Consider the following 54,559-nt stretch of genomic DNA (forward strand, 5'->3'; position numbering starts at 1 on the left):
AAAGTAATAAGTGGATCGGGGTAATCCCATGGCCTTTAGCAGACATTTTAATGGGTGTCCTTCTGCTTTGAGTGCTTTAACGATCGCTGCTTTTTCGCCTTGAGACGAAGAGCTTCCTTTTCTTCTCTCAAGGCGATCTCTTTTTTTATCACTGCGTTCTCGGCCTTTATATAAGCATTCTCCGCCCTTAATCGAACCAGTTCTTCATACTCAGTTTCCACAAGCTTTCTGGGATTATTGATATTGAGTTTCTTCTTCATATCTGGGTACTTTGGCTTTCGTCCTTTCTTTGAACTTATAAGCCCATTATAGCCAGAAATCTTATATTTACGTATCCAACTGTATAAAAGACCATCATTAATCCCAGCTTGTATGGCCACGGAGCGAGCCGATTCACCTGTCAAAACTTCAGAGACAAGATCAAACTTTTCGTCCGCTGTCCAGACTTTGTTAGCATGCTTGTGTTTTAAAATCTCTGGCCCATGACAATCTTCAAGTTCCACCCACTCTCTTACATGCTTCTGAAAAGTTTGGGCTTTGACACCTTTTGGTGTCTTTGGATACTGCTTCTGATGACGATACATTTCAACGCATTTTCTTTTGAACGCATAACTATATCGCATAAAAATACCCTCCTTACTGGATGTCCAGTAAAGAGGGTACATATCAAAGAGAGAGTGGGAGCGGCCGGAGCCTTTTGTTTTTATTCCAGACACTGATATCAGTCATTTTTAAAATGGCGGCCAAGCCACTTGGTCACCTCCACCACGACCAAAGGCGCCAGCGCTGCCAATGCCACAATCAGCCACTGCATTGGCGCAAGCATCCGGACTCTGAAAAATAAATGCAGTCCCGGCACAAAAATCACAATTAATTGGACAAACGCCGAAATACATAAAGCTCCCCACAGATAACGATTCGTGAACAAGTTGTGGAATGCCGTTTTGCTTTCGCTGCGCACGTTAAGCACATGTGTCAGCTGGGAAAGCCCGAGCACGGCAAAAACCATCGTCCGGCCGGCCAGCAAATTGTAACGATGGGTGCCATACCAGAAAACCGCCAGGGAAATCAGCGACAACACAATTCCCTGAAAGACGATGCGTCCGCCAAGGCCACCGGCAAAAATGCTTTCATTACGGCTGCGCGGTTCATAATCCATAATATCATCGTCGTTTTTTTCGACGCCAAGTGCCAATGCCGGCAGCGAATCCGTTACCAAATTGATCCAAAGAATGTGCACCGGCAAAAGTGGCTGCGCCCAGCCGATGATCGTCGCGACAAAGAGAATCAAAATTTCTGCAATATTGCAGCTGAGCAGAAAATGCACCGCTTTTTTAATATTGTTGTAAATCCCGCGGCCTTCCCGCACCGCCGAAACAATCGTTGCAAAGTTATCGTCCGTTAAAATCATATCGGCCGCTTCTTTGGAGACATCGGTCCCGGTGATGCCCATCGCACAACCGATATCCGCTTTTTTAAGCGCCGGTGCATCGTTCACGCCGTCGCCGGTCATCGCAACCACGTCTCCCCGCCGCTGCCAGGCATTAACAATCCGCACTTTGTGTTCCGGTGAGACCCGTGCATAAACACTGGTCTTTTCAATAACCTCGTCCAATTCTGCATCTGACAAAGCATCCAATTCCACGCCGGAAAGCGCCCGGGAATCTTCCCTGTAAATATCGAGATCTCTGGCAATGGCCACCGCAGTGTTTTTGTGATCACCGGTGATCATCACGGTTTGAATCCCCGCACGGCGGCATTCATCAATGGAAGGCTTCACCTCTTCGCGCGGCGGGTCGATCATCCCAGTGAGCCCAGCAAAAATCAAATTCGCTTCCACTGTGCCGACTTCCGCCGCAGGTTGTTCTGGATATTGCCGGAACGCATAGCCTAAAACCCGATAGGCGTTGTCAGCCATCTCGGCGTTGGCAGCCATAATTTTTTTGCGTGCCCCATCATCCAACGGCAGTACGTCATAGCCCTTAAGATACTGGGTGCAGCGCGCCAAAAGCACATCCGGTGCGCCTTTGGTAAAGCTCATAAATGTATCGCCATATGCGTGAATGGTCGTCATAAGCTTTCGATCTGAATCAAAGGGGATCTCACCGATACGCGGAATTTCATGCATATTCAGCGCCTTATCAAACCCCAAATCGTCGGCATACGCCACCATGGCGACTTCTGTCGGATCCCCGATTTCCAAAACCCTTTCGTTTTCTTCGATAATGGATGCATCATTGCAAAGCTCACCAATGCGCACCACAAATTTTTCTGACGGTATAAAACCATCCTCTTTGATCTTTTCCGCATCGATAATGCCTTCATTGGCATAAACCTTCTTGATGGTCATGCGGTTTTGGGTCAGGGTGCCGGTTTTATCAGTGCAGATCACCGAGGCGCAGCCCAGCGTTTCCACGGCAGGCAATTTGCGGATAATGGCATGTTTGGCAGCCAAACGCGTTGTGCCCATGGCGAGCACTACCGTTACCACTGCCGGAAGCCCTTCCGGGATCGCCGCCACCGCAAGTGAAACGGCTGTCAAGAACATTTCGATGGGATTGCCGCCGCGAAGCCACCCGACAGCAAAAATCACAATACAGGCTGCCAAGGCGGCGATCGCCAAGGTTTTCCCCAGCTGGTTGATGCTGCGGGTCAGCGGGGTCACCGATTTTTCAGAAGTTTGCAGCATCCCGGCGATTTTTCCGATTTCAGTATCCATTCCGGCACCGGTCACCACAAACCGGCCTCGGCCATAGGTCACCGCCGAACTCATATAAACCATATCGACCCGGTCGCCCAGCGGTGTTTTGTCATCAAAATCGCCGGTAACCGCCTTTTCAACGGGCACCGATTCACCCGTCAATGCTGATTCCTGCACCTGCAGGGCGGCCTCGGCCACAATGCGCCCGTCAGCCGGAACGGCATCCCCGGCATCCAGCACCACAAGATCTCCCGGCACCAAATCTTCCGAACGCACCACCGTCTGCGCTCCGTCCCGAATCACCTTGGCTTCCGGGATGGTCAATTGCTTCAGACTTTCCATAGCCGATTCAGCTTTGCTCTCCTGCACCACACCGATCACCGCGTTGAGCACCACGATCATTAAAATCAGAACCGTATCGGACACTTCGCCCAAGAACCCGGAAATGATCGCCGCGGCGATGAGCACCACGATCAAAAAATCTTTAAATTGCTCCGCAAAGCGCACAATCAGAGATTTCTTTTTTCCCTCGGCCAGTTTATTTTTACCATAAACGGTTAACCGACGCGTCGCTTCTTCGGCGGTCAACCCGCAAAGGTGATCCGTCTTATAAATTTGCTCCGTCTCTTCAACCGATAACAGATAGGCTGATTTTCCTGTTTCGTTCAATTTTTCCTCCTCGAATCGCGGACGCCCCGATGCCCCTACGTTAAAAAAGACCTTTGTTTCAACGCAGTATTGCATTGAAACAAAGGTCTTACTCGCAAATAATCATTTGATACCTGACCGGGGACATGCCCGAAATGACGATCAGATAAACCCATGGGTGAGTTACTCCCCTTTGAATGTACCGTAGTATACCAAAGCTTTTGACGAATGTAAAGTTTAAAAATTCAGCCTGCCGGATTCTTAATTAAGCTTCCAGTGCCTGGATGCGGTCGCACACCTGAGCCAGCTTTTCCCGGTTTTCCCGATCCTTGCCTTTTTCCTTTTCAATCACAGCATCCGGCGCATTGGCCAGAAATTTTTCGTTTTTGAGTTTCCCGCTGGTCTGTTTCAGATCTTTTTCAATCTTGGTCTTTTCTTTGTTCAGCCGAGCCAGTTCCCTTTCTTTGTCTACCAAATCGTTAAGTGCCAAATAGAGGGTGGAATCCTCCACCACTGCCGCGACATAATCCGCCTTGACTTCGTCCAAATCAATGGCGTGCACGGCAGACACGCCGGCCATCTTGCCCAGCATATCCAAGGCAGCCGTCAAAACCGCGATATCCGCTGCATTATCGGTCGTCACAAAAACATCGGCCTGCTTTTTGGACGGCACGCCCGTTTCCTTGCGGATCTTCCGGATCGCACGGATCGCGCCCATCAAATAAGTCACCTGTTTTTCTTCGGCTTCAAAAATCAGCGCGTCGTCGGCCTTCGGCCAGGGCGCCACAATGATAGCCTTATCCGACGCCGGCAAATAGTGGTAAATTTCTTCAGTGATGAAGGGCGTCACCGGATGCAGGAGCTTTAAAATATTTTGCAGCACATAATTCAGCGTGGTCAGCGCAGCCTTTTTGCTGACGGCATCATCCGAATTAAAACGCGGCTTGACCATTTCGATGTACCAGTCACAAAATTCACTCCAGGTAAAATCGTAAATCTTGGAAGCGGCGATCCCCAGCTCGTACTTTTCCATATTGGCCGTGGCTTCGGCGATGGTCTGATTGAGCCGGCTCAAAATCCATTTGTCGGTGAGCTCCAACCGCACATTTTTAACGTCGAGGTCCGTGTCTTCTGTCATGTTCATCAGCACAAAACGAGAAGCGTTCCAGATTTTATTCAGAAAATTGCGGCTGGATTCGATTTTATCCTGAGTCCAGCGGATGTCGTTGCCCGCTGAGTTTCCGGTGATGATGGCAAAGCGCAGCGCATCCGCCGAATAGTCTTCAATCACTTCGAGCGGATCGATGCCGTTGCCCAGCGATTTGCTCATCTTGCGGCCCTGCGCGTCCCGGATGAGTCCATGGATATACACATCCGAAAAAGGCACTTCCCCCATGGCATCTATCCCCATAAAAATCATCCGAGCCACCCAGAAGAAAATAATATCGTAACCCGTAACCAGCACATCATTGGGATAGAATTTTTTAAGATCGTCCGTATCTTCCGGCCAACCGATGGTCGAAAACGGCCAGAGCGCCGACGAGAACCAAGTGTCGAGCACATCCGGATCCTGTGTCAGATGGGTGTGACCGCATTTGGGGCAAACCGCCGGCGTTTCTTCCGCCACGATCAGTTCACCGCAATCGTCGCAGGTCCAGGCAGGAATGCGATGCCCCCACCAAAGCTGGCGGGAGATGCACCAGTCGCGGACATTTTCCATCCAATTAAAATAAATCTTTTCAAAGCGCTCGGGAATGAATCGGGTCTTGCTTTGCTGCACCGCCGCGATGGCCGGCTCCGCCAGCGGTTTCATATCCACAAACCACTGCTCGGAAGTCATGGTCTCCACCGTGGTGTGGCAGCGGTAGCAATGGCCCACATTGTGCACATGATCTTCGGTTTTAACCAAATAGCCTTGGGCGTCCAAGTCCTTTAAAATGGCTTCGCGGCATTCATAACGATCCATCCCGGCGTATTTCCCGCATTTGTCGTTCATCGTGCCGTCTTCGTTCATGATGTTGATTTCTTCAAGGTTATGGCGCTTGCCAACCGCATAGTCATTGGGGTCGTGAGCCGGCGTCATCTTCACTACGCCCGTCCCGAAAGCCATATCCACATAATCATCCGCCACCACGGGAATCCGTCTGTTGACCAGCGGCAGCATGACGTCCCTGCTCACCAGATCGGTATAGCGCTCGTCGGCAGGGTTCACTGCCACGCCGGTATCTCCGAGCATGGTTTCCGGCCGGGTGGTCGCGACGACCACTTCGCCCTCGCCATCGGCATAGGGATAGCGCAGATGCCAAAGATGGCCGTTTTCTTCCTCATATTCTACCTCAGCGTCGGAAAGCGCCGTCTGACAATCCGGGCACCAATTGATGATGCGGCTGCCTTTGTAAATCAAACCGGCTTCGTAAAGGCGCACAAAGGTGGATTTTACCGCTTTGGAACAGCCTTCGTCCATCGTGAAGCGTTCCCGGTCCCAATCGCAGGATGCTCCGAGTTTGGTGATTTGCTGACGGATGCGATTGCGATAAAACTTTGCCCAATCCCAAGCATATTCCAGAAACTCCTCCCGGGTCAAATCGCTTTTGGATCGGTTTTCTTCTTCTTTGATTTGATTGAGCACCTTGACTTCCGTTGCAATGGACGCGTGATCCATTCCCGGCACCCAAAGCGCCGCGTAGCCCTGCATCCGCTTGAAGCGAATCAACGCATCCTGCAGGGTGTTGTCAAAAGCATGCCCCATATGCAACTGCCCCGTAATATTCGGCGGCGGCATAATGATGGTGTAGGCCTCGCCGTTCGGATGAACCTCCGGTTTGAAATAGCCGGCATTCCGCCACCAATCATAAATTCTATTTTCAACCTCATGGGGTTCGTAAACTTTCGACATTTCCTTTTTCATGCATTGATCCTTTCCTGCACAGCGAACGAACGCTTGTATTGAATGGGGATTTCCTTGATTTTTAATGGCTTTAATATTCTATCGCAAGTATTTTCTTTTTTCAATCACCGACAAAAAGTTCTTCATAACACTGGAGTGCCTTCCTATCAAAAAAGACCCAAAGGTCTCCCTTCAGGTCCTGCTTTTTCAGTTATTGTCCGTCAATAACCGTGGCCAATTTCGCGTTCTTCGCAAGATATTCTTCATAGGAAAGGCCGCTGGCGTTCACCTTTGTCGCCAGATCCTTCCCCAGATAGCGAATGTGCCAGGGCTCATAGCTGTAGCCGGTGCTCGCTTCCTTCCCTTTAGGAAAGCGGACGATGAAGCCGTATTCGTGGGCGTGAGCCGCGAGCCATTTTCCTTCGTTGGTCTGGATAAAGCGCTCCTGCAAATCACCGCTCATCGCCCGACAGGTCACATCCATGGCGAACCCGCTTTGATGTTCGCTTTGTCCCGCCTTGGAGCTAATGGCATTGGCTCTGGCTCTACCCATCGAGGCCATGTGATTGCTGAAAATCTTCTGCTGATCGGCATACGAACGGTACCCGGAAGAGCAATACAAATTCACGCCGGCCTTTTTTCCAGCATTAAACATGGTCGCCAAAGCCTGAGCCGCTTCTTTGCGCAGATACACCGTGCGATAACTCGCCGCGTTTACCTTCACCAGATCTTTCGGCACATAAGAAGGCGGCAGCGTATGTGTTTTATTAATGAGCTGGGCGGTATTGCCGGTCTGCGCCGCAGCGTTTTTAAGTTTTGTCTGCGGCGACAAGGCTGGCTGCTTTGGGCTTTGGGCCTCGGTTTTTGTCTGTTGCTTTTGTGCCGCGTGACGTTTTCGGCGCGTGCAGGCACGCACGCTTGTCATCACCAAAAGAACAACCAATAATAAAAGCGCAATCAACAATATTTCTCGTCGTCTTTTTTTTGTCAGGCTTTTATTAACCACAGCACCCTCCCCGCATTTCTCACATTTTATCGCTTATTATTTTATCATCACTTAACCCAGCATAGTGAGAAATGACATCTGATTAGATTCCGGCAATTCCGACAGACAGCCAAAGGCCGCCAGTGCATCCATATTGGCTTTGTTCACATGGGCGCGGTTTTGCATATCCTCCCGAGACATAAAAGGCTTGCGTTTGGCCTCTTCATAAATGCTTTTAGCCACCACCTCGCCCATGCCGTCCACTGCGGTTAATGGCGGAATCAACGTTTTGCCATCGAGCGTGAAATAACGGTAATGGGATTTATAAATATCGACATTGGCAAAGCTGTAGCCCCGGCAGAACATCTCCCAGGCCAATTCCAGCGAGGTATAAAGGTTGCTGTCTTTATTGCTGGCCTTATTACCCTGCGCCTTGATTTCGTTCATCTTGCGCACGACGGCTTCTTTGCCCGCTTTCATAACACCGAGATCAAACTCCTTAGCGCGAATGGAAAACCATGCCGCATAATAGGCCGGCGGATAATACACTTTATAATACGCGATGCGAACAGCCATCATCACATAGGCCGCTGCGTGGGCTTTCGGAAACATGTATTTGATTTTTTTACAGGAATCGATATACCACTCCGGCACGTTATTTTTCCGCATATAGGGTTCCTCGTCGTCGAGCAGCCCCTTCCCCTTGCGCACGTGTTCCATGATCCAGAACGCACGCTCCGGCGCCAGTCCCATCGAGATGAGCCCAAGCATAATATCGTCACGGCAGCAGATCACTTCCTTCAGCGTGGCCGTACCGTTTTCAATGAGCGTCTGAGCATTGCCCAGCCACACATCGGTCCCATGGGATAACCCCGACAATCGAATCAGATCGGCGTAGGAATCCGGATGGGCATCGAGCACCATTTGCCTGGCAAAACTGGTCCCGAATTCCGGAATGCCGCAGGTGCCCAGCGGCACATCAAAATCGTCGTCAATTAAATCCAGCGAATCCGTGCCCTCAAACAGACCGATAATCTTGGGATCGTCCAATGCAATCGTCGTCGGATCCACACCGGTAATGTCCTTGAGCATGCGCAGCATCGTCGGATCATCGTGGCCAAGAATATCGAGTTTAAGCAGCCGCCCTTCAATGGAATGATAATCGAAATGCGTCGTCAGGGTGCCACTGTCCCGATCGTTGGCTGGATACTGCACCGGTGTGAATTGCGTGATCTCTTTGTCCTTCGGCACGACCATCACCCCGCCGGGATGCTGCCCGGTGGTGCGCGTCACACCGGCTGTGCCTTCAATCAGGCGATCCATCTCCGCATGGCTGACGACGATTCCCCGTTCTTCCAGATAATTCTTGACATAGCCATAGGCGGTCTTGTCCGCCAGAGTCGCGATGGTCCCGGCGCGAAACACCTTGCCCTCGCCAAAGATCACCTCGGTATAGTGGTGAGCTTCACTTTGATTGTCGCCTGAGAAATTCAAATCGATATCCGGCTCTTTATCGCCTTTAAACCCAAGAAACGTTTCGAAAGGAATGTCAAAGCCATCTTTATTGAGCGCATGACCGCATTCCGGGCAGATTTTGTCCGGCAGATCCGGCCCGACCCCCACTTTGGTGGAGTCAAACCACTCCACGTGCTTGCATTCAGGACAGATATAATGCGGCGGGAGCGAATTGACCTCGGTAATGCCGCAGAGCATCGCCACCAGCGACGAGCCGACCGATCCCCGGGAGCCAACCAGATAACCGCAATCCAGCGAATGCTTGACGAGTTTCTCGGCAATCAGATAGAGCACCGAATAGCCGTTACCAATGATGGACGTGAGCTCTTTGTGGATGCGGTCAGCCACAATATCCGGCAACGGATCACCGTAAAGTTCTTTCGCATTGGCGTAAACAGAATTGCGGATTTCATCATCCGAGCCTTCGATCACCGGCGGGAAAGTCCCGTCGGGCACTGGCTTCACATCATCAATCAGGTCCGCCACTTTGCGGGTGTTGGTCACCACCAGTTCATAAGCCGCATCATCCGGCAGATAATCGAACTCGTCGAGCATTTCCCGAGTCGAATGATAATACAGCGGCGGCTGCTCGTCTGCATCACGGTAGCCCTGCCCGGCCTGAAGAATCTGCCGATACTGGGCATCCGTCGGCGCGACAAAATGCACATCCCCCGTGGCCACCACCAATTTATTTTCCTGCCGGCCCAGCGCGATGATGCGCTTGTTGATTTCGATCAGATCGTCTCGAGTTAAGTCGCCGTTTCGCATGAGATAAGCGTTATTGCCCAAGGGCTGCACTTCGTAATAATCATAAAAATCCAGAATCGGCCGCAGTCTTGCATCGTTCCAGTTTTCCTTGACAGCCGTATAAAGTTCTCCAGCTTCACACGCCGATCCGATCAAAAGATGCTTGCGCTTTTTCTGAAGCAATGATTTTGGAATACGCGGTTTCTTGTAAAAATAATCCACATGGGAGGCCGATACTAAATCGTAAAGCGCCTGCAGCCCGTCCTGATCTTTCGCATAAATAATCACGTGATAAGGCCGTTCGGTCTTAATAATCTGCTCCAACCGCATCAGCCGATTCAAATCCGCCGCGCGATCGCAATGCTGCTTTTCCGCCAGCCCCATCAAACGCACGAAAATTTTAGCCGAACAAATGCTGTCATCAATGGCGCGATGGTGGTGCCCCATATCAATCTTGAAATAGCTTGCCAATTTTTTCAAATTATGGCGCGCAATATCCGGAATCAATGTCCGGGCCATTGGCAGGGTATCCACATAGGTGATCGTATTGGGGATCCCATAACGCTCTAAGGCAATACTCATAAAACCCATGTCAAAAGAAGCGTTGTGCGCCGCAAGAATTTTGCCGTCGCAAAAATCGAGAAAAGCGCGAACCGCTGCTTCCTCCTCTTTTCCCTGGGCCACCATCTGATCGGTAATGCTCGTCAGTTCGGTGATTTTCTGCGGGATCGGCCGATGGGGATTCACAAACGTCTGAAAGGTATCCAGCACATGTTTATTCTTGATTTTGACGGCCGCAATTTCGATAATCGCATCGCGCCCGGCATAAAGGCCGGTGGTTTCCAAATCGAAAAAGACAAATTCGCCGCCGAAAGGTTCATCCTGATCGCCGGTAATAATGCGAATATCGTCGTTCACCAGATAGCCTTCGAGGCCATAGAGCACCTTAATGCCCTTGCCCTTGGTCTCCTTCATGATTTCCGGATAAGCCTGCACCACGCCGTGGTCGGTGATCCCAAAAATATCGTGTCCGAAATCCACCGCCTGCCGCACGATCTTCTTGACTTTGCTCACCGCATCCATCGCCGAATACTGGCTGTGCATGTGCAGCTCCACACGCTTGATCTTCGCATCATCTGTGCGCACAGGGCGATCTACTTCCTCAATCACCCGGGGCATCAGCTGCTTTTCGTGCGCATATTCGTCAAAGGACACCTGGCCTTCCACCTGCACCCAGATACCGTTTTTCAACCGTTCTTTAATCGCGCTGGCATTTTTCCCCACAAAAATCTTGCAGGAAATCGATGCCCGTTCATCGGTGATATTAAACTCAAATAATTGTTTGCCATTTCGCAGTTCCCGGGCATTAAAGCCGAAGATTCGCCCTCGGTAGCAATGCCGTTCTTTATCAGTCGTCAGGTTATCCTCAAAATCAATGGTGTCAAGTCCTTCCGGTGCGACGGTAAAGCGTTTGCCCATGATCATCGAACCGGTAATCGATTCAAAATCCGTTTTGCCTTTTTTGGAGGACGTCAACGGCGTGCCCATTCCCTTTTTCATAATCGCAACATTCTGGGCCATCGCGGTCTGCATCCGCGCTTCGATTCGCGATGCTGATTTCGAGGGTGTCTCTGGAATGAAAGGCGGTGCCGCTTCGTCTTCCTCGGATTTTTGCATCTCCGGCACTTCCGTTAAACCTTCAACGGGCATGCCGGACGGCGGCTCGGGCGACCGCTCTTCAGAAAGTTCTGCAACAGTCGGAATAACTCCACTCCCGGCCATTTGGTCAATAAAGGCTGCTGCACGATCTTCTCTATTTTCACCTGGCAAATTCACAGAGATCTTCTGTGCTTCCTCAAAAATTGCCGGATCCGCTTGGGATTTTAACGGCGCTTCAATCACCACTCCAACCGATTTTGCGTAATCAAAAACGGCGGAAAGCTCCTGCTGCACCGCCATGCGGTCACAGGAACTGCCGTCTTCACTTTTAAAGACCAATGTCAGCGCCTGCTGTGCTTCGGAGATTTCCACCTTTTGCGGCATCAGCCGATATTTGGCCACCACCTGTTTGAACGCCGCCTGTTTTTCTGCAATTAAACTCATCGCATCTCTTTCTTTAATAATGTCTTGCCGCCGCACTACATTTTGTCAATTTCCGTCATCAGCGCATCGATGATCTCGGATTCATTCACCGTTTTAAAAACTTTGCCCTTTTTAAACAAAACGCCTTTGCCTTTGCCGCCGGCCACGCCGATATCCGCTTCTTTGCCCTCGCCCGGGCCGTTCACCACACACCCCATGACCGCCACTTTGATATCTTTTTCAACCTGTGCCAATCGCTTGTTCATTTCTTTGGCAATGCCGATCAGATCAATCTCGGTGCGTCCGCAGGTCGGACAGGAAACCACATCGACCGTCGGCCGCTTGGCCGAATAACGCCCCACCGCTTTGAGAATGCTTTGCGCCGTTTCAACTTCGCTGACCGGATCTCCGGTGACAGACACCCGCATTGTGTCGCCAATACCCGCCAGCAATAAATGCCCCAACGCGATGGATGACTTAATCGCCGCACTTTTTAAAATGCCGGCTTCCGTCACGCCGAGATGCACCGGGTAATCGTATTTCTCTGAAAACAGCGTATACGCCTCAATAGTCGTCAGCACGTCCGAGGATTTCATCGACACCACAATATCGTGAAAATCATCCTCCAGAAGATAGGCCATGTGCCGCTCCGCGCTGGCCACAAGCGCCTCCGCCGTCGGTCCGCCGTATTGTATCAGCAGATCTTTTTCCAGCGAACCCCCGTTCACGCCGATACGAATCGGGATCCCGCGTTCTTTTGCCGCGGCCACCACAGCGTGAACCTTTTCGCGCCCGCCGATATTGCCCGGATTAATCCGCAGCTTGTCGATCCCCTTTGCAATGGCCGTTAGCGCAAGATGATAATCAAAATGAATGTCGGCCACCAGCGGAATCTCAATCTGCGAGCGAATCGCCGAAATAGCCTCCGCCGCCGGCTGATCCGGAACCGCGACGCGAACAATATCGCAGCCTGCCGCCGTCAATGCCTTGATTTGATTCACAGTCGCGGCTATATTCCGAGTATCTGTATTGCACATGGATTGGATCGCCACCGGGTTTTCCCCGCCAATCTTCACACCGCCAATCGCCACTTCTCGAGTCGGTCTTCGTGTTGTTCTTTGCGTCAAGTTGTCTTCGTTCATTTCCATCTTCCTTTTGCGCTTAATGCAAATAGCGCAGCACGTCATTAACCGCGATCACGACTGCCAGCGCCATCAGCGCCGCAAAGCCAATACCGTTAATCCAAGCCGCCTTTTCCGGATCCAAATCTCTTCGGATGATCGCTTCAATCGCCGCGATGAGTATCTGGCCGCCATCCAATGCCGGCAGCGGCAACAAATTAAGCACCCCCAAATTCACTGAAATAAAAGCGGTGAAACTGAGCATCGCCCGCAGCCCATAACGATAAAAACTGCCAACCATACCGACCAATCCTACCGGTCCGGCAAAATCGTTGAGTCCCGCTTGCCCGGCGAAAATCATTCGAAAACTTTGGTAAATGGCCGTGGTAAATTGTGCGACGCTGGCAAAGGCACCCTTGATCGCAGAGGCAGCGCCATGGCCTCCCAGCAGATAAACCGCCATCATCGTCAGAACAGCCAAAACAAAATTCATTGCCGGCCCCGCCAAAAGCACGAGCATTTTTCGCCCCTTGGACAAATGCATAAAAGACCGATTGGCCGGCAAATTGGGACCCGACACCGCCTCGTCAGCCAAACCGTCTCCAGACGATTCCGCTTCACCCCACATGCGACAAAAACCGCCGATCGGTAACGCCCGAATCGTTAAGCGTGTTTCTTTCCCCTGATGCGCAAATAGCATAGGCCCCATGCCAATCGCAAATTCAATAACATAAATGTCGGCTCTTTTGGCCACGATAAAATGGCCAAACTCATGCACCACCACCAAAACGGTCAGCATGAATAAGGTCAATATGATAAAAAGAAAAGTATCCATTGGTATTAAACCAAACTCGAAAAAGTCAACTGAGCAAATAAATACACAATGGGCAAAACAAAAATAATGCTGTCAAAGCGATCGAGCACACCGCCGTGTCCCGGCAATAATTTCCCATAATCTTTAATCTCTAATTTCCGCTTGATCAGCGATGCGGTCAAATCACCGCATTGGGAAATAATTGCGCCGACAAACCCCAAAATACCGTAGAGATAAAGCGGCAAGTCAAAAGCAAAATAATGCTTGAGCACAACACCATAAATCACCATGGCAATAATGGTTGACACGGTTCCTCCCACGGCGCCCGCCACCGTTTTATTCGGACTGATTTCCGGCGTCAGCGACGTTTTTCCAAAAAATTTTCCGACAAAATACGCAAAGGTATCCGTCACAAAGGCGAGGATAAACACCATCCACAGATAGTAAATTCCCTGAGGCATGGCATCAAAAAGCTGAAGATGCCCGAGCATGGTCGGTACCCAAACCAACCCGAAAACCGTCGCCATAGCGCGATAAGCATTATGTTTTCTGCCCGCAATTTCAATGACAAAGGTCAAAATAAAGGTGATAAACAATGCCGGAAGCGCCAGCTGATAATCGAAATGCATCACGGTCACCAGCAATGCCGAAAAAATAATCGGCCAAAAGTAACCGGCTTTAATCGGCAATCGATGATTGATGGCGTGAATGTATTCAACCATCCCGATAACTGCCAATGCTAACGTTAAAGCATAGACAAACCAACCGCCTAAAACTAAAAGTGCAATCAAAATCGGCAGACCAACCACTGCCGTCACAATACGTTTTGCCATTATTTGACGCCTCCATATCTTCTGTCCCGCTGCTGATAGGCCGCGATTAATTTGCAAAAAAGTGTTTCGTCAAAGTCCGGCCATAGTACTGGATCAAAAATAAATTCGGCATAGGCGTTCTGCCAGAGCAAAAAATTGCTCAAGCGTTCTTCGCCGCTGGTGCGAATCACCAAATCAGGATCGGGCAGCCCCGCCGTATAAAGATGATCGGCAAACACCTGCTCGGTAATGGCCTCGGGCACAATACCCTCAGCCACAATCTGGCGAACCGCCTGCAAAATGTCTTCCCGGCCGCCGTAATTCAGAGCAATATTGAGCACCATACCGGTATTGCCCTTGGTTTGTTCGACCATATTAGCCGCCGCTTTTTGAAGGCGTTCGGGCAAAATCGATTGGTCGCCAATCACCCGAACCTGCACATCGTGATCGTCCAGATTAGTCACCTCTTTAATAAAGTAATCAATGGCGAGATTCATCAGTCCGGAGACCTCCTCCTGGCTGCGCTTCCAATTTTCCGTTGAAAAGGCATAGAGGGTCAAAACCCGAATCCCCATATCCGACGCGGTGCGAATCGTCCCCCGAACCGCTTTCATTGCCGTATAGTGCCCGAAAATACGAGGGCGTTTGCGCTGTTTGGCCCAACGGCCGTTGCCATCCATAATGATGGCTACGTGGGCCGGCAATCTGTTTTCATCTATCTGACAGCCGTACATTTCCATGGCGTTTGTCTCTCTCCGTTTTCTGCTTTGATCAGCCGATTTTTTCTTCTAAGGCTTCCGAAGCCTGTTTCTTTTCAAGATTTTTCCATGAAGTCTCGATCATCAGCTTAATCCGATTGATCTGATTGACTTCCGACGCGCCGGGATCGTAATCGATGGGGGAAATATTGGCATAAGGATAACGCTTGCGGATGGGTTTGATCATCCCCTTGCCCATCACGTGGTTTGGCAAACAGGCAAAAGGCTGAACACAAACAATGTTTTCAACGCCGCCTTCGATGAGCTCCATCATTTCCGCCGTTAAAAACCAGCCTTCGCCGCCCTGGTTCCCCAGGGAAATAAGCTCTGTCGCTTTCTGCGCCTTCTTGTAAATTGTCGACGGCGGTCCGAAATGACGGCTTTTGATCAAAGCGCGCTTCATATTCTTGCGATACATTTCAATCACGCGAATAATGAGCTTGCCATTGCGCTTGGCGCTGGCTTTTCCCGATAAAACGTCGTGCTTATAAATGGCATTATAGGAACAATATAAAAAGAAGTCAATGATATCCGGCACGACCACTTCGACCCCTTCGTCCTCCAGCACCTGCACCAGGTTGTTGTTGGCCGTCGGATGATATTTTACCAAAATCTCCCCAACGACACCAACTTTAGGAATGGTCTTTTCGATCCGCGGCAACACATCGAACTGAGAAACAATTTCCCGCACATTGCGCTTAAATGCAGACGGTCTCGGGTGAATGATGCTGCTTCTCACCTTGCGCCGCCACATCTGATAGAGAGCATCCGTCGCGCCGGTTTCCTTTTCGTAGGGTCTGGTGGCGTAAAGCACACGCTGGAACAAATCGCCATAAACCGCAGCGACAGCGATGCGGTTGGCCATCTGCGGCGTGATCTTAAAACCGGGATTGCTTTCTAAACCGACGGTGTTGATCGAAATCACGGGAATCTGTTCCAATCCGGCTTCTTTGAGCGCCTTGCGGATAAAGCCCACATAGTTCGAAGCGCGGCAAGGTCCGCCGGTCTGGGACATGAGCACCGAGACGTTGTTCAAATCGTATTTGCCGGATTTGAGCGCGGCCATGATCTGTCCAACGGTCAAAATGCTCGGATAGCAGGCGTCGTTGTTGACATAGCTGAGCCCCGCGTCGACGGCTTTGTCGTCCACGCTGGGCAGCACTTCCACATTATAGCCGCTGGCATTGAGCGCCACGGAGAACAGATCGAAATGGATCGGCGACATCTGCGGGCACAGAATCGTGTGCTTTTTCTTCATGTCTTTTGTGAATGTGACGCGTTGAGTCAATTCCTTCCCCGGCACCACAATATCGTTTTCCCGCCGTTCTTCCATCGCCGCCTTCAATGAACGCATCCGGATTCGGATGGCGCCGAGATTGCTGACCTCATCAATTTTGATCAGCGTGTAAATTTTGCTTTTGTGTTCAAGAATTTCCTGAGTCTGTTCGCTGGTAACCGCATCGAGCCCGCATCCGAAGGATGTGAGCTGAACCAGCTCCAGTTCGTCGTGCCTGGTGACAACCTCCGCCGCTTTGTAAAGCCGGCTGTGATATTTCCACTGATCCAGCACGCGGTAGGGCTGGGCCGTGTCTGCGTTGGCCAGGCCGGCCACCGAATCTTCAGTGAGCACCGCCATGTCAAGCGCCGTGATGATATTGTCGAGACCGTGATTGATTTCCGGATCAACGTGATAGGGCCGGCCGGCCAGAACGATACCGCGCTTGCCGTGTTCTTGTAGCCATTCGATGGTTTCAAGCCCTTTATCGTGCATATCTCTGGCAACATGATGCTTTTCACCGTAGGCATGGCGCAGTGCCGCAGCCACCTCGTCCGACGAAACCCCCTCCGGTTCGAAAATTTCGCAGAGCCGTTCTTTCAGACGGTCCGCATCTTCCAAAGAAAGGAAAGGATTCATAAAATCGATATCGTTTTCGGCCAGACTGTCCATATTGTATTTGATGGTTTCCGGATAAGACATAACAATCGGACAGTTATAGCAATTATCCGCCGAATCAAATTCTTGTTCTTCATAAGCCACGCAGGGATACCAAATTTTGCGAATCCCCTGATCGATCAGATCCTGAATGTGTCCGTGGGTCAGCTTGGCCGGATAACACACGGAATCCGAGGGAATCGAGCTCATGCCCTTTTCGTAAATTTTGCGCGTGGAACTGGCTGAAAGCAGCACCCGATAACCCAGCGAGGTTAAAAACGTAAACCAAAAGGGATAGTTTTCGTATTGATTGAGCGCCCGGGGAATGCCGATGACACCGCGGGGCGCCTGATTTTCCGGCAGAGGCTCATAATTGAAAAGCCGTTCGTATTTGTATTGGTACAAATTGGGAATACTTTTCTTGTGCCTGCTGCCCCCCGCGCCCACTTCACAGCGGTTGCCAGTGACGTGACGGCTGCCATCTGCAAAAATATTGATGGTCAGCTGGCAGTTATTGCTGCAGGCGCCGCACCGGCGATGCTTGATGGTCACATCAAATTTGTCTAAATCTTCAAGGCCAAAAATGGTGCTCTTTTCGCCTTTGTGCCGGCGTTCTCTCGCGATTAACGCCGCACCGAAGGCACCCATTAAGCCGGCGACATCCGGACGGACCACATCGCGTTCGGTAATCTTTTCAAAAGCACGCAGCACCGCGTTGTTATTGAAGGTCCCGCCCTGCACCACAATGTGTTCGCCAAGCTCCTTAGGGTTGTGCACTTTGATGACCTTCTGCAGCGCATTGCGAATCACAGAATACGAAAGGCCGGCGGAGATATCCCCGACGGAAGCGCCTTCCTTTTGGGCCTGCTTGACCTTTGAATTCATAAAGACCGTGCAGCGCGTTCCCAAATTGGAGGGACTTTCCGCATTCATGGCCGCCTCGACAAAGTCCGAAATCGGCAGATTGAGCGACTTGGCAAAGGTTTCAAGAAAAGAACCGCAGCCGGAGGAACAAGCCTCGTTCAGCACGATGTTATCAATGGTGCCCGAGCGAATGCGCATGGCCTTCATGTCCTGGCCGCCGATATCGAGAATGAAATCCACCTGCGGGCGAAAATACTGCGCGCCTTTAAAATGGGCCATCGTTTCAATCTCGCCAATGTCCATATGCAGCGCTGACTGAATCAGGCCTTCTCCATACCCTGTGGAGGCTGCCTTGGCAATATAAACATCTTTCGGCAGCTTGCCGTAAATATCCCGGAGGATTTCAATGGATTTATCCAGCGGACTGCCTTCATTGCTCGAATAATAGCTATAAAGCAGTTCGCAGTCTTTGCCGATAATCGCGGCTTTGGTGGTGGTTGATCCGGCGTCGATGCCAAGATACACCGGTCCGCTGTAGGTCGACAAATCCCCACGCTTGACCTTGTCTTTGTCGTGACGTTCGATAAAGGCCCGGCGTTCTTCATCGTCTGCAAAGAGCGGCTCCAAGCGGCCGACGCCGGAATCATCCGCAAAGGGATTGTCCAGCCGGTCGATGACATCGGCAAAATCGACGGCCTCTTTTTTTTCACTGGCATAAGCCGTACCCAACGCCACAAAAAGATTGGAGTTTTCCGGAAATTCCACCTCATCCGGCGTGAGCTCCAAGGTTTCAATAAAGCGCTGCCGCAGCTCCGACAGGAAATAGAGCGGCCCGCCCAAAAAGGCCACATGGCCTTTAATGGTGTGCCCGCAGGCCAGGCCCGAGATTGTTTGATTGACCACCGCCTGAAGCACCGAAGCCGCAATATCGGCACGTTCTGCCCCTTCGTTGATCAGCGGCTGTACGTCGGTTTTCGCAAAAACGCCGCAGCGCGACGCAATCGGATAAATCATTTTGTGCGCTTCGGCCAACTCATTCAGCCCGGCGGCATCCGTTTTCAAAAGCGAGGCCATCTGATCGATAAAGGCCCCGGTTCCGCCGGCGCAAGTCCCGTTCATGCGCTGTTCGATGCTGCCTTCAAAGAAAGTGATCTTGGCATCTTCGCCGCCAAGCTCAATGGCACAGTCCGTTTTCGGAATCTTTTTCTCAACGGCGAGCGTCCCAGCCACCACTTCCTGAATAAAGGGAATTTCAAGCCATTTGGCCGCGAGCATCCCGCCAGACCCCGTCACGGATATATGCGTTTGCACATTGCCCAAGGTTTCATAAACCTCGCGGAGCAGGGCGCTCATCGAGATTTTAATATTCGAACGGTGCCTGCGGTAATCACTAAAAACAATTTTGTCTTTTTCATCGAGAACGACCACTTTAATCGTGGTCGAGCCGACGTCCAATCCCATCCGATAGTTCATTTCAGCTACTTCTTTCTATTGATTTATTGCTTTTTATATTTTTTCCGGTGTCACACCCAAAATCTTGTGGCATGCACACGCCTTCACTACTTTATAGCGTTTCTAAGCCAATGCTATCCCAGGATTATACCTCAAAAGGGTTAGTGGATGCAAATAGCGTCACCGCCGTTTTAGCTGAACTTTCAGAAAAATCACTTTTTCGTTATATCTTTCCCACTTTCTTTCAGATTTTTTGCGTTCAATTGCCAAAGAATATGCTATAATAAACGAAATTATTTAACAACTTTTTGATCTTTTCGAATTTTTTATTTTATCATATCCCAATACACTGAGGTCTATCATGAGCAATTCTATTCATAAATCCATTTTCGGACAGCGGCTCAAACAATTAATGAAAAATTTTAACGAAACCACCTATTCACTGTCAGAGCAGTTCAATTTATCTCCGCCCAGCATCTCCCGATACACTCGGGGCGAAATGGCTCCCAAAATGACCACGGTTTACGCCTTGGCCGATTATTTTGACGTGAATCCGGAATGGCTGATGGGTAAAACCGTCTCGATGTATGAATCGGAAATTTTAGGGGATACCCACGCGGCGGGGCACGCCTTCGATATTTCCGTGTTTGATGAAATTCGCTATGACCGGCCGATTTTTTCTAACCACAAAACCGCCGACCACCTCTCGATTCCCATTGACAAGCTCACCGAATGGGGACCTGTCTTCGGCTATCGGATTCCCGACAACGCCATGCAGCCAGCCTATACCGCAGGCGATCTGGTCGTGATTCGCCTGAATACCGAACTCACATCCGGCGCGACCGTGGCTCTTCACGTCAACAAGGAACCTATGATCATCCGCAAAATTATTCTAATGGGCAATAAGCTCATCACCCAGCCTTTTAACGCCGATGCGGATGCCGCCGTTTACGATATCCGCAAACACCACGTCCAGACGATCGGCACGATTGTTTACCGCCGCCACGTTGAGGAAGCTTATTTCTCATACTAAATGCATTGTCCTCCAATGTATCCTCTGAATCCGCGCATAAAAAAACCAGGCATATGCCTGGTTTTTTTACGACTAAGCCTGTAAGCCGAGTTCTGTCTTGATAATCATCTATCTGGTTCCGCGCCGTCACCGGCGGACTCAAGCGACCTACCATTGAGCAGCGACGGGCCGCCGCCTTTTAACACTCTTTCTTGGTCTTGCTCCGAATGGGGTTTACCCAGCTGGCCAATTACTTTAACCACTGGTGAGCTCTTGCCTCACCCTTTCACCCTTACCGACATGCGGCGGTTTGCTTTCTGTTGCACTTGCCTTAAAGTTGCCTTCACCGGACGTTATCCGGCATTCTGCCCTGTGGAGCTCGGACTTTCCTCAGGTTGCCCCGCGATTATCCGGCCTAGTCAGATCTCTATTATAACGATTTTCCAAATTAATGCAAGAGGCCATTGCCGCTCTTGTCGTTCGGTCAGTCCTTAAACGTCCCCATTTCAAAGGCCTCCTGCGCATCATCCATCGGCACTTCTTTAGGGGCCGCTGTTTCTTCACCGTTATTCAGATAATGATCACGCACTTTACCTTCAACCTCGTCACAAAGATCGGGATTATCTTCGAGCATCTGGCGAATGTTGTCACGCCCCTGCCCCAGCCGTTCGCCATTATAGGAGAACCAGGATCCGGACTTCTTAATGATGTCGAGCTCGACGGCCATATCCAGCACATCCCCTTCATGGGAAATCCCCTTGCCATAAATAATGTCAAATTCCGCAGTTTTAAACGGCGGTGCCATTTTGTTCTTAACCACCTTGCAGCGGGTGCGGTTGCCGATCATTTCACCGTCTTTTTTGAGCGTTTCAATCCGGCGCACATCCATGCGGACCGAAGAATAAAACTTCAGTGCGCGGCCACCGGTCGTCACTTCCGGATTGCCGTACATCACGCCGACCTTTTCCCGCAATTGATTGATAAAAATAGTCGCCGTGTTAGAATTTTTGATCACGCCTGTCAACTTCCGCAGCGCCTGGGACATCAATCTTGCATGCAGCCCGACATGGGAATCCCCCATGGTCCCTTCAATTTCGGCGCGGGGCACCAGCGCCGCCACCGAGTCGATAACCGCCACATCAATGGCACCGCTTCGCAAAAGCGCTTCTAAAATTTCCAAGGCCTGTTCGCCGGTATCCGGCTGGGAAACGATCAGATTATCGATATCCACGCCGAGGCTGGCCGCATAAATCGGATCGAGCGCGTGTTCTGCATCGATAAAGGCCGCATTGCCGCCTTTTTTCTGAGCTTCGGCAATAATGTGCAACGCCAATGTCGTCTTCCCGGAAGATTCCGGGCCGTAAATTTCGATAATTCGCCCCTTGGGCACGCCGCCAATCCCCAGCGCCATATCAATGCGCAACGACGATGTCGAAATGACATCAACATCTCTGGCGCCACTGTCGCCAAGGCGCATCACGGCGCCTTTCCCATAAGTTTTTTCAATGTTTTTTAAGGCATTATCCAGGGCTTTCTTGCGTGCTTGTGCATCCGTAATATCCATCACCGGATCTAAGGGCTTTTCTTTCTTGGCCATACGAGCCTCCTTTTCGTTAAAGTTGAATCTTTATTGCAGGTTCAGAATTGCTTCTCTTACCATACAAAGTGCCTTGTTGGCCGAGCGTTTTTGAATGGTTTGCCGACTGCCCGCAAATTTGCATTTTTCAATCCGTGTCCGTCCGTCGGCGTGCACGCCGACATACACCAATCCTACCGGCTTTTCCGCGCTGCCGCCGTCTGGCCCGGCGATACCGGTCACCGATACGTTGACATCACATTCCGAGAGCGTCGCCAGATGTTCGCACATTTCCCGGGCTGTTTCTTCAGAAACGGCGCCTACCCTATCCAGCGTTTTTTTCTGAACGTCGAGCAGTCTCATTTTCGCTTCATTAGAATAGGTTACCACACCCATTTTAAAAGCTTCCGAAATTCCAGGAATCGCTGTCATCTGCGATGCGATGAGGCCGCCGGTGCAAGATTCCGCCGTGGCCATGGTCCGATGCTTCTTGAGCAGCAGATCCCCCACTGTCTCGGCCAATGTTTTTTGGGCATGGGCAAAAATATGACGGCCAAAACGCCGATCCATTTCCTTTGAATATTTGTCCAGCAGGCCATTGATGGCTGCCGCATCGGTGCCGTTGGCTGTGATGCGCACCAACACTTCTCCCGGCTTGGCATAAGTCGCAATGGTTGGATTGGTTTGATGATTCACCAGATCCAAAATCATTTCTTCCACCATGGATTCCCCAAAATCGCAGATATTAAAATAACGGGAAATCACCAGCTGACTGGTGCGATTCTTGAGGATCGGCATCACATAAAGATCGAACATGGCTTTCATTTCGCTCGGCGGTCCGGGCAGAAGAAAAACACTGACGCCGTTCTTTTCGATATGAATCCCCGGTGCTGTGCCCTGAGTATTATTGATCGCCTTGGCGCCGACGGGAATGTCACACTGTCTGAAATTGTTGTCCGTCATGACATAATTGCGCCGGTCGAAGTGTTGTTTCATTTTGCGGACCTGCGCTTCGTCCCGCTGCATGGACATGCCGAAAAAAGCCGCCACGGTTTCTTTGGTTAAGTCATCCTGCGTCGGACCGAGGCCTCCAGTCACCACAACGACATCACTGCGTTTAACCGCCGCTTCAAAGACGTCCTTTAACCGACCCGGATTATCGCCTAACGTCGTTTGAAAATGAACTGAAAATCCATTTTTGGACAATTCTCTGGCAATGTATTGGCTGTTGGTGTTAAGGGTATCTCCGGTTAAGAGTTCCGTGCCGACACAAATAATTTCACAATTCATTGGTCCTTTTCCTTTTCAGATTTTTTCTTTAAAAAAGCGCCTGTCGTGCAGGCGCTTTGCATTACATGGTTTTGATAACCCCTTTGTTGAGTCTGAAATAATCAATTCCGGAAATCAAGGTCAGAGCTAACGCTACATAAATCATAATCTGCCCAAAAATACCCAGTGCCGGAAAAGCGGCGACCGGCCAGCTGTAAAGAATCAGTGCGATGATTGCAATCATCTGTGACATGGTCTTGGCTTTACCCCATTTGCTCGCAGCAATGACCACGCCGTCATTCGCCGCCAATGTTCTGAGGCCGGTAATAGCGAATTCTCTGGCAATGATCACGATGACCACCCATGCCGGAATCGCCTGTGTCTGAACCAGACAGATAAAAGCGGATGCCGTGAGTAACTTATCGGCCAGCGGATCCATAAACTTGCCAAAATCCGTAATCAAGTTGCGGCTTCTGGCAATGTGGCCATCCACGTGATCGGAATAGGCCGCGATCGCAAAAATAACCAGCGCCACCAATTGGTGATGCGGAAATTGAATGGCCATTGCCGCCACAAAAAACGGAATGCAGATCATTCTGAACAAAGTAATCTTATTCGGTAAATTCATTTTCTCCCAACTCTCCTATTAAATCATATTCTATTGAATCGATAATTTTCACTTTAAAGAATTGTCCCACGGGTAAATCAGACTGTTCAATCAGTACGTCACAATCCACTTCCGGTGCCTCCCCCCGCGTCCGGCCGATCGAAACCCCGTTCGTCTGATTTTCATCAATCAAAACTTCCACCGTTTTGCCGATCATGGCTTCATTCGCCGCCGCGGTAATGCCCTGCTGCTGCTCATAAATCCGGCGCAAGCGCGTTTCTTTAACGGTTTTGTCAATTTGATCGGCCATGGTATACGCCGGTGTTCCCTCTTCCCGAGAATAAGCGAAAGCGCCCAGCCGCTCAAAGCGAAGCGTTTGAAGATCTGCAAGCATTTCTTCAAACTGCGCTTCCGATTCACCGGGGAAACCGGCGATCACCGTCGTTCGCAACACCGCATCCGGCAACATTTTCCTGATTAATTTTACTTTATCATAAATTTGCGCTTTGTCAATGTGTCGCCCCATGCGTTTTAAAATTTCATTCTCTGTGTGCTGAATCGGCATATCAAAGTAACGGCAGATGTTTTCATGATGCTTGATTGCCGTCAGCAATTCTTCAGTAATGCCTTCCGGATACAGATAAAGCAAGCGAATCCACTTGAACGGAATTTTTTCTGACAGCTGTGTCAAAAGCGAAGCCAGGTTTTCATTTCCCGGCAGATCACTGCCATACTGCGTCAAATTTTGTGCCACCAGAATCAATTCCCGCACACCGCTGCTGTACAAAATTTTGGCCTCAGCCAAAATCGCTTCCGGCGTGCGGCTGTGATGTCGCCCGCGAATGGTCGGAATCGCACAATAGGTGCAATGGTTATCGCAACCTTCACTAATCTTTAAATACGCCGTCACCGTTTTATCCTTCAGATAACGAGGCGCCGCACTGGCCGAAAAATGCGCACTGATAAAAGCCTTTTCTTCCGATTGATGTGAAATCACCTCCGGCAGATCGTCGATCTGATTGACGCCGATAAAAAAATCTATTTCTGGAATTTCTTTTCGCAATTCCTTCGCATAACGTTGCGCCATACAGCCCGCCACCACAAAACATTCACAGTTGCCCCTTGTTTTAAACGGCAGATATTCAAATATTTTGTCAATGGATTCTTTTTTAGCCGCCTCGATGAAACAGCAGGTATTGACAATAATCAGGCTGGCCGCGTCCGGTTCATCCGTCACACGGTAACCCGCCTGCAAAAGCCCTCCGGCCATCTGTTCGCTGTCCACCGTATTTTTATCACACCCCAATGTCGAAATAAAAACAGCAGGGCTGTCAGCCATGGTATTCCTCCTTCGTGATCAACAATTGCCGCGGTTTGCTGCCATTGGGGCCCGAAATGATACCTTTCGTCTCAAGCTCATCAATAATACGGCCGGCCCTGGCATAACCTACCCGCAGTTTGCGCTGAACCATTGATGTCGAAATCTGACCATTCGCAAAGGCCAGCTCCGCCGCCTGCGGGAACAAATCGTCTGCAGTTTCTTCGGTCTGTGCCTGTTGATTTTGAACCTGCGCCGCTTCGATTTCATTTTCGATATGGTTGTCAAAAACGGGCTTTGCCCCGTCGGAAACTGCTTTGACCACGCGGTTGATTTCCGCATCGGATACAAAGGTTCCCTGCACGCGCAGCGGCTTGGATTTGCCTGAGGGGAAATAGAGCATGTCGCCTTTCCCCAAGAGCTTTTCCGCCCCAACCTGATCCAAAATAGTCCGACTGTCCGTATTGGATGCCACCGCAAAGGCAATACGGGACGGAATATTGGCTTTGATCAACCCGGTAATCACATCCACCGACGGCCGCTGCGTTGCAATCACCAGATGCATCCCGCAGGCCCGCGCCAGCTGTGCCAATCGACAAATGGCGCTTTCAATTTCCTTGGGCGAAGTCATCATTAAATCGGCCAATTCATCGACAATGATAACAATTCGCGGCAGTTTTCTCTCGCCGGCCGCTTGCCGCATCTTATTGTAGCCCGCGATATTGCGCACGCCGGCTTCTTTAAAGAGCTGGTAGCGATTCGTCATTTCCTTCAACGCCCAATTAAGCGCAAAAGCCGCCTTCTTCGGATCCGTCACCACGGGTATGAGCATATGCGGAATCCCATTGTAAATATTGAGCTCCACCATTTTCGGATCAATCATAATAAAACGCAGATCATCCGGCGACAATCGATAGATCATGCTGATGATCATGGTGTTGATGCACACGCTCTTTCCGGAACCGGTTGCGCCGGCAATGAGCAAGTGCGGCATTTTAGAGATATCGCCGATGATGTTTTGACCGGACAGGGTTTTACCCAAAGCGAACGGCAGTTTCGCTTCCGTCTTTCGAAACGCCGGCGTATCGATGATCTCGCCCACGGCAACCACGTCGCTTTCTTTGTTCGGCACCTCGATGCCGACGGCCGATTTCCCCGGAATCGGAGCCTCCATCCGAATACCGGACGTTGCCAGCCGCAGTGCTAAGTCGTCGGCCAAGTTGACGATTTTCCCCACTTTGACCCCAGCTGCCGGCTGCACCTCAAAGCGCGTAATCGAAGGGCCGACGTCGACGCCGACAATTTTGGCATCGACGCCAAAGTCCTTCATGGTATTTTCAATCTGTCCGGCCTTTTTCACCACATCACTTTTTCGATCGCTTCCGCGGTGCACCCCCGGATCGAGAAGCGCCACGTCCGGCTTATGATAAACCGGTGTCGGCGCCTGGGATGCCAGATCCAAATCAAAAGTTTCCGGCTCCTCCGCTTCTTTACCGAAATCCGGATGATCTTCTGTTGTTTCTTCCCCGGAGAACAGATCCTGCGGCGCTTTAGCCGTCGCTATAACCTGGTCTCTTTCCGCCTGCGCCTGTGTTGCTGCCGCTTCGTCCAACCCTTCAATAACGTCGTCAATATTAACGTACTGCGTATTGACGGACACTTCGCCGATATCGCTGGGATTAAATAAGCTGTCATAATCCTGATCTTCCAGTTCCGCTTCCTGACGCTCCGCTTCTGCCGCCCTGCGGCGCTGTGCAAGTTCCCGATCTTCCTTCAGCTCATTCACTTTACCGATAATGGCCGCTTTTCCTTCCGTTTTTAAGCGATCGTAAAATTCCGGCGAAATGGTTTTGACAATCATATAGATTTCATAAATCATCAATGCCAGCACCAAAATAATCGTTGCCGGCTTTTTAATGATCGTGAGCAAAATATAGGTGAGCACCAAGCCGAAGATGCCTCCGTACGCAACGTTGCTGCCAACTGGCACGGTGAACATATCGATCAGGGTGTAACGAAACATCGATTGCCATCCCATGCTGAAGAAAATCAGCAGATTGGAAATCAGCAGAAACACATAACCCATGACCTTGGAATGTTTCTGCCACTTTCCTGCGAAAAGCAAAATACCTGAGACGATGGCATAGATACAGTAAATGACCGTCACATTTCCCATCAGATATTTCACAATCCCCTTCCCCCAAATGCGGTCAAAAAGATTAGGGGTCGCTGTCGAATAGGAATAGGCGCTAATTAATGCAATCGCGATTAATGCCAGACCCAGTATTTTCATCTGACCCGAGGTCAGCGTTTTTTTCTCGGCCGTTTTTTTCGTTGTTTGACTTTTGGATGCTGGCTTCTTTTTTTGTTTGGTGTTATTTTTTGTTGTCTTCTTCGATTTTCTTTTATCCAAAACCTTTACCATCCATTTCTCAATCTTTCTATTGAAAACGGGACGCCTTATCGGGTCCCGTTTTAATGTGTATCAATTATAACATGCGCGCGGCCAACAATCCTGAAAATTATCGGCCCGTGTGACCAAATCCGCCAGCTCCCCGATCCGTTTGGTTCAAAGCATCAACGGTCTCAACCGCAATGATCTCGGGCTGCACCACCGGTGTAAATACCAGCTGGGCAATGCGGTCTCCCGGATGAACGGTAAAAGGCTCATCAATCAGCACGATCATCAGTGCCGCGATCTCACCGCGATAGTCCGCGTCGATCGTACCGACGCCATTGGCCATGGCCACACCGTGTTTGAACGCCAAACCGCTGCGTGCGCGCACCTGCGCTTCATAACCTGCCGGCATCTCCAAATAAATGCCGGTGGGAATTCGATAAACGCGATGCGGCACGAGCACCATCTCGTTCTCGATGGCTGCCCGCAAATCCAATCCCGATGCCCCTGCCGTTTCGTAAACCGGCGCAGGAAAATCGGAGCGATTGACCAGACGAATCTGACAATGTTCCCTGCGCATCGCTCTATTCGTCCTGGGGCAAGCACGCCTTACGCGAAAGATTAATGCGGCCCTGAGCATCAATTTCCGTCACTTTAACCGTAACCATGTCGCCAACTGACACCACATCTTCAACATTTTCCACACGGTGATTAGCCAACTTGGAAATATGGATCAGACCGTCTTTAGACCCCGGAATATCGACAAAAGCGCCGAATTTCATAATTTTCACGACTTTGCCGGTCACCACATCGCCGACTTCCACTTCACGAACGATATCAAAAATCATATCGTGTGCTTTTTTAGAGGATGCGCCGTCCGTCGCCGCAATATAAATTGTGCCGTCTTCTTCGATTTCGATTTTCGTATCTGTCGCATCTTGAATGCCAATAATGGTTTCGCCGCCTTTTCCGATGACGTCGCGAATCTTTTCAGGATCGATGGTCATCGTTGTAATGTGCGGCGCATAGGGCGATAATTCTTCCCGTGGCTGCGCAATCGCGTCATTCATCACGCCAAGGATGAACAAACGACCTTCCCTTGCCTGATTGAGCGCCTTGGTCAAAATTTCACGATCAATGCCGTGAATTTTAATGTCCATTTGAATGGCCGTAATGCCGTCTTCCGTTCCGGCAACTTTAAAGTCCATATCGCCCAGGAAATCTTCCATTCCTTGAATATCCGTTAAAATAGCCAATTTCTCATCTTCTTTGATCAGTCCCATGGCACAACCGGCTACCTGTTTTTTTATAGGTACTCCGGCTGCCATCAAAGCCATCGAAGAGCCACAGACTGACGCCTGCGAAGTGGAGCCGTTGGAGCTCATGACTTCTGAGACTACACGAATCGCATAAGGGAAATCCTCTTCAGAAGGCAAGACCGGCAAAAGCGCTCTTTCAGCCAACGCTCCGTGCCCGATTTCACGACGTCCCGGTCCGCGGCTGGGTCTCGTTTCACCGACCGAGTAGCTCGGGAAATTATAATTATGCATGTAGCGCTTTTTGCTTTCCAGTTCAAGACCGTCCAATGTCTGGGCTTCTTTTAAAAGGCCGAGGGTTGCCACCGAGCACACCTGGGTTTCGCCGCGGGTGAAAAGCGCCGAGCCATGAACCCGGGGAATATAATCCACTTTGACCGCTAACGGGCGAACCTGGGTCATTCCGCGGTTATCCGGGCGGATACCGTCATCCAGGATCAAACTGCGGACTTCCTTCTTTTTAAGATTATTGATGACCATATCGATATCTGCAGCGTTGTCCGGATAAATTTCGGCAAAATGTTCGCTGACTTCTTCAATGAGCGTATCCATGCTCTCAATGCGTTCTTTTGCATCCTCGGTGCGGACCGCGTCATGCATCCGCGTACCAATATAACCGGTAATTTCAGTTACCATTTCTTCTGTCGGCAGGTAAAGTTTATAGTCAGCTTTGGGGGCCCCTACTTCTGCCACAATTTGATCAATGAAGGAAATGATTTTTTTGATTTCTTTATGCGCGTAAAGAATGGCATCCAGCATCGTGGCTTCCGGAATTTCATCGGCACCCGCCTCAACCATCATAACCGCTTCCCGTGTGCCGGCAACCGTGAGGTGCATTTCGGATTTTTCATATTGGGCTGCCGTCGGGTTGAGAACAAATTCACCATCAATCAAACCCACTTGAACGGCCGCTGTCGGGCCATCGAACGGAAGATCAGAAATGGATAAAACAATAGACGATCCCAACATGCCAACCAGTTCCGGCGCGTTATCATGTTCGACAGACATCACCATCGTCACGACATGAACGTCGTTGCGGAATCCCTTCGGAAAAAGCGGACGAATCGGTCTGTCAATCAAACGTGAATTTAAAATCGCCTGATTAGACGGGCGGCCTTCCCGCTTTAAAAACCCGCCGGGAATTTTGCCGACCGCGTATTGTTTTTCTTCATAATCCACTGACAACGGGAAAAAGTCCATGCCTTCCCGTGGTTTTTTGGATACCGTGACATTACACAACAAACTGGTATCCCCGTAGCGAACCATCGCGGCAGCCTTTGCCAGCCGTGCCACCTCTCCAATTTCAACCCGAAAAGGGCGGCCTGCAATCTCCGTTTCAAATACTCTCATCTTTCCTCCTCGTTCGATAACCGCACTTTCAGAGCCTTCCCCGAAAATGCAAAAAGGCGGAAGAGCTCCGCCTGTTTAATCATTATTTTCTCAAGCCCAGTCTCGCGATCAGTTCACGATAACGGGTGATGTCTTTCTTTTTCAGATACCCCAAAAGATTGCGACGCTGCCCAACCATTTTAAGCAGTCCTCTTCTGGAATGATGATCCTTTTTGTGCACGGTAAAATGCGCATTCAAATCATTGATGCGCGCTGTCAGCAACGCAATCTGAACTTCCGGAGAACCAGTATCTCCAGCATGTGTGCCGTATTCCGCAATGATTTGTTCTTTGTTTTCTTTTGTAATCATGATATCTCCTTGATTATTTAGAATTCCCCCGTTCATAGTAGGCCGTCGGAGTGTCGGCAAACCAAGAGTGGGCTAACTATCGTGCATTTTACCATTGGCTATCTGAATTGTAAAGCACAAATCCAATCTTTCGCGATCAATGCCTATAGCTTTACAATAGGTGTGAGACCTTGAGAATAAAAAAAGCGATTGAGTCCGTTAGAATTGTTTCTACTACTAAACTCCTCTGACGAAAGGTCTTCAATCGCCATGAGCAGCATATCACATTCACAATGATTCTTGTCCCATACTCTTAAAACTGGAAGCGTTAGGTATTAAATGGCAGATGGACGTTCCAAAAGCTTGTTATGTCGGCAAGGTGCCTGACAAGTTCATCAGTACACGATGATTGACAAGGCATCATAAGGGAACGATTTATCTATCATATCTTGAACAAAGCAACTTCTATAAAGAAGTCGGAATAAAACATAAACTGATACGCCCTAGAACCCCTTGGAATAATGGTAACGTCGAAGGCAGCTACAGGAACGATCAGGAGCAATTCTGCAACTTCCTGAATTTCTGCTCGTTCAAGGATCTGAAAGAGCAGATGTACAGGTATATGTGCGGATTGAACAATCTCCCAATGGCAGTGCTTGGATGGATGTCTCCACTTGAAAGGCGTGCGCAGCTCAAGGGATAACTTTCGAGCCTTGGCAGAAACAATCGGATGTTATCAAATGACTTTCTCCTTTTTCAGGTCTCACATCATTGGATAACATACAATCATTTTCTGCTTTATTTAGCCGCTACGCTAATAGAGCTTTTTTTACAATATCAACCGCCTGATCAATTTCGTCCCGCGTCACGATCAACGGTGGCACAAAGCGCAAGGTAGATGCTCCCGCGCTACAAATCAACAACCCATTTCGAATACATTCCTTAATAACCTCACCTGGATTACCCGTGATTTCGGCGCCTAACATGAGTCCCTTGCCGCGCACATCGACAACTTTCCCGATTTCAGCTTTAAGCGCCATTAATTTATCTTTCAGATAAGCTCCTTTATCTGTCACTTCCGACAAAAAATCAGCTTTTCCAACATGATCGAGCACATAATTGGCAGCTGCTGTCGCCAGCGGATTTGCACCAAAGGTCGACGCGTGGGTTCCCGGGCCAAACGCTTGTGCCACGCGATTGCATGCCAAGATGCCCCCCATTGGTACCCCGCCGGCAATCCCCTTGGCAAAAGAAACGACATCCGGTTTTAAACCGTATTGCTCATAAGCAAAGAAAGTTCCGGAGCGGCCAATCCCACATTGAACTTCATCCAAAATCATAACGATATTTTGTTCGTCACAAAGCTGGCGAACCTTTTTTAAGTATTCTGGAGCCGCCGGATAGACACCACCTTCCCCTTGAACGGGCTCTAACAGAATTGCGCAAGTTTTCGCCGAAACTTGCTGCACCAGCGCTTCATAATCATTAAATGGCACATGAGAAATTTCCGGCATCAACGGATTTAAATTTTTCTGATACTTTGGCTGCCCCGTCGCCGTAATGGCCGCATAGGTGCGGCCATGAAACGAATGATCCATCGCAATGATCTCGACGGCTTCTTCAGATTTATGCAATTTGGCATAGATTCTTGCCAATTTCATTGCCGCCTCGTTGGCTTCCGCCCCACTATTGCAAAAAAAAGCCTTATCCAGTCCGCTGAGTTTCGTCAACTTTTCTGCGGCGGTAATCATCGGTTCATGCCAATACAAATTCGAAATGTGCATCATCTTACCGCATTGACTCGCAATGGCTTGGTTCAACCCCGAGTGATTATAGCCCAAACAATTGACGGCGATCCCGCCGACAAAATCCAGGTATTCTTTGCCATCCACATCGGTTAGGGTGCAGCCGTCTCCATGGTCAAACACGATGGGAAACCGCGTGTAAGTCGGCATAATCACCGCATTGCCCCGATCAATTAATGCTTGTGTTTTCACTTTTTACTCCTTGTTATATTTGGGAAAATTATCTTTAATCATTGTACCGCACCCGGCCGCCGTAAATAATTCTAAAAGAATAGAGTGTTCGATGCGGCCGTCAAGGATATGCACGGATTTAACGCCGCTTTCAATAGCATTCACCGCATTTTCCACTTTAGGAATCATTCCGCCGGAAATAACCCCTTGACTAATCAAATCATACACTTCGTGCGTACCTAAACGCCCGATGATCGAGCTGGGATCATCATGATCCATATAGACCCCTTCGGTATCCGTCAAATAAATGAGTTTTTCGGCTTTAAGTTTTTTAGCAATGGCATAAGCGACATGGTCTGCATTGATATTATACGTTTGTTTATTTCTGTCATAACCGATTGGCGCGATGACCGGAACATAATCATTGCGAAGCATATCCTGCAAAATAGCATCCTTTACCCGCGTAATCTCCCCAACATAGCCAATGTCTTTTCCATGGGATAACTTTTTCTTGACGCGCAGCATGCCGCCATCTTTTCCGGAAATCCCCACAGCATTGATGTCGCGATTTTGAAGTAATTGAACAATTTCTTTGTTGATTTTTCCACAGAGCACCATTTCGGCAACGCTCACCGTCTCTTTGCTGGTAACCCGCAGCCCGTCCATAAATTCAGATTCAATATCGAGCTGATCCAGCATTGACGAAATATCTTTCCCGCCGCCATGCACCACAATGGGACGAATGCCCACCAATTTCATCAATGCAATATCATCCATCACCGAATATTTAATATCCTGATCGTTCATAAAAGAACCGCCATATTTAATCACAACTGTTTTATCACTAAACTCTCGGATATAGGGCAGTGCCTCGATCAGGGTATTGGCCTTTTCGATGTATTGACTCATATTTTCAATCATGTTTCGCCTTCTTTCTTACGAACGGTAGTCACCATTAATGTGCACATATTCGTGGGAAAGATCACATCCCCATGCCTTGGCCCGATAAATCCCCATGCCCATATCAATCAGCACATCAATGTCTTTTTCAGACAAAATTTCTGTTGCCGCAGTTTCATCAAAGGCGACGGGTATTCCCTTTTCGAGCAGCTTTAATGAGCCCCGGGCACTGCTGAATATAAGATCGACCGTATTCGGATCAAATTGAACGCCCGAAGCGCCGATTGAAGACAGCACGCGTCCCCAATTCGCATCTTCGCCGTAAAACGCCGTTTTAACCAGGTTCGATTTTATTACCGCTTTGGCTAATAATTTTGCTTCAAAAACCGATTCGGCGTTGATCACAGACACTTCAATGAACTTTGTCGCGCCTTCTCCATCACGGACGATTGATTTTGCAATACGCTCATTAACAGCATACAGCGCATTAAAAAACAAACCGTATGCCGCCGATTCGACATCATCAATGCGGGGTGTATCGGCCATGCCGTTGGCCATCACCAAAACCGTGTCGTTGGTGCTCATATCGCCGTCCACCGACATCATGTTGTAAGTATCTTCCGCGATAATGCTGAGCATCTGCTGCAGACATTGCCGATCGATGTTAGCGTCTGTTGTTACAAAAGAGAGCATGGTCGCCATATTGGGACAAATCATTCCGGATCCCTTGGCCATCGCCCCGATTTTAACCGTTCTGCCTTCAATTTTTAATTCAACCGCCGCCGTTTTAGGGACCAGATCCGTTGTCAAGATCGCGCGGCTCGCTACATCTACGCCTTCAACCGACAATCCGTCGACTAACGCAGGAACGGCATCGGTGATCTTATCCACCGACAGCGGAACGCCAATCACCCCTGTTGAAGACACAAACACCTGGTCCATTTCACAATTCAGAGCCATTGCCGCCGCCCGTGCCTCATCACGGACATCCTCCAATCCCTTTGCCCCGGTACAGGCATTGGCATTACCGCTGTTGACAATCACAGCTTTAATCGCGTTGCCTTCAGAGACAATGCGGTTGTCCCAAAGAACCGGCGCTGCTTTAACCGCATTTTTAGTTGTGACGATCGCCGGGATAGCCGGCTTCTCGGAAACAACTAATGCCGTATCTAATTGATCATTTTCTTTAAGCCCAGCCGCCACACCAAAAGCTTTGTAGCCCTGCGGCGCTGTTATGCCGCCGTCAATCCATTTATATTTTTCACCCATCGCGCGTGTCTCCTTCATTAAACAGGATAATCCGATACCAAATCAATGCCTGTTTTTTCCGGCAGATCAAACATTAAATTCATATTCTGCACGGCCTGACCCGCCGCCCCTTTAATCAAATTATCAATGGCGCCCATTGCAATCACGCGATTCGTTCGCTTATCGATTTTGACACCAATATCGCAGAAATTAGTTCCTTTAACCCACTTGGTATCGGGAATTCGTCCCTCTGTTAAACGGACAAAATATTCGTTGTGATAAAAATCACGATAAAGCTGACGGATGTCTTCTTCCGACATAGCTTTGCCCGCCTCGTTTAAACACGCATAGCAAACGGCCAAAATGCCGCGATTCATCGGCACCAGATTCGGTGTGAACAATAACTGAAGCGACTGATGGCACAAGGCTTCCAGTTCCTGCTCGATTTCCGGCGTATGTCGATGGGATGCCACCTTATACGGTTTAATCGATTCTGTACATTCACAAAACATATAGGGAAGCTGATCCGTCCGGCCTGCGCCGGTGACGCCGGATTTCGCATCGATAATGATAGAGTCCATATCGATAATCCCAGCTTGAACCAAAGGCGCCAGTGTTAAAATGCTGCACGTGGTATAGCACCCGGGATTGCCGATCAGCCGAGCCTGTTTGATTGCTTCGCGATGCAGTTCCGCTAATCCATAAACCGCTTCGTTCATTACGGCTTGTCCATGATGCTCCACCCGATACCACTGCTCATAAATATTCAGATCCTTCAATCTGAAATCCGCGCCGAGATCAACCACCTTTGTTTTTTTGAGCACATCCGGCGTCACTTGCTGAGAAGCAATGCCATGGGGAAGGGCCAGAAATACCACATCGGCCATTTCCGAAAGCTCTTCTAAAGAGTGATTAGAGCAAATCGCTTCGGAAATGTGTTCATACAATGGATAAACTTCTCTTAATGGCTGTCCTGCATAGGATCGCGACCCTACCGAAACGACTTCGACTTTCGGATGTCGGGACAACAATCGAAGAAGCTCTTGTCCGGCGTATCCCGTTGCGCCAATAATTGCCGCCTTAATCATTTGTCTTCACCTCTATTAAATATTGATGGTCGTCAGTTCTTCCAGAATATGCCATTATGCGGCTTCTTTCAAAAGAACGGATTCAATTTTAGCAACTTGTTGCATTATACTCCACATAAAATGAATAATCAAGCATAATTACGAATAATTATAAATCTCATCCGTATATTTTTTCACTTCTTCCTTGATTTCTCAACATTCATATTGTATAATCATTCACAGTTTAAATTAGTTCCAGGAGGAATCTCATGTCTGAAAATAAAAAAGTCATCTTGGCTTATTCTGGTGGACTGGATACAACAACCATCGTGCCATGGCTGAAAGAAACTTATAACTATGATGTTATCTGTGTTTGTGTGGATGTCGGACAAGGAAAAGAAACCAACGGTCTCGAAGAAAAAGCATTGAAAAGCGGTGCATCCAAATGCTACATTGTCAATGTGATCGATGAATTTGTCGAAGAATACTGCTGGCCCGCCTTGAAGGCCGATGCCGTTTACGAAAAAAAATATTTACTCGGAACGTCTCTCGCCCGGCCACTGATTTCCAAAGTCCTCGTGGACTACGCGCACAAAGAAGAGGCTGAAGCCATCTGCCATGGCGCCACCGGCAAAGGCAACGACCAGGTCCGTTTCGAGCTGGGGATCGGCGCGTTGGATCCTCAGCTTAAAATCATCGCCCCCTGGCGGGAATGGGATCTTCAATCCCGGGAAGACTTGATGGACTTTTGTATCGAACACGACATCAAAGTCAGCACCAGCCACGATCAATCATACAGTCGTGACACCAATCTGCTGCACATGAGCCATGAAGGTTTGGAACTCGAAGATCCTTCTATCGAACCGAATTATAAACACATTCTCCGCATAACTAACGCATTAAACGAAACGCCGGACGAGGCTGAAGAAATCAAAATCGAATTTGTCAAAGGTGAACCCGTCGCCATCAACGATCAGAAAATGTCACCCCGGAAAATTCTCGAAACCTGCAATAAAATCGGCGGAAAACACGGCATCGGCGTCATTGATCTGATTGAAAACCGCGTGGTCGGTATGAAATCCCGCGGAATTTATGAAACACCGGGCGGCAGCATTTTATACCGTGCCCACGAAGAGCTCGAACACATGTGTCTCGATCGCGAAACTTTCGCCTTTAAAGAGCAAGCTTCGGTTAAATTTGCCGAAATCGTGTATGGCGGTCAGTGGTTCACACCTCTGCGGGAAGCTCTATCGGCTTTTTTCGACGAAACGCAAAAAACCGTTACCGGTATCGTCAAACTAAAATTGTATAAGGGCAATATGATTTTGACTTATGTCACCTCTCCCTACTCGCTTTATAACGCAGAAATTGCCAGCTTCACCACCGGCGATCTCTACAATCACAAAGACGCAGAAGGCTTTATCCATCTTTACGGACTGCCGCTGCGCGTGCGGGCGTTAATGCGTTTGAGTGCTCGGGAAAAGGGCCAGGATATCGAATAATCCTAAACTCTGTAAATTAAATAAGGAATCAAAATGGCAAAAAAACTTTGGAGCGGCCGGTTTCAAAAGGGAACCGATGCCCTCACCGATGATTTTAATTCATCCATCGCTTTTGATCAGCGGCTGTATCATCAGGATATTCGCGGCTCGATTGCCCATGCCAAAATGCTCGGCAAACAAAAAATCATCCCGCCGGATGATGCTGATCTGATTGTCAAAACCCTTCAGGAAATTCTTGAAGACATCGAAGCTGGCAAAATTACGTTCTCCGTCGAGATGGAAGATATTCACATGAATATCGAGTCTCTGTTGATCGACCGGATTGGGGACGTCGGCAAAAAACTCCATACCGGGCGGAGTCGAAACGACCAGGTTGCGACAGACATGCATCTTTATGTCAAAGACATCTGCGCGATCATCATCGATGATATTAAACAGCTGGCAACCACACTGCTCAATCTGGCCTATGCCAATACTGAAACCATCATGCCGGGTTATACCCATCTGCAGCGGGCTCAGCCCATCACTTTTGCCCATCACCTTTTGGCCTATGTGGAAATGCTCAAACGCGACATCAAACGCTTCCGGCAGGTCATTGAAATGGCCGATACGCTGCCGCTGGGTGCCGGCGCATTGGCAACCACCACCTATCCGCTGGACCGGTATTTCGTGGCCGAGCAGCTGCATTTTTCTGGCGTTGCCCTCAACAGCTTAGACGCTGTTTCCGATCGCGATTTCTGCATCGATTTCCTGGAGGCCGTTTCTGTGCTGATGATGCACCTCAGCCGTTTTTCGGAGGAAGTGGTGCTTTGGAGTTCCGCCGAATTCCATTTTCTCACGCTTGATGATGCTTTTTCGACTGGCTCTTCTATTATGCCGCAAAAAAAGAACCCCGACATTGCGGAGCTCGTTAGGGGTAAAACCGGACGGACCTATGGCGATCTCATCAGTCTTCTGACCATGATGAAAGGTATCCCCCTCGCCTACAACAAGGATATGCAGGAAGACAAAGAACCGGTATTTGACGCTTTCGACACGGTGACTATCTGCCTGCGCACTTTTGATAAAATGATGGCCACGGCGACTGTCAATGCTCAGAATATGCGCCGGGCGGCGGCCGGAGGCTTTTCCAACGCAACTGACGCTGCTGATTGGCTCGTCAAAAATGGTATCCCCTTCCGCGATGCCCACGGCATCGTCGGCCAGCTCGTTTTTTATTGTATTGAGCATCAGAAAAACCTGGACGAATTAAGCCTTGAAGAATATCAAGCCGTCGACCCTATTTTCAATAAAGAAATCTATGCCGCGATCAACCTCAACAATTGTGTCAATCAACGTAAAATTGTTGGCGGTCCTGCCAAAGTCACAGTGGAACGCGCCATTGCCATCAATCGCGGTCAAATCAAAAAATTATAATTATTTTTTATCTCGATGCATCCTCACATCCATCTGCATCGAGATTCTTTACGGCAAAAAACACTAAAGCCATCCTTTTCCGTTTACAACGTTTTGGATGGCTTTAGCACGCTTGTTCTGTTTCGGTTATACTCATGTGATTTTGGGACTCACCCCTTTATATTTATTTCAATAAATCTGGCTTTGTCCACGCTATCGTCTCTATATGCGAATAGTCGCGGCTTTTTTCAAAACCTGAAGTTTTTTACTCATCTTTCCAGCTTTCTGAATAAATCTTCCGCTGTGAATAAATTAAATTTATTCACGATTTATTCATCCGCTTGACTCGATTTGATCATTCTAATCAAACTCCGATCAAACCATTTATCAAGCCTCTTCCAAAATTATGTTTCGAATACGTAAGTCACCAACTAAAAGATTTTCTATCTTCCCTTAGTGCCGTCTCACTATTACTCGATCAGACAAATGTCTGTTAAATCTTATGGATAAGAGAGTTCTTCGGTTTTGAATGACCTGAAACAGTGAACGCTTCTCGTTGCGTTTTGTTTCGATTTATTGATTACTTGTATTATAACAGGTTTTTTGAGAATGTAAAGGTTTTATATTATTTTTATCAAATGAATCCCAAATCTTAATTTTACATTTTTTCAACATATTCATTTCCATCTATTTCCGGTGTCCAGTTCAAATTCAAAGTGCACCGATGAAGCCTCCAATCCAATGCGCTGCCTAAGCCTAATACCGCAAATTGATTCAATTGCTCAATAACCTGGACCGGTTTTACTGTCACTTGATCGATAAACTTTGTCTGCAAACCAAAAATAAGTGTGTCAGCTCTGATATCCGCCGTTAATTTCTCAATAAAAGGTCGAATATTTTTTTCAATATATTTCCCCCTCTTATTTCGTTTTCGTATATTGATGTACATTTGTTTCAAAAAAGCTTCGACAGCTTCTTCAACCGCCGGCGCACTAAACGCCCCCGGGACCGTTATGCAATATTCCGCGTCCTTAATAGCTGCCGTTAAAGAGGGCGCTTTGCCATTCATCGCCCAAGCTTCGGTGATCATCAGCCCTGCCGGCATCGATTGATTAAATGCTTGAATAAAAATATCCGGATCCATCGTTTGTGTTAAAACCACATCCCCATATTCACAGTCCGATGTCATGCCGACCGGCATGGCCTGGGCAAAAGCCATCTTGGGATGAGCGTGAAATCCTCGAGAATAAGCCAAGGGAATTCCCGCTCTTCGAAATGCTCGCTGAAAGGCCGACTGCTGATCAAGATGGGATAAAAACCGCAGGGAGGCTCCCCGTCTAAATTTAAATCGCATGGTTATTTCGTTTTGTTGGGAATGATTCCGTTCAACCATGACATTGCCACCCTTCGTCAAATTGCATAATGCCGCAATTGGCGCAGCCTTCCCGGCAAAACGGTGTGGTTGCTTCTTTTTCTGCCCGCTTCATTTCCCTGATCAAAAAAGACTTAGTCACACCGATATCAATAAAATCCCAGGGGAGCAATTCGTCGAAGTCCCGATGCCGAAGTGCATAAAATTCTGGATCAACGTCACTGTCCTTGAAGGCCTGCCGCCATTTTGCCTCGTCAAAACATTCGTTCCAGCCATCAAAAACGCACCCTAATTCCCAGGCCCGTTTCAACGCGCGACCGACTCTTCTGTCGCCGCGCGCCATCACCGCCTCATAAAAACTGACAATCGATTCGTGCCAATTGTATTTAATTTGGCGGCTTTTAATCTCACGTTTGAGCATTTTTTGCTTATTCACAAAATCACTGATGCGATCCTGTCCAAACCACTGAAAAGGCGTGAAGGGCTTCGGCACAAAGCACGAAGTACTGACGACCACCTTGCAAGAACGGTTGCGCACTTCCTTTGGTGTTTGCGCATAACAAGCCACCACTTTTTCTGCCAGATCCGCAATACCGGCAATATCTTCCACCGTTTCTGTGGGCAATCCCATCATGAAATACAGCTTGATATGCCCCCATCCTTTTTGAAAGGCTTGCGTGACCGTACTCATCAGATCTTCTTCCGTAACGTTTTTATTGATAACATTCCGCATGCGCTGGGTCCCGCCTTCCGGCGCCAATGTAATCCCGCTTTTCCGGACTTTTTGAATCTGCTCGAGCATATCGACCGATACCGAATCAATGCGTAAAGACGGAAGCGAAATCGCAACGTGCTGATCTTCATAACGTGCGACTAAATCATCAATGAGACGATCAATCTCCGGATAATCTCCGGAAGACAGCGACAACAGTGTCATTTCATCATAGCCCGTTGTCTCAAGCAGCTGTGCTATACCGGATTCGATGCAATCCACCGACTTATCGCGGGTCGGACGATAAATCATCCCCGCCTGGCAAAAGCGGCAACCCCGGCCGCAGCCGCGGAAAAGTTCGTAGGGGATCCGATCGTGAACCGTGTCATGATAGGGCATCACCAATTTATCGGGATAATATACATGCTCCAGATCCCGGATGTAGCGTTTGGAAACCACGGCCGGCACACTGTCATCCACCGGGGTAAAAGCCGCCAAAGTGCCATCTTCATTGTAAGACGATGTGTAAAGCGCCGGCACATAAACACCTTTGATGGTCTGAGCAATATGTTTGAGCCAGTCGCGTCGCCTTTTCTTTCCATACCGGTGTTTCCACTGCTTATAATCGTCGATGATTTCCAGTGTGAGCTCTTCTCCCTCGCCAATGGCAAACACATCGATAAAATCTGCCAACGGCTCCGGATTATATACACAAGGACCCCCGGCGATAACAATCGGGTCCCCATCCCTTCGATCCTCCGATTCAACAGAGATCCCCGCCAAATCGATCATATTCAGCACGTTGGTATAGGACATTTCATATTGCAGGGTAAATCCCAAAAAATCAAAATCGGCAATAGGATCCATGGTTTCAAGCGCGAAAAGCGGCACTTGATGTGCACGCATCTGTGCCTCCATATCTGTCCAGGGAGCAAAAACCCGCTCACAAAAAACGCCCTGTTGGTCGTTCAAAAGGGCGTACAGTATTTTCATGCCAAGATGCGACATCCCAACCTCATAAGTATCCGGGAAGGCGAATGCAAATCGCACGTCCGTCGCCTTTGGATCTTTATGAATCGCATTAGCTTCGTTGCCCTGATAGGTAATCGGTTTTTGGACTCTGGGCAGAATATGTTGATCAACAAATGATTTATCTATTGTTGGATGCTTTATTGTTATCTTCCTTTTTTCCATGCCAACATGATACCTTAGGCTTTTCGCGATGTCAAAATTTTTAGTGTCTTCTCTTATTAAAGCTCATCCGCACATCTAACGCACGGTTTTCCTCATACAAAAAAGCCGAACGTAACGCCCGACTTTTAAAACTTTAATTCTTTCCTCTATTCGTTATTTTGCATAGAATGCATAAATTTCATTCAGATCATCCCGGGAAAGCGTATCCATTACGTATTGTGCATAGGCATCACCCGTCGCCCCGTCGGGCCGACCGGTCAAGACCAGTTTTTTTTCGTATTCACTGCACACCTCGATGGCCTTGGTGAGTTTTTGAGAGGCTTCATGATAGCCGATATGGTCCAAAAGCATCCCGGCCGCCTTGATAATGGATGACGGATCCGCATATTGTGCCCGGCCTTCATCAACCATCCGCGGCGCTGAGCCGTGAATAGCCTCAAACATGGCATAGTGTTTGCCGATATTGGCAGAGCCGGCCGTGCCGACACCCCCTTGAAGTTCCGCCGCTTCATCTGTGATGATATCCCCGTAAAGATTGGGCAAGACCACAACTTTAAATTGCTGGCGGCGTTTTTCATCCACCAATTTTGCCGTCATAATATCGATATACCAATCATCCCATTCCACATCGGGATAATCTTTAGCTACTGCTTTGGCTGTGTCTAAAAATTTACCGTCAGTGGTCTTAATAACATTGGCTTTTGTGACCACGGTCACTTTTTTCTTTCCGGACTTCTGTGCATAATCAAAAGCCGCGCGGATGATGCGTTCCGATCCCTGTTGGGTTGCCACAACAAAATCAATGGCCAGATCGTCGTCGATGTGAACCCCTTGTGAGCCCACGGCGTATCCCCCTTCAGTGTTTTCGCGATAAAAGGTCCAATCGATGCCCTGATCCGGGATCGACACCGGCCGCACATTGGCGAACAAATCCAGAGCCTTGCGCATAGCCACATTGGCGGATTCAATATTAGGCCATTGATCGCCTTCGCGCGGCGTTGTGGTTGGTCCCTTCAAAATAACATCACATTTTTTTAATTCCACCAACACATCGTCCGGAATGGCCTGCATGCACGCCGCACGATTTTCAATCGTCAAGCCGTCGATCGCTTTTATTTCAATACGGCCGCTTTTAATATCATCGGCCAGTAAATATTCCAACACCTTCTGTGCTTCCCTGGTAATAAAAGGGCCAATGCCGTCACCGCCGACGACACCGATCACAATATGTTCTTTTCTGGCATAATCAACGAAATCGCCTTCTGATTTCAGCCGATCAATCCGTTCTAATTGTTCTGTGAGAATTTTTCCAAAATGTTCTTTGGCCGCAGCAATTTCTTTTGAATGATCCATTCTTTCCTCCCATGCAATTATCATCGTGTCTGGTTTAGCTTTTTTATTATAGCATCCCGCATAAATATACACAATCAAAAAGACAGCATCCTCTCCGTACTTTAATTCAAAGCAAGACGAATGCTGTCAGCCACAGATGATTACATTGTCGCTACCGATGCCAGTTTTCGTCGCGACACGATTTTTCTCGGCGTATGGGCCCTCGCCAATTCGCCAATAGCCACGCCTTTATCAACCAGCGAAACGATCCAGCTTTCACCATATTTCGGCGGCGTGATTGTCAAAGGAAACATATGACGTAAAATCATATTTTCTTCCCGATCATTCAAATCATAATCGGTTTTGGCATTCTTAAGGGCTTTCTTGGGGTGAGCCATCCCATGGCACTGCCGAATTCGGTCCAGTCCCCTGCCTTCTTTTTTAACTTCCCGCCAATTATCGAAAAAGTAATCATGCAGCAATCCGCCGCGAGCCGCCGACTTAAAATCCAACCCCAACTTTTTCGAAATGACAAACGAATAATAGGCGACAGATAAACAATGCTCAAAGCGTCCCGAAGCATTCCCATGATGTGGTTCCAGCTTTAATGACTGAAAGCGTCGGCTCGTCAAAATATCAAATGTCAAATCATAAAAATCATCAAACTGCTTGCGATCGGTTATTTTAACCATCCAGTAGCACTCCTCTACCTCAATCTTTTAAATTGTATCTAAATTGTAAACTCAAACTTTGTCCATTATAGCAGGCTACCTTTACAAATTCATAAAAATCTGTATCGCTTTAGCAGAATTTAATCATTTTTTAAATAAAGAAATTTTCACATATATTCCGAATTGATGCTCAAAAAATGGCTCCGCCGAGCCGTCATCAAGCATTATCTTTTTATCAAACGAATCATATAAAAGCCGTCGCATCCATCGGTGAGCGGGCTGGTCATCCGCTCTGTCTCCGCCTCGGCAATCACATCAGATCGTTCTCGGACAACGCGTGCAATTTGACGGTTATTTTCTTCCGGATCGATCGTGCAGGTGGCATAGACCAGCTTACCGTCCGAACGCAATAAATCCAACCCATTGTTCAATAGAGTGCGCTGTGTTTGGCGGATTGCCCGGCGGTCTTCTTTTGTCCCACGATAGCGAATCTCCGGTTTGCGGCGAATCACACCATACCCCGAGCATGGCGCGTCCAGCAAGATTTTATCAAATGCGGCTTCTTCTTTCGGCGGTTGAATGCCATCCCACAATTCAGTCTTAATATTGGAAATTCCCAACCGTTTTGCCGCGTCCTCAATCAACTGAAGCCGAGAGGGATAAATATCTCTGGCAATGATCTCGCCAGCATCCGACATCAACTGCGCCAAATGCGTAGTTTTGCCGCCAGGTGCCGCACACATATCGAGAATGCGCTCGCCGGGCCGGGGATCTAAAAGCTCAGCGATCAACATGGCACCCTGATCTTGAATCGTGAGCCATCCGTCTTTAAACCAGCAGCTTTGCACCAGTTCGCTCGCCGAAATACCTTTCAAATAAAGACAATCCGAAGACAACTGACCAACTTCTACCGCCAACCCTTCTGCCTGAAGTTTCGCTGCTAAATCTTCCCTGGATAATTTAAGCGTATTGACACGCACCGAAAGCGGCGCCGGTACATTCATCTGCGCCAAAATGGCCGGCGCCGCTTCTTTCCCGTAAGCTTCAAAATAATAATGCACCACTGGCAGCGGAATAGAAAACCGCGTTGCAAGCACTTCTTTTTCGTTTCTAAATGAACCATTAGAAATATCAAATAATCGCGTTTTATTTCTGATCAGATTTCGCAAAACGCCGTTGACAAATCCCTTTGCCCTGCGGTTGACCTTTCCGCACAGCAAAACCGCTTCCGAAACCGCTGCGTAATCCGGAATGCGGTCCAGTTTTAAAATTTGATACGCGGCAATGCGAAGGATTTCTCGCGTTTCAAAATCGACCCGTTTAGGCTCTTTGATCAGCTGATCCAAACAATAATCTAAAAATATCTGATTCTGCAGCACCCCGTAAACTAAAAGTGTATATAAATTGGCATCTTCTGCGTTAAATGACAAACGGGAAAGCGTCTGCCGGATTTCCAAATTCGAAAAGGCGCCTTCCCGGTCAATTTTAAGCAGGCTTTTATAGGCCTGCTCTCTTGCATTGTTTGATGAATTCTTTTTCGGATGCATTGCGCCATTAATTCCTTCCGCGAATGAGCAACATTCTGAAAAGATTCAAGAAGGCCATCAGCGTGCTGGCGACATAGGTCATCGCTGCGGCTCCCAGCACTTTTTTCACGGCTCTTTCTTCCGACACATCGATCAACTGATACTGCTTTAACATAACCAATGCCCGATGGCTGGCATTAAATTCGACCGGTAAAGTGATGATATAAAAAACCAGAGCAACGGCGAAAAATAAAATACCGATATTCATGAGCATCAATCCCCAGCTGCTGCCATAGCGGCCGCCTAAAATAAGCCCGATGAAAAAAAGGGGCCAGGCCGCATTTGATGTGAAATTGCAAAGCGGAACAATGGCATTGCGAAACCGCAGCGGAAAATAACCCTGTCCGTCCTGGCAGGCATGCCCTGTTTCATGGGCCGCTACCGCGATTGCTGCAATACTGTCGCTTTGTCCTACGCCTGCAGACAACGCCATCGATTTATTGCGCGAATCATAATGATCCGTTAATTCACCGCTAATGCCATGAATGCTCACACGCAATTGATTTAAGGCGAGCAGTCGTTCGGCCACCTGCTGCCCTGTCATGCCGCTTCTTGCGCTTACCTTGCTGTAAGCGTTGAATGCCGACGACACCTTTGCTTGGGCAATCATCGAAATGATTAAGCCCGGAATTAAAATCAGCCAAGTCCAATCAAAAAACATTGCAAGGCCTCCTTTGCTTTCTTAAAATTTTAGGCATTATAAGCCGAAGATCTGAAAACCATCTGAATTAAGACAAAACCGTCCCCACGGCAATGGCATTGCCGCGAAAATAGTCTGTCGCCCGCATCCGGCGTTTCCCCGGCATTTGAATTTCATTCAGCTGCAAATAACCGTCGCCGGCAGTAACCACAAGCCCTTGATTTTCGTCCGCGGCAACAATGCACCCCGGCACTTCTGTCTTTTCCGCCTGCGGAAGCCGCACCGGCAAAAAACATTTGAATGTTTTGCCATCCAATGTTGTCCAGGCTCCGGGCCAGGGATCGGTGCCGTTAATACGCCGCAAAATCTGAAAGCAGCTTTGATGCCAATCGATCCTTCCGGTATTTTTATCAATCTTTTCGGCGTAGGTTGCTTTCGCCGAATCCTGTTCAATACCCTGAGCCGTTCCATTTTGGATTTGAGCCATTACATTCAGAATCAAATCGGCACCGGCTTTTGCCATCGCGTCGTGCATTTTACCGACTGTCGTTGTATCCGTAATTGGAATGATTTTTTGAGCCAGCATATCGCCGGTATCCATCCCAAGGTCCATTTTCATAATGGTCACGCCGCTTTCTGCTTTCCCATCGATAATCGCGTGATGAATCGGCGCTGCGCCGCGATATTCCGGCAGCAAAGATCCGTGAATATTCAGGCATCCATAGGTTGGAATATCCAATACTTCCTGCGATAAAATCTGGCCGTAGGCCGCAACGACAAAAAAATCCGGCCGCATTGATTTTAAATAATCAATCGCTGATGCATTTCTGATTTTTTCCGGCTGATAAACAGAAAGTCCAAGCTCCAGGGCTCGTTGTTTCATCGGCAACGCTCGCATTTTTTTCCCACGACCGTTTGGGCGGTCCGGCTGACACACAACCGCAACAACTTCGTAATCGCTGTCTGTCAGCCGATTGAGCATCGGAACCGCAAAATCTGTGGTTCCCATCACCACGACGCGGCTACGCATCGTCTTCTCCGATCTTGCCTTCTTTTGCCAGACGTTTTTCCTGTTCTGCAATCATAACCTCTGCTTTTTCTACCGGAATTTTTTTATCGATAAACACTTCCCCCTTCAAATGATCGAGCTCATGGCAAATCGCCCGCGCCAGAAGCATATGACCCTTGACTTCACAACGCTGCCCTTCCAGGTTTGTAAACCGTGCCGTCACATATTCCGGTCTCTCGACATAGCCCGCTTCATCCGGGAAACTCAAACATCCTTCGGAATCCACAATCGAACCGGACTGGCTGACGATTTCCGGATTGATCATCGTGATAGGCCCCTGCCCCACATCGATCACCACCAGCTGTCTCAAAACGCCAACCTGGGGAGCCGCCAAGCCGACGCCATCATCGTCATACATGGTTTCAAGCATATCGGCGGCCAATGTTTTAATACGATCGTTAATTTCTGTGATCTCCCGCGCCCGTTTGCGCAAAATGGGATCATCATAATATCTTAATTTTCTAATTGCCATCTTATCTCCTTTCACTATTTATACTGGATCCATCATCATTGCAATTTTTGACGGCAGCTTTTCAAGATGACCGCCTCGGATCAGTTTTTGAATATACTGCGAGACCATCCTAATGTTTTGGGTCTTAACAATAATACGAGCCATTGCCTGCTGGTTTTCCACCATGACATTCATCTTAACCGGACGGTAAACCATTGTTTGCCGATGCCGATCTAATTTTCGGAGCCAATGATAAAGCATCCAGCTGTCCTTTTCCACTTGTTTTGCTTCTTTCCCAAAAATTTTAAAGAAAATCAAATGGCCGAAAGGCGGATATGCCATAGCCTTGCGATACCTTATTTCCGATTGATAAAAATCGCGGTACTCTTCGCTTGCCAGCGCTCGCACCAAATCCTGATCCGGATCATAAGTTTGCAATAAAGCGTTGCCATCCCCCATACTAAAAAAAGCAACGTATTGCTGGTAGGCTCGCTCCGGGGCATTGTATTCCCGTTGATTCAAATCCACATCAATCAAAACAGCCGCACTCAAGCCAACCTCCGGATAATCAGACACATTCAATAAAGCGTGTGTGCCAACGACGATTCGATACGCCTTATCGGTCAGATCCTGTTTCACAGCCGTCATCCCCGATGCTTCAAGCCTCTGAGCATCCAATTTGAGAACCGGATACGCCGGCCAACGCCTTTTAATCTCCTCCACGACCTGATCAATCCCCAACCCCATGGGCCGATACCGACGCCCACCACAGGAGGGACACGTGTCGGGCATCGACCATTGTCTTCCACAGGTCGAGCATATTAACTGTCCGTGGGTGTCCGTCTTCAAAGGCCTTTCACAATCAGGACAGCGCGCCACATGGCCACAATCCCGACAGAATACATACGTCTCATAACCCAATCGATTGTGCATGATAAGCACATTTTTACCGCGCTCGAGGGTTTCCGTCACAGCCTGCGCCAACGCGTGGCTGATAAAATTCAAATTGCCTGCATGCATTTCATCCTGCATGTTTATAATTTTCAAATGATACTTCGATTCAAAAGACGATTCAGAAATCAGCCGCATCCGATGCGTCATAATGCGATGGGTCGCGTCCACAGAAGGAACCGTGTCGCTCACAATAAGCGACGTCTTTAAGAGCGTCATATATTTTTCCGCAAGAATCCGTGTATGATAATGGGGTTCCCCGCTCGAAACATAACTGCTATTTGATTCTTCGTCCATGATAATCCATTTTAAATGCCGATAGGGTAAAAATAATGCAGCTCTTGTTCCGACGATAAAACGAAACCGTTCTTCCCGCACATCGTCAAATGCGCGCCGCCGCCTGCTCTGTGAAAGCTCTCCGTGATAAAAAAGAACCCCAGCTCGCACATTGGGCGACAGCATTTCATAAAACTGCTCCAGCAAATATTTATTCGGAAGCAACAATAAACCCGTTTCTTTCGCTCTTAAATCCATGGCCAATATTAAAAACATCTGCCATTTCTCGCATTTGTTTTGATGGTAAAAAAAGATCGGAAACCGCTGATTGGTTCCCGTATTCTCCTCAAGGCTATATTTCAGTTTTTTTAAACTCGGAGACGTTTTAATTGAAATGGGGCTTTCAAAAGAATTTTCACCGACCACTTGGTCTTGCTCCATCTGTAATTCCTGGCGGTTAACTTTTTCTACCCAGCCTTTTTGGCATAAACTTCTCAGCGAGGAAGAAACATTCCCCAATTGCTGCTTTAAATCTCTGGCCGTTAATGGCTGTTTTGCTAATAAAGCCATGATGCTTTTCATGATTTTGCCGCGGGAGATTGCCTGCGACCCTTCTGACGTCAATCGGTACCATTTTTCCGGATCTGTGTAGACATCGAAAAACTTTTCACGTGTCCCGTCGAGATTTCGTCGCATCTTTATCTGAACTTTAACCGGGTTGGTAAATAAACTCAGCGCATCGTAAAATAAACAATGATAATAACCAACCAGCCATCGGCAAAGCTTCAACTGCTTGCCATTTAACACCGGACGATCATCGATAATGGCTTCAATAGCGCGAAAATGCCCCTTGAATTCAGATGCTTTCGATACGGCGACGACAAAGCCCTCCGTTCGTCTGGCTCCTTTTCCAAAAGGGACCACCACGCGAACACCCGGCTTTACCCGTGATTGCCATCGCTCAGGAATTACATAATCATAAGGATGATCGAGCCGTTTATTGGTCTGACGCAAATAAATGGCTGCAAAACTCAACAAAGTGCTCCTTTACGCTTCAGTATCGTCTTGGGCGAGATCCGCAGTTGAAGGAGCCTCATTCTCTTCCGCTTTCGCAAACAGTGCTTCCGCCCCTTCTAAAGTTGCTCCCACTATTTCATTCTGCGAATGGCTGATGATTCTCACTTCGTCTTCTGCAATTTCCTCAGTCGCTACAGAGATCGGATTGTCAACGATCACTTTAACCAATGGATCTTCTCCGCCCACTAATTCTCTGGCTCGTTTTGCCGTTGCGATACACAATTCGTATTTATTCTGTGCTTTGTCAATCAAATCATTTAAAGGCGGATAGCGAAGGCCACTGGCTTCTTTTCCGTAATAAGTTTTACTGCTCATCATCTACTCCTTCTATCATCTGTTTGATACGCGGCCATTGGGTTTTCGCCAAACAATGCTGTGCATCTATAATGTGTAAAAACTGGCGCGTCGCTTTTTCCAAATCGTCATTCGTCACGATATAATCGTATTGATCTGCCAAAGATAACTCTTTTAAAGCATTTGCAAGGCGTAATACCACTTGTTCCGGCGATTCTGACTGACGGCCGATTAAACGTTGTTTTAATTCTTCAAGGGAAGGCGGCGCGATAAAAATATAAACGCCATAACCCAATGATTCTTTTATTTGCAAAGCTCCCTGCACGTCGATTTCCAAAATCACATCTGTTCCCTGATTAAGAAGCTGCTCAACATAGGCTTTGGGAGTTCCATAATAATGGTCATGCACACGGGCATACTCTAAAAATGCGTCCTCGGAAATTCTTTCTTCAAATGTGGTCTGATCTAAAAAGAAATAGTTAACTCCATCCTTTTCTCCGGAACGTGGCGCTCTTGTTGTCGCCGAAACCGAAAGTTTTAAATTCGAATTTTGCGCCATTGCCGTCCGACAAACGGTTCCCTTCCCAACGCCGGAGGGTCCTGACATCACAATCAGACTCCCTCTTTGGCCTTCTGCTTTGGACATTTCCTTGAATCATCACCTTTCATCTCTATTTTTTCAAAACTAAACTTTTATCTTACTCGATATTTTGAATTTGTTCTCGAATTTTTTCAATTTCACTTTTCACATCCACAACAGCATCCGAAATACGGATATCCGTTGCCTTGGATCCAATCGTATTGGCTTCACGATTCATTTCCTGAATCAAAAAATCCAGTTTTCGGCCAATGGCGCCTTCGCTCTTGATCATTTTCGTCATGCGTATCAGATGACTATCCAAACGCGTTAGTTCTTCGGATATATCCAGCTTGTCTGCCATAACGGCAACTTCCGTCAACAGTCGATTCTCATCCACCGACGCATCACCCAGGAACGCCGCTACTTTTTCATGAATTTGTCTCCGGTACGTCGTTAGCATCTGCGGTGCTTGTTCACGAATCACTTGAACATGGTTTTGAATGATTGCGATGCGATGCTGAATATCTGCCTGAAGGGCCAGCCCCTCTTGTTTCCGGCTTGCCGACACTTGAGCGAGTGCACCATCTAAAACCGGTTTGAGTGCTTGCCAATTGGCCACGTCATCGCCTGCCGCCTCTGAAACGGTAATGATATCTGGGAAACGCGCAATCAAATCAATATTAATTTCATCCGAAATCATGGCGTCCATTGTCTTAATTGTATTGAGGGTTTTAATGTATTCGCATGCCAACGCCTTGTTCAAGGCGATCTGCTTTTGCTGAGAATCAAAATCTTCAAATTGAATGCAGATTTCGATGCGGCCGCGTGTTATATAGTGTGCCGCCTCATCTCGAATTTTGGTCTCCAATGACTTTAATATCGGCGGAACTTTCACAAAAAAATCTTTATACCGGTGATTAACGGTTCTGATCTCGACACAAATAGCCCGCTGATCATCGCGATTGTCATGACGACCGAATCCTGTCATGCTTTTCATTGAAGCGCCTCCACATCAACCGATCCTTCGTACACCGTTTGTGCGGGACCCGTCATCCATACGTGACTGCCGTCTAATTCAACGCTTAAAATCCCGCCGGACAATTGCGCTTCCACAGCTGTATCAACCTTTCCTAAACGATGGAGCACGGCCACAGTGGCACAGGTTCCAGTGCCGCAGGCCAGCGTTCTGCCATCTCCACGTTCCCAGGTATCCATCCGAATATGATTTGTGTCTTTTACTTCAGCAAAGCTGATATTGCAGTTTTCTGGAAACATGGCGTGCTTTTCATAGTAAGGGCCAATGGCTTCAATCGGTGTTTGGTCAAAGTCTCCTGTCAGCACGACCATGTGCGGATTCCCCATGGATGCACAGCCATAACTATAGGTGACGCCGTCCCAATCAAAATGGGCCCCTATCACTTCTTCTTTCTTCGAAATAACGGGAATCTTTTGAGCCGAAAAAACCACATTTCCCATATCGACACGAATCGTCGATTCCGCCGGTGTCCTTTTTAATAGCTCAATGCCGATTCTTCCCGCGCGCGAGGCAATCGTAAATTGTGTTTTTTTTACAATCTGCCGATCGGTGACATACTTGGCCAAACAACGCATGCCGTTGCCGCACATCTGGGCGATGGTGCCATCTGCGTTATAATAATCCATAAACGCAGCATCCTCATTCGAAGGCTCAACCAAAATCAAACCGTCGGCACCAATTCCCTTGTGGCGGTCACATAACTGCGCGATTTGTTTCTGAGAAAACATCATGCTTTTATCGAGATTGTTAACAACGATAAAGTCATTGCCGGCGCCGTGCATCTTCAAAAATTTCATCCATCATTCCCTTTCTACTATCGTTTTATGATAACTAAAACACATTGAAAAAACAAGCATCAACGGGTAAAATGTAGTTTATTCTTTTTAGAGATCGACCTGTCAACAAATTTGAGAATGGAGTATATTATGGCCTTTGACGGTATTGTCACCTATCATTTAATACAAGAATTATCACATCAGCTTCTCGGCGGGCATATCCGTAAAATTCACCAACCGGAAAATGATGAAATCCACCTGAGCATCAACCGCGGCAAAACAAATTATGTCTTGTTGATGTCCGCCAACGCCAATCAGCCTCGCGTGCATCTGACCAACAAAAAGAAAAAAAATCCAAATACACCGCCGAGTTTTTGCATGGCCCTTCGCAAACATCTGATCAACGGACGCATTGAAGCCATCCGCCAGCACGAAAGCGACCGCGTTATCCTTTTAGATATTGCGACAAAAAATGAATTTGGCGATCCGGTGATCAAATCCCTCATTGCCGAAATCACGGGACGTCACGCCAATATTATTTTAACCAAAACAGAAGCAGACGCTCTTGTTATCATCGATTGCCTCAAAAAGATCGGTTCTTCATCCAATCGATATCGGCAAATTCTTCCGGGGCTTCCCTATAAGTTTCCGCCGGAAACGGGGCGACAAAATTATTTCAACTGCAAAACAGATGCCGATTTAGACGCCTGGCTGCTTAAACATCCCCACGAATCTCTGTCTCACGCTTTAGTTCAGGGCTTTTTAGGCGTCAGTCCCAATTTGGCTCGAGAAATTTGTTTTCGCTCCGGTTTGTCAGAAGACCAGTCCACGGACGCCCTCTCGTCCAAAAACAGCAATGCTTTTCACCGCTCCTTTTTAGAGATTCATCAGGAAATCACCGCTCAGTCTTCTCCTTGCCTTTATTATTTCAACCATCAGATTCGGGATTTTGCCACTCTTTCGCTGCATTATTTGCAGAGCCTTGACCGCCAGCCGGCGGACTCCGTATCAAATCTGCTCGAACGGTTTTATTATCAGAAAGATAAAAAAAATCGTTTTGATACCAAAAGCGCCAACCTGAAGCATCAGCTCAATATTTTGTTTAAGAAGAATACAAAAAAACTGCAGAATCTCCACAAGGATTATCAAAATTCTCAAAAGGATGAAAAAAGCAAACTCTACGGCGATTTGATCACCGCCAATATTTATCAAATCGAAAAGGGAATGAAAAGCGTCACATTGTCTAATTATTACGATCCGGAACTCCCGTCGGTTACCATCCCACTGAAAGTGAATGAGGCCCCATCGCAAAATGCTCAGCGTTTTTATAAAAAATACAATAAGGCCAAGCGCGCACAAATTCAAGTGACCGAGCAGATCCAAAAGACCGAAAACACAGTTTATTATTTGGAAAGTCTTCTCAATGCCTTGGAACACTGCACCGAGCCCGAGGAATTAGACGAAATTCGTCATGAAGTTATTCACTCTGAATTCGGCAATCAAAAAAATAAAGGCAAAAAAGATAAAAGGCCAATTTCTTCCCACCCGCTGCACTTTCGATCGTCAGAGGGCTTCGATATTTTGGTTGGCAAAAACAATTACCAAAACGATGCCATCTCCACCCGACTGGGTAGCGATGAGGATTGTTGGCTCCACGTAAAAGATATTCCCGGCTCTCATGTTTTGATCATTGCCAACGGCCGCTTTATCACCGAGCAAACCCTCCTGGAAGCCGGCGCGCTGGCCGCCTGGTACAGCAAAGCCAAAAACAGCTCCAATGTCCCTGTCGATTATGTCGAATACCGTTATGTCCATAAACCCAACAAAGCAAAACCTGGAATGGTCGTTTTCACCAATCAAAATACTATGTATATAACGCCCAAGCGCGAAATTATCGACCAAATTGAAACGGTCACCAAAGCATAAATGTCAAAAGAGGCTAAACTCTAATATTGTACCGA

General features: G+C 48.3%; 39 protein-coding genes, 1 other RNA gene and 1 pseudogene. 5 read left to right on the top strand and 36 right to left on the bottom strand.

Going from position 1 to position 54,559, the window contains the following annotated elements:
• Positions 1 to 47: 47 nt before the first annotated feature.
• The 10 genes from HMPREF0721_RS12770 to HMPREF0721_RS03475 form a co-directional block, all read right to left on the bottom strand.
• Positions 48 to 623, bottom strand: a complete 576-nt coding sequence (locus tag HMPREF0721_RS12770) for a transposase (protein WP_040639881.1) — start codon at positions 621 to 623, stop codon at positions 48 to 50.
• A gap of 98 nt (positions 624 to 721) precedes the next feature.
• Positions 722 to 3,445 (bottom strand): cation-translocating P-type ATPase, encoded by a 2,724-nt coding sequence (locus HMPREF0721_RS03435; protein WP_006598162.1) that lies wholly within the window; start codon positions 3,443 to 3,445, stop codon positions 722 to 724.
• A gap of 169 nt (positions 3,446 to 3,614) precedes the next feature.
• Positions 3,615 to 6,257, bottom strand: coding sequence for a valine--tRNA ligase (locus HMPREF0721_RS03440; protein ID WP_006598163.1), 2,643 nt, complete (start codon positions 6,255 to 6,257; stop codon positions 3,615 to 3,617).
• Positions 6,258 to 6,447: 190 nt separating this feature from the next.
• Positions 6,448 to 7,242: a M15 family metallopeptidase gene (locus tag HMPREF0721_RS03445; RefSeq protein WP_050786955.1), complete on the bottom strand. Its 795-nt coding sequence runs from the start codon at positions 7,240 to 7,242 to the stop codon at positions 6,448 to 6,450.
• Positions 7,243 to 7,293: 51 nt separating this feature from the next.
• The gene (locus HMPREF0721_RS03450; protein WP_050786956.1) at positions 7,294 to 11,586 is read right to left on the bottom strand and encodes a PolC-type DNA polymerase III; all 4,293 of its coding nucleotides are present in this window, start codon (positions 11,584 to 11,586) and stop codon (positions 7,294 to 7,296) included.
• A 35-nt stretch (positions 11,587 to 11,621) separates the two neighbouring features.
• Positions 11,622 to 12,713 carry a flavodoxin-dependent (E)-4-hydroxy-3-methylbut-2-enyl-diphosphate synthase gene (gene ispG / locus HMPREF0721_RS03455; protein WP_006598166.1) on the bottom strand — a complete coding sequence of 364 codons (1,092 nt, stop codon included), beginning with the start codon at positions 12,711 to 12,713 and terminating at the stop codon, positions 11,622 to 11,624.
• A 13-nt stretch (positions 12,714 to 12,726) separates the two neighbouring features.
• Positions 12,727 to 13,485 carry a site-2 protease family protein gene (locus HMPREF0721_RS03460; RefSeq protein WP_242821848.1) on the bottom strand — a complete coding sequence of 253 codons (759 nt, stop codon included), beginning with the start codon at positions 13,483 to 13,485 and terminating at the stop codon, positions 12,727 to 12,729.
• Between the two features lie 41 nt (positions 13,486 to 13,526).
• The gene (locus tag HMPREF0721_RS03465; RefSeq protein ID WP_006598168.1) at positions 13,527 to 14,333 is read right to left on the bottom strand and encodes a phosphatidate cytidylyltransferase; all 807 of its coding nucleotides are present in this window, start codon (positions 14,331 to 14,333) and stop codon (positions 13,527 to 13,529) included.
• On the bottom strand, positions 14,333 to 15,052 hold the full coding sequence (locus HMPREF0721_RS03470; protein ID WP_006598169.1) for an isoprenyl transferase: 720 nt from the start codon (positions 15,050 to 15,052) through the stop codon (positions 14,333 to 14,335). The genes HMPREF0721_RS03465 and HMPREF0721_RS03470 overlap by 1 nt, the downstream gene beginning before the upstream one ends.
• 31 nt (positions 15,053 to 15,083) lie before the next feature.
• Entirely contained in the window at positions 15,084 to 19,340 is a 4,257-nt protein-coding gene (locus HMPREF0721_RS03475; RefSeq protein WP_006598170.1) for a 2-hydroxyacyl-CoA dehydratase, read from the bottom strand.
• Positions 19,341 to 19,680: 340 nt separating this feature from the next.
• Here HMPREF0721_RS03475 and HMPREF0721_RS03480 point away from each other — a divergent pair, with 340 nt between their 5' ends.
• Positions 19,681 to 20,352, top strand: coding sequence for a S24 family peptidase (locus HMPREF0721_RS03480; protein WP_006598173.1), 672 nt, complete (start codon positions 19,681 to 19,683; stop codon positions 20,350 to 20,352).
• A 65-nt stretch (positions 20,353 to 20,417) separates the two neighbouring features.
• On the opposite strand, the gene rnpB is transcribed toward HMPREF0721_RS03480, so the two are convergent.
• The 9 genes from rnpB to rpsO form a co-directional block, all read right to left on the bottom strand.
• Positions 20,418 to 20,753: RNase P RNA component class A (gene rnpB, locus HMPREF0721_RS11130), an RNA gene on the bottom strand.
• Positions 20,754 to 20,815: 62 nt separating this feature from the next.
• Complete coding sequence (gene recA / locus HMPREF0721_RS03485; protein ID WP_006598174.1) at positions 20,816 to 21,928, bottom strand: recombinase RecA; 1,113 nt, start codon at positions 21,926 to 21,928, stop codon at positions 20,816 to 20,818.
• A 30-nt stretch (positions 21,929 to 21,958) separates the two neighbouring features.
• On the bottom strand, positions 21,959 to 23,197 hold the full coding sequence (locus tag HMPREF0721_RS03490) for a competence/damage-inducible protein A (protein ID WP_006598175.1): 1,239 nt from the start codon (positions 23,195 to 23,197) through the stop codon (positions 21,959 to 21,961).
• 61 nt (positions 23,198 to 23,258) lie between these two features.
• Positions 23,259 to 23,804, bottom strand: coding sequence for a CDP-diacylglycerol--glycerol-3-phosphate 3-phosphatidyltransferase (gene pgsA, locus HMPREF0721_RS03495; RefSeq protein ID WP_006598176.1), 546 nt, complete (start codon positions 23,802 to 23,804; stop codon positions 23,259 to 23,261).
• On the bottom strand, positions 23,788 to 25,122 hold the full coding sequence (gene rimO, locus HMPREF0721_RS03500; protein ID WP_006598177.1) for a 30S ribosomal protein S12 methylthiotransferase RimO: 1,335 nt from the start codon (positions 25,120 to 25,122) through the stop codon (positions 23,788 to 23,790). Before rimO ends, pgsA begins: the two co-directional genes overlap by 17 nt.
• Entirely contained in the window at positions 25,115 to 27,289 is a 2,175-nt protein-coding gene (locus HMPREF0721_RS03505) for a DNA translocase FtsK (protein ID WP_207635234.1), read from the bottom strand. The genes rimO and HMPREF0721_RS03505 overlap by 8 nt, the downstream gene beginning before the upstream one ends.
• Positions 27,290 to 27,623: 334 nt before the next feature.
• Positions 27,624 to 28,079: a dUTP diphosphatase gene (gene dut, locus HMPREF0721_RS03510; RefSeq protein ID WP_006598179.1), complete on the bottom strand. Its 456-nt coding sequence runs from the start codon at positions 28,077 to 28,079 to the stop codon at positions 27,624 to 27,626.
• Between the two features lie 4 nt (positions 28,080 to 28,083).
• Entirely contained in the window at positions 28,084 to 30,165 is a 2,082-nt protein-coding gene (locus HMPREF0721_RS03515) for a polyribonucleotide nucleotidyltransferase (protein WP_006598180.1), read from the bottom strand.
• Between the two features lie 82 nt (positions 30,166 to 30,247).
• On the bottom strand, positions 30,248 to 30,511 hold the full coding sequence (gene rpsO / locus HMPREF0721_RS03520; protein ID WP_432680483.1) for a 30S ribosomal protein S15: 264 nt from the start codon (positions 30,509 to 30,511) through the stop codon (positions 30,248 to 30,250).
• Between the two features lie 310 nt (positions 30,512 to 30,821).
• Here rpsO and HMPREF0721_RS12775 point away from each other — a divergent pair.
• A pseudogene (locus HMPREF0721_RS12775) lies at positions 30,822 to 31,196 on the top strand (transposase family protein); the annotation flags it as partial.
• 106 nt (positions 31,197 to 31,302) lie between these two features.
• On the opposite strand, the gene HMPREF0721_RS03525 reads toward HMPREF0721_RS12775, so the two are convergent.
• The 4 genes from HMPREF0721_RS03525 to argC are packed head-to-tail and all read right to left on the bottom strand — an operon-like array spanning position 31,303 to position 35,705.
• The gene (locus HMPREF0721_RS03525) at positions 31,303 to 32,448 is read right to left on the bottom strand and encodes an aspartate aminotransferase family protein (RefSeq protein ID WP_050787013.1); all 1,146 of its coding nucleotides are present in this window, start codon (positions 32,446 to 32,448) and stop codon (positions 31,303 to 31,305) included.
• A gap of 45 nt (positions 32,449 to 32,493) precedes the next feature.
• Positions 32,494 to 33,390, bottom strand: coding sequence for an acetylglutamate kinase (gene argB, locus HMPREF0721_RS03530; RefSeq protein WP_006598184.1), 897 nt, complete (start codon positions 33,388 to 33,390; stop codon positions 32,494 to 32,496).
• Between the two features lie 15 nt (positions 33,391 to 33,405).
• Positions 33,406 to 34,638: a bifunctional glutamate N-acetyltransferase/amino-acid acetyltransferase ArgJ gene (gene argJ, locus HMPREF0721_RS03535; RefSeq protein WP_040639885.1), complete on the bottom strand. Its 1,233-nt coding sequence runs from the start codon at positions 34,636 to 34,638 to the stop codon at positions 33,406 to 33,408.
• Between the two features lie 17 nt (positions 34,639 to 34,655).
• Positions 34,656 to 35,705 carry an N-acetyl-gamma-glutamyl-phosphate reductase gene (argC, locus tag HMPREF0721_RS03540; protein ID WP_006598186.1) on the bottom strand — a complete coding sequence of 350 codons (1,050 nt, stop codon included), beginning with the start codon at positions 35,703 to 35,705 and terminating at the stop codon, positions 34,656 to 34,658.
• A gap of 248 nt (positions 35,706 to 35,953) precedes the next feature.
• Between argC and HMPREF0721_RS03545 the strand changes: the two genes are divergently transcribed.
• Together HMPREF0721_RS03545 and argH are read left to right on the top strand one after the other, a co-directional pair.
• Positions 35,954 to 37,186, top strand: a complete 1,233-nt coding sequence (locus tag HMPREF0721_RS03545; protein ID WP_006598187.1) for an argininosuccinate synthase — start codon at positions 35,954 to 35,956, stop codon at positions 37,184 to 37,186.
• 33 nt (positions 37,187 to 37,219) lie between these two features.
• A complete protein-coding gene (gene argH / locus HMPREF0721_RS03550) occupies positions 37,220 to 38,602 on the top strand; it encodes an argininosuccinate lyase (RefSeq protein ID WP_006598188.1) in 1,383 nt (460 codons plus the stop codon).
• Between the two features lie 637 nt (positions 38,603 to 39,239).
• On the opposite strand, the gene HMPREF0721_RS03555 is transcribed toward argH, so the two are convergent.
• The 13 genes from HMPREF0721_RS03555 to dapF form a co-directional block, all read right to left on the bottom strand.
• A complete protein-coding gene (locus HMPREF0721_RS03555; RefSeq protein ID WP_006598189.1) occupies positions 39,240 to 39,974 on the bottom strand; it encodes a TIGR03936 family radical SAM-associated protein in 735 nt (244 codons plus the stop codon).
• On the bottom strand, positions 39,967 to 41,859 hold the full coding sequence (locus HMPREF0721_RS03560) for a TIGR03960 family B12-binding radical SAM protein (RefSeq protein ID WP_006598190.1): 1,893 nt from the start codon (positions 41,857 to 41,859) through the stop codon (positions 39,967 to 39,969). Before HMPREF0721_RS03560 ends, HMPREF0721_RS03555 begins: the two co-directional genes overlap by 8 nt.
• 153 nt (positions 41,860 to 42,012) lie before the next feature.
• Positions 42,013 to 43,212, bottom strand: a complete 1,200-nt coding sequence (locus tag HMPREF0721_RS03565) for an isocitrate/isopropylmalate family dehydrogenase (RefSeq protein WP_040639886.1) — start codon at positions 43,210 to 43,212, stop codon at positions 42,013 to 42,015.
• 140 nt (positions 43,213 to 43,352) lie between these two features.
• The gene (locus HMPREF0721_RS03570) at positions 43,353 to 43,883 is read right to left on the bottom strand and encodes an HD domain-containing protein (RefSeq protein WP_006598192.1); all 531 of its coding nucleotides are present in this window, start codon (positions 43,881 to 43,883) and stop codon (positions 43,353 to 43,355) included.
• Between the two features lie 203 nt (positions 43,884 to 44,086).
• Complete coding sequence (rsmB, locus tag HMPREF0721_RS03575; RefSeq protein WP_006598193.1) at positions 44,087 to 45,409, bottom strand: 16S rRNA (cytosine(967)-C(5))-methyltransferase RsmB; 1,323 nt, start codon at positions 45,407 to 45,409, stop codon at positions 44,087 to 44,089.
• Between the two features lie 7 nt (positions 45,410 to 45,416).
• On the bottom strand, positions 45,417 to 46,109 hold the full coding sequence (locus tag HMPREF0721_RS03580; RefSeq protein ID WP_006598194.1) for a zinc metallopeptidase: 693 nt from the start codon (positions 46,107 to 46,109) through the stop codon (positions 45,417 to 45,419).
• A gap of 67 nt (positions 46,110 to 46,176) precedes the next feature.
• The gene (gene fmt, locus HMPREF0721_RS03585; protein WP_006598195.1) at positions 46,177 to 47,118 is read right to left on the bottom strand and encodes a methionyl-tRNA formyltransferase; all 942 of its coding nucleotides are present in this window, start codon (positions 47,116 to 47,118) and stop codon (positions 46,177 to 46,179) included.
• Positions 47,111 to 47,629: a peptide deformylase gene (def, locus tag HMPREF0721_RS03590; RefSeq protein WP_006598196.1), complete on the bottom strand. Its 519-nt coding sequence runs from the start codon at positions 47,627 to 47,629 to the stop codon at positions 47,111 to 47,113. Before def ends, fmt begins: the two co-directional genes overlap by 8 nt.
• Before the next feature lie 18 nt (positions 47,630 to 47,647).
• The gene (priA, locus tag HMPREF0721_RS03595; protein ID WP_040639887.1) at positions 47,648 to 49,870 is read right to left on the bottom strand and encodes a replication restart helicase PriA; all 2,223 of its coding nucleotides are present in this window, start codon (positions 49,868 to 49,870) and stop codon (positions 47,648 to 47,650) included.
• A gap of 12 nt (positions 49,871 to 49,882) precedes the next feature.
• Positions 49,883 to 50,230, bottom strand: a complete 348-nt coding sequence (rpoZ, locus tag HMPREF0721_RS03600; RefSeq protein ID WP_006598198.1) for a DNA-directed RNA polymerase subunit omega — start codon at positions 50,228 to 50,230, stop codon at positions 49,883 to 49,885.
• On the bottom strand, positions 50,217 to 50,852 hold the full coding sequence (gene gmk, locus HMPREF0721_RS03605; protein WP_006598199.1) for a guanylate kinase: 636 nt from the start codon (positions 50,850 to 50,852) through the stop codon (positions 50,217 to 50,219). The genes rpoZ and gmk overlap by 14 nt, the downstream gene beginning before the upstream one ends.
• Before the next feature lie 52 nt (positions 50,853 to 50,904).
• A complete protein-coding gene (locus tag HMPREF0721_RS03610; protein WP_006598200.1) occupies positions 50,905 to 51,783 on the bottom strand; it encodes a YicC/YloC family endoribonuclease in 879 nt (292 codons plus the stop codon).
• Positions 51,780 to 52,619 (bottom strand): diaminopimelate epimerase, encoded by an 840-nt coding sequence (dapF, locus tag HMPREF0721_RS03615; RefSeq protein ID WP_006598201.1) that lies wholly within the window; start codon positions 52,617 to 52,619, stop codon positions 51,780 to 51,782. The genes HMPREF0721_RS03610 and dapF overlap by 4 nt, the downstream gene beginning before the upstream one ends.
• Positions 52,620 to 52,748: 129 nt before the next feature.
• Between dapF and HMPREF0721_RS03620 the strand changes: the two genes are divergently transcribed.
• Complete coding sequence (locus HMPREF0721_RS03620) at positions 52,749 to 54,524, top strand: Rqc2 family fibronectin-binding protein (RefSeq protein ID WP_040639888.1); 1,776 nt, start codon at positions 52,749 to 52,751, stop codon at positions 54,522 to 54,524.
• The last annotated feature ends 35 nt before the right edge of the window (positions 54,525 to 54,559 follow it).

This window comes from Pseudoramibacter alactolyticus ATCC 23263 (assembly GCF_000185505.1).
In the GTDB taxonomy this organism is placed as follows: domain Bacteria; phylum Bacillota; class Clostridia; order Eubacteriales; family Eubacteriaceae; genus Pseudoramibacter; species Pseudoramibacter alactolyticus.

Excerpts from the sequence above, each read along its gene's own strand:
- HMPREF0721_RS12770 (WP_040639881.1), bottom strand. The coding sequence starts at position 623 with ATGCGATATAGTTATGCGTTCAAAAGAAAATGCGTTGAAATGTATCGT.
- HMPREF0721_RS03435 (WP_006598162.1), bottom strand. The coding sequence starts at position 3,445 with ATGCAATACTGCGTTGAAACAAAGGTCTTTTTTAACGTAGGGGCATCG.
- HMPREF0721_RS03440 (WP_006598163.1), bottom strand. The coding sequence starts at position 6,257 with ATGAAAAAGGAAATGTCGAAAGTTTACGAACCCCATGAGGTTGAAAAT.
- HMPREF0721_RS03450 (WP_050786956.1), bottom strand. The coding sequence starts at position 11,586 with ATGAGTTTAATTGCAGAAAAACAGGCGGCGTTCAAACAGGTGGTGGCC.
- ispG (WP_006598166.1), bottom strand. The coding sequence starts at position 12,713 with ATGGAAATGAACGAAGACAACTTGACGCAAAGAACAACACGAAGACCG.
- HMPREF0721_RS03460 (WP_242821848.1), bottom strand. The coding sequence starts at position 13,485 with ATGCTGACCGTTTTGGTGGTGGTGCATGAGTTTGGCCATTTTATCGTG.
- HMPREF0721_RS03465 (WP_006598168.1), bottom strand. The coding sequence starts at position 14,333 with ATGGCAAAACGTATTGTGACGGCAGTGGTTGGTCTGCCGATTTTGATT.
- HMPREF0721_RS03470 (WP_006598169.1), bottom strand. The coding sequence starts at position 15,052 with ATGGAAATGTACGGCTGTCAGATAGATGAAAACAGATTGCCGGCCCAC.
- HMPREF0721_RS03475 (WP_006598170.1), bottom strand. The coding sequence starts at position 19,340 with ATGAACTATCGGATGGGATTGGACGTCGGCTCGACCACGATTAAAGTG.
- HMPREF0721_RS03480 (WP_006598173.1), top strand. The coding sequence starts at position 19,681 with ATGAGCAATTCTATTCATAAATCCATTTTCGGACAGCGGCTCAAACAA.
- recA (WP_006598174.1), bottom strand. The coding sequence starts at position 21,928 with ATGGCCAAGAAAGAAAAGCCCTTAGATCCGGTGATGGATATTACGGAT.
- HMPREF0721_RS03490 (WP_006598175.1), bottom strand. The coding sequence starts at position 23,197 with ATGAATTGTGAAATTATTTGTGTCGGCACGGAACTCTTAACCGGAGAT.
- pgsA (WP_006598176.1), bottom strand. The coding sequence starts at position 23,804 with ATGAATTTACCGAATAAGATTACTTTGTTCAGAATGATCTGCATTCCG.
- rimO (WP_006598177.1), bottom strand. The coding sequence starts at position 25,122 with ATGGCTGACAGCCCTGCTGTTTTTATTTCGACATTGGGGTGTGATAAA.
- dut (WP_006598179.1), bottom strand. The coding sequence starts at position 28,079 with ATGCGCAGGGAACATTGTCAGATTCGTCTGGTCAATCGCTCCGATTTT.
- HMPREF0721_RS03515 (WP_006598180.1), bottom strand. The coding sequence starts at position 30,165 with ATGAGAGTATTTGAAACGGAGATTGCAGGCCGCCCTTTTCGGGTTGAA.
- HMPREF0721_RS03525 (WP_050787013.1), bottom strand. The coding sequence starts at position 32,448 with ATGCCGACTTACACGCGGTTTCCCATCGTGTTTGACCATGGAGACGGC.
- argB (WP_006598184.1), bottom strand. The coding sequence starts at position 33,390 with ATGATTGAAAATATGAGTCAATACATCGAAAAGGCCAATACCCTGATC.
- argJ (WP_040639885.1), bottom strand. The coding sequence starts at position 34,638 with ATGGGTGAAAAATATAAATGGATTGACGGCGGCATAACAGCGCCGCAG.
- argC (WP_006598186.1), bottom strand. The coding sequence starts at position 35,705 with ATGATTAAGGCGGCAATTATTGGCGCAACGGGATACGCCGGACAAGAG.
- HMPREF0721_RS03545 (WP_006598187.1), top strand. The coding sequence starts at position 35,954 with ATGTCTGAAAATAAAAAAGTCATCTTGGCTTATTCTGGTGGACTGGAT.
- argH (WP_006598188.1), top strand. The coding sequence starts at position 37,220 with ATGGCAAAAAAACTTTGGAGCGGCCGGTTTCAAAAGGGAACCGATGCC.
- HMPREF0721_RS03555 (WP_006598189.1), bottom strand. The coding sequence starts at position 39,974 with ATGGTTGAACGGAATCATTCCCAACAAAACGAAATAACCATGCGATTT.
- HMPREF0721_RS03560 (WP_006598190.1), bottom strand. The coding sequence starts at position 41,859 with ATGGAAAAAAGGAAGATAACAATAAAGCATCCAACAATAGATAAATCA.
- HMPREF0721_RS03565 (WP_040639886.1), bottom strand. The coding sequence starts at position 43,212 with ATGGATCATTCAAAAGAAATTGCTGCGGCCAAAGAACATTTTGGAAAA.
- HMPREF0721_RS03570 (WP_006598192.1), bottom strand. The coding sequence starts at position 43,883 with ATGGTTAAAATAACCGATCGCAAGCAGTTTGATGATTTTTATGATTTG.
- rsmB (WP_006598193.1), bottom strand. The coding sequence starts at position 45,409 with ATGCATCCGAAAAAGAATTCATCAAACAATGCAAGAGAGCAGGCCTAT.
- HMPREF0721_RS03580 (WP_006598194.1), bottom strand. The coding sequence starts at position 46,109 with ATGTTTTTTGATTGGACTTGGCTGATTTTAATTCCGGGCTTAATCATT.
- fmt (WP_006598195.1), bottom strand. The coding sequence starts at position 47,118 with ATGCGTAGCCGCGTCGTGGTGATGGGAACCACAGATTTTGCGGTTCCG.
- def (WP_006598196.1), bottom strand. The coding sequence starts at position 47,629 with ATGGCAATTAGAAAATTAAGATATTATGATGATCCCATTTTGCGCAAA.
- rpoZ (WP_006598198.1), bottom strand. The coding sequence starts at position 50,230 with ATGATGAGCAGTAAAACTTATTACGGAAAAGAAGCCAGTGGCCTTCGC.
- gmk (WP_006598199.1), bottom strand. The coding sequence starts at position 50,852 with ATGTCCAAAGCAGAAGGCCAAAGAGGGAGTCTGATTGTGATGTCAGGA.
- HMPREF0721_RS03610 (WP_006598200.1), bottom strand. The coding sequence starts at position 51,783 with ATGAAAAGCATGACAGGATTCGGTCGTCATGACAATCGCGATGATCAG.
- dapF (WP_006598201.1), bottom strand. The coding sequence starts at position 52,619 with ATGAAATTTTTGAAGATGCACGGCGCCGGCAATGACTTTATCGTTGTT.
- HMPREF0721_RS03620 (WP_040639888.1), top strand. The coding sequence starts at position 52,749 with ATGGCCTTTGACGGTATTGTCACCTATCATTTAATACAAGAATTATCA.